Source organism: Streptomyces sp. NPDC047061 (genome assembly GCF_040643955.1).
Classification (GTDB): domain Bacteria; phylum Actinomycetota; class Actinomycetes; order Streptomycetales; family Streptomycetaceae; genus Streptomyces.
In genome coordinates this window covers 1-57,671 of sequence record NZ_JBEYVI010000041.1, presented here as the reverse complement: position 1 = coordinate 57,671, position 57,671 = coordinate 1, and the positions used below count along the sequence as shown (strand labels likewise).

At 72.3% G+C, this 57,671-nt stretch carries 46 protein-coding genes (1 of these 46 running past the window's edge); 17 read left to right on the top strand and 29 right to left on the bottom strand.

What is annotated here, in order from left to right; translation table 11 throughout:
* A protein-coding gene (locus ABZ887_RS40415) for a cholesterol oxidase substrate-binding domain-containing protein (RefSeq protein ID WP_361301588.1) crosses the window boundary here: on the bottom strand, positions 1–1,345 show its 5' portion. It extends 371 nt beyond the left edge of the window; 1,345 of the gene's 1,716 nt are visible here — the first part of the coding sequence; it begins with the start codon at positions 1,343–1,345; its stop codon lies off the left edge, out of view.
* Between the two features lie 139 nt (positions 1,346–1,484).
* On the opposite strand from ABZ887_RS40415, the gene ABZ887_RS40410 reads away from it, so the two are divergent.
* Positions 1,485–2,468: an aldo/keto reductase gene (locus ABZ887_RS40410; protein ID WP_361301585.1), complete on the top strand. Its 984-nt coding sequence runs from the start codon at positions 1,485–1,487 to the stop codon at positions 2,466–2,468.
* A 108-nt stretch (positions 2,469–2,576) separates the two neighbouring features.
* Here the strand turns inward: ABZ887_RS40410 and ABZ887_RS40405 are convergent, their stop codons facing one another.
* The 8 genes from ABZ887_RS40405 to ABZ887_RS40370 form a co-directional block, all read right to left on the bottom strand.
* Positions 2,577–3,245, bottom strand: coding sequence for a DUF2238 domain-containing protein (locus tag ABZ887_RS40405; RefSeq protein ID WP_361301582.1), 669 nt, complete (start codon positions 3,243–3,245; stop codon positions 2,577–2,579).
* Positions 3,246–3,313: 68 nt separating this feature from the next.
* Entirely contained in the window at positions 3,314–3,739 is a 426-nt protein-coding gene (locus ABZ887_RS40400) for an SsgA family sporulation/cell division regulator (RefSeq protein ID WP_361301578.1), read from the bottom strand.
* A 119-nt stretch (positions 3,740–3,858) separates the two neighbouring features.
* Entirely contained in the window at positions 3,859–4,896 is a 1,038-nt protein-coding gene (locus ABZ887_RS40395; RefSeq protein WP_361301575.1) for a hypothetical protein, read from the bottom strand.
* A 123-nt stretch (positions 4,897–5,019) separates the two neighbouring features.
* The gene (locus ABZ887_RS40390; RefSeq protein ID WP_361301572.1) at positions 5,020–6,642 is read right to left on the bottom strand and encodes a serine/threonine-protein kinase; all 1,623 of its coding nucleotides are present in this window, start codon (positions 6,640–6,642) and stop codon (positions 5,020–5,022) included.
* Positions 6,643–6,842: 200 nt separating this feature from the next.
* A complete protein-coding gene (locus tag ABZ887_RS40385; RefSeq protein ID WP_361301706.1) occupies positions 6,843–7,805 on the bottom strand; it encodes a threonine/serine dehydratase in 963 nt (320 codons plus the stop codon).
* A gap of 134 nt (positions 7,806–7,939) precedes the next feature.
* Entirely contained in the window at positions 7,940–8,617 is a 678-nt protein-coding gene (locus ABZ887_RS40380) for an AIM24 family protein (protein ID WP_361301569.1), read from the bottom strand.
* 56 nt (positions 8,618–8,673) lie between these two features.
* Positions 8,674–10,017 carry a CAP domain-containing protein gene (locus tag ABZ887_RS40375; protein ID WP_361301566.1) on the bottom strand — a complete coding sequence of 448 codons (1,344 nt, stop codon included), beginning with the start codon at positions 10,015–10,017 and terminating at the stop codon, positions 8,674–8,676.
* 103 nt (positions 10,018–10,120) lie between these two features.
* Positions 10,121–11,347: a serine hydrolase domain-containing protein gene (locus ABZ887_RS40370; protein ID WP_361301562.1), complete on the bottom strand. Its 1,227-nt coding sequence runs from the start codon at positions 11,345–11,347 to the stop codon at positions 10,121–10,123.
* A gap of 308 nt (positions 11,348–11,655) precedes the next feature.
* On the opposite strand from ABZ887_RS40370, the gene ABZ887_RS40365 reads away from it, so the two are divergent.
* The 5 genes from ABZ887_RS40365 to ABZ887_RS40345 all read left to right on the top strand — a co-directional run bounded on the left by ABZ887_RS40365 (position 11,656) and on the right by ABZ887_RS40345 (position 20,342).
* Positions 11,656–13,434 carry a M4 family metallopeptidase gene (locus ABZ887_RS40365; RefSeq protein WP_361301559.1) on the top strand — a complete coding sequence of 593 codons (1,779 nt, stop codon included), beginning with the start codon at positions 11,656–11,658 and terminating at the stop codon, positions 13,432–13,434.
* Between the two features lie 194 nt (positions 13,435–13,628).
* Positions 13,629–14,819, top strand: a complete 1,191-nt coding sequence (locus ABZ887_RS40360) for an ROK family transcriptional regulator (protein ID WP_361301556.1) — start codon at positions 13,629–13,631, stop codon at positions 14,817–14,819.
* Between the two features lie 31 nt (positions 14,820–14,850).
* Entirely contained in the window at positions 14,851–16,647 is a 1,797-nt protein-coding gene (locus ABZ887_RS40355) for a CBM35 domain-containing protein (protein ID WP_361301553.1), read from the top strand.
* Positions 16,648–16,770: 123 nt separating this feature from the next.
* The gene (locus ABZ887_RS40350; RefSeq protein WP_361301550.1) at positions 16,771–19,116 is read left to right on the top strand and encodes a glycoside hydrolase N-terminal domain-containing protein; all 2,346 of its coding nucleotides are present in this window, start codon (positions 16,771–16,773) and stop codon (positions 19,114–19,116) included.
* Positions 19,113–20,342 carry an SGNH/GDSL hydrolase family protein gene (locus ABZ887_RS40345; protein ID WP_361301547.1) on the top strand — a complete coding sequence of 410 codons (1,230 nt, stop codon included), beginning with the start codon at positions 19,113–19,115 and terminating at the stop codon, positions 20,340–20,342. Before ABZ887_RS40350 ends, ABZ887_RS40345 begins: the two co-directional genes overlap by 4 nt.
* 25 nt (positions 20,343–20,367) lie before the next feature.
* On the opposite strand, the gene ABZ887_RS40340 is transcribed toward ABZ887_RS40345, so the two are convergent.
* From ABZ887_RS40340 to ABZ887_RS40325, 4 genes are all read right to left on the bottom strand, one after another.
* Positions 20,368–23,244: an AAA family ATPase gene (locus tag ABZ887_RS40340; RefSeq protein WP_361301544.1), complete on the bottom strand. Its 2,877-nt coding sequence runs from the start codon at positions 23,242–23,244 to the stop codon at positions 20,368–20,370.
* Positions 23,245–23,358: 114 nt separating this feature from the next.
* A complete protein-coding gene (locus ABZ887_RS40335; protein WP_361301541.1) occupies positions 23,359–23,712 on the bottom strand; it encodes a UBP-type zinc finger domain-containing protein in 354 nt (117 codons plus the stop codon).
* On the bottom strand, positions 23,709–25,184 hold the full coding sequence (locus ABZ887_RS40330) for an ATP-binding protein (protein WP_361301538.1): 1,476 nt from the start codon (positions 25,182–25,184) through the stop codon (positions 23,709–23,711). Before ABZ887_RS40330 ends, ABZ887_RS40335 begins: the two co-directional genes overlap by 4 nt.
* Entirely contained in the window at positions 25,181–26,857 is a 1,677-nt protein-coding gene (locus ABZ887_RS40325) for an FAD-dependent oxidoreductase (RefSeq protein ID WP_361301535.1), read from the bottom strand. The genes ABZ887_RS40330 and ABZ887_RS40325 overlap by 4 nt, the downstream gene beginning before the upstream one ends.
* 190 nt (positions 26,858–27,047) lie before the next feature.
* Here ABZ887_RS40325 and ABZ887_RS40320 point away from each other — a divergent pair, with 190 nt between their 5' ends.
* The gene (locus ABZ887_RS40320) at positions 27,048–27,917 is read left to right on the top strand and encodes a universal stress protein (RefSeq protein WP_361301532.1); all 870 of its coding nucleotides are present in this window, start codon (positions 27,048–27,050) and stop codon (positions 27,915–27,917) included.
* Positions 27,918–27,937: 20 nt separating this feature from the next.
* On the opposite strand, the gene ABZ887_RS40315 is transcribed toward ABZ887_RS40320, so the two are convergent.
* The 3 genes from ABZ887_RS40315 to ABZ887_RS40305 form a co-directional block, all read right to left on the bottom strand.
* Positions 27,938–29,173 carry a DUF4032 domain-containing protein gene (locus ABZ887_RS40315; protein ID WP_361301529.1) on the bottom strand — a complete coding sequence of 412 codons (1,236 nt, stop codon included), beginning with the start codon at positions 29,171–29,173 and terminating at the stop codon, positions 27,938–27,940.
* A 24-nt stretch (positions 29,174–29,197) separates the two neighbouring features.
* Positions 29,198–29,947 carry an MBL fold metallo-hydrolase gene (locus tag ABZ887_RS40310; protein WP_361301526.1) on the bottom strand — a complete coding sequence of 250 codons (750 nt, stop codon included), beginning with the start codon at positions 29,945–29,947 and terminating at the stop codon, positions 29,198–29,200.
* An 85-nt stretch (positions 29,948–30,032) separates the two neighbouring features.
* On the bottom strand, positions 30,033–30,659 hold the full coding sequence (locus ABZ887_RS40305; protein WP_361301523.1) for an alpha-ketoglutarate-dependent dioxygenase AlkB: 627 nt from the start codon (positions 30,657–30,659) through the stop codon (positions 30,033–30,035).
* A 120-nt stretch (positions 30,660–30,779) separates the two neighbouring features.
* Between ABZ887_RS40305 and ABZ887_RS40300 the strand changes: the two genes are divergently transcribed.
* Positions 30,780–31,436, top strand: coding sequence for a TetR/AcrR family transcriptional regulator (locus ABZ887_RS40300; RefSeq protein WP_361301521.1), 657 nt, complete (start codon positions 30,780–30,782; stop codon positions 31,434–31,436).
* A 17-nt stretch (positions 31,437–31,453) separates the two neighbouring features.
* A complete protein-coding gene (locus tag ABZ887_RS40295; protein ID WP_361301703.1) occupies positions 31,454–33,127 on the top strand; it encodes an FAD-binding dehydrogenase in 1,674 nt (557 codons plus the stop codon).
* Positions 33,128–33,218: 91 nt separating this feature from the next.
* On the opposite strand, the gene ABZ887_RS40290 is transcribed toward ABZ887_RS40295, so the two are convergent.
* Positions 33,219–33,566 (bottom strand): DUF488 family protein, encoded by a 348-nt coding sequence (locus ABZ887_RS40290; protein WP_361301518.1) that lies wholly within the window; start codon positions 33,564–33,566, stop codon positions 33,219–33,221.
* A 168-nt stretch (positions 33,567–33,734) separates the two neighbouring features.
* Here ABZ887_RS40290 and ABZ887_RS40285 point away from each other — a divergent pair, with 168 nt between their 5' ends.
* The 4 genes from ABZ887_RS40285 to ABZ887_RS40270 all read left to right on the top strand — a co-directional run bounded on the left by ABZ887_RS40285 (position 33,735) and on the right by ABZ887_RS40270 (position 38,628).
* Positions 33,735–35,138, top strand: coding sequence for a M1 family metallopeptidase (locus ABZ887_RS40285; protein WP_361301515.1), 1,404 nt, complete (start codon positions 33,735–33,737; stop codon positions 35,136–35,138).
* Between the two features lie 151 nt (positions 35,139–35,289).
* Positions 35,290–36,033 (top strand): hypothetical protein, encoded by a 744-nt coding sequence (locus ABZ887_RS40280; RefSeq protein ID WP_361301512.1) that lies wholly within the window; start codon positions 35,290–35,292, stop codon positions 36,031–36,033.
* Positions 36,034–36,064: 31 nt separating this feature from the next.
* Entirely contained in the window at positions 36,065–36,766 is a 702-nt protein-coding gene (locus tag ABZ887_RS40275; RefSeq protein ID WP_361301509.1) for a response regulator transcription factor, read from the top strand.
* Entirely contained in the window at positions 36,763–38,628 is a 1,866-nt protein-coding gene (locus ABZ887_RS40270; RefSeq protein ID WP_361301506.1) for a HAMP domain-containing sensor histidine kinase, read from the top strand. Before ABZ887_RS40275 ends, ABZ887_RS40270 begins: the two co-directional genes overlap by 4 nt.
* 46 nt (positions 38,629–38,674) lie before the next feature.
* Here ABZ887_RS40270 and ABZ887_RS40265 read toward each other — a convergent pair whose 3' ends face one another.
* Entirely contained in the window at positions 38,675–38,929 is a 255-nt protein-coding gene (locus ABZ887_RS40265) for a WhiB family transcriptional regulator (RefSeq protein WP_089102668.1), read from the bottom strand.
* A gap of 114 nt (positions 38,930–39,043) precedes the next feature.
* Complete coding sequence (locus ABZ887_RS40260) at positions 39,044–40,258, bottom strand: saccharopine dehydrogenase C-terminal domain-containing protein (RefSeq protein WP_361301502.1); 1,215 nt, start codon at positions 40,256–40,258, stop codon at positions 39,044–39,046.
* A gap of 129 nt (positions 40,259–40,387) precedes the next feature.
* Here ABZ887_RS40260 and ABZ887_RS40255 point away from each other — a divergent pair, with 129 nt between their 5' ends.
* Entirely contained in the window at positions 40,388–41,092 is a 705-nt protein-coding gene (locus ABZ887_RS40255; RefSeq protein ID WP_361301499.1) for a TetR/AcrR family transcriptional regulator, read from the top strand.
* Positions 41,093–41,183: 91 nt separating this feature from the next.
* Here the strand turns inward: ABZ887_RS40255 and ABZ887_RS40250 are convergent, their stop codons facing one another.
* Complete coding sequence (locus tag ABZ887_RS40250; RefSeq protein ID WP_361301496.1) at positions 41,184–42,068, bottom strand: LysR family transcriptional regulator ArgP; 885 nt, start codon at positions 42,066–42,068, stop codon at positions 41,184–41,186.
* Between the two features lie 100 nt (positions 42,069–42,168).
* Here ABZ887_RS40250 and ABZ887_RS40245 point away from each other — a divergent pair, with 100 nt between their 5' ends.
* Together ABZ887_RS40245 and ABZ887_RS40240 are read left to right on the top strand one after the other, a co-directional pair.
* A complete protein-coding gene (locus ABZ887_RS40245; RefSeq protein WP_361301493.1) occupies positions 42,169–42,786 on the top strand; it encodes a LysE family transporter in 618 nt (205 codons plus the stop codon).
* Positions 42,787–42,914: 128 nt separating this feature from the next.
* On the top strand, positions 42,915–44,219 hold the full coding sequence (locus ABZ887_RS40240) for an MFS transporter (protein ID WP_361301490.1): 1,305 nt from the start codon (positions 42,915–42,917) through the stop codon (positions 44,217–44,219).
* 4 nt (positions 44,220–44,223) lie between these two features.
* Here the strand turns inward: ABZ887_RS40240 and ABZ887_RS40235 are convergent, their stop codons facing one another.
* From ABZ887_RS40235 to ABZ887_RS40225, 3 genes are all read right to left on the bottom strand, one after another.
* Positions 44,224–44,673 carry a cyclic nucleotide-binding domain-containing protein gene (locus ABZ887_RS40235; RefSeq protein WP_361301487.1) on the bottom strand — a complete coding sequence of 150 codons (450 nt, stop codon included), beginning with the start codon at positions 44,671–44,673 and terminating at the stop codon, positions 44,224–44,226.
* Between the two features lie 548 nt (positions 44,674–45,221).
* Positions 45,222–47,474 (bottom strand): FUSC family protein, encoded by a 2,253-nt coding sequence (locus tag ABZ887_RS40230; RefSeq protein WP_361301484.1) that lies wholly within the window; start codon positions 47,472–47,474, stop codon positions 45,222–45,224.
* A gap of 16 nt (positions 47,475–47,490) precedes the next feature.
* A complete protein-coding gene (locus tag ABZ887_RS40225) occupies positions 47,491–48,867 on the bottom strand; it encodes an NAD(P)/FAD-dependent oxidoreductase (RefSeq protein WP_361301481.1) in 1,377 nt (458 codons plus the stop codon).
* A 256-nt stretch (positions 48,868–49,123) separates the two neighbouring features.
* On the opposite strand from ABZ887_RS40225, the gene ABZ887_RS40220 reads away from it, so the two are divergent.
* Positions 49,124–49,933, top strand: a complete 810-nt coding sequence (locus tag ABZ887_RS40220; protein WP_361301478.1) for a methyltransferase domain-containing protein — start codon at positions 49,124–49,126, stop codon at positions 49,931–49,933.
* Between the two features lie 27 nt (positions 49,934–49,960).
* On the opposite strand, the gene ABZ887_RS40215 is transcribed toward ABZ887_RS40220, so the two are convergent.
* From ABZ887_RS40215 to ABZ887_RS40190, 6 genes are all read right to left on the bottom strand, one after another.
* Complete coding sequence (locus ABZ887_RS40215) at positions 49,961–50,395, bottom strand: ATP-binding protein (RefSeq protein WP_361301475.1); 435 nt, start codon at positions 50,393–50,395, stop codon at positions 49,961–49,963.
* Positions 50,396–50,489: 94 nt separating this feature from the next.
* Positions 50,490–52,394: an AMP-dependent synthetase/ligase gene (locus ABZ887_RS40210; protein WP_361301700.1), complete on the bottom strand. Its 1,905-nt coding sequence runs from the start codon at positions 52,392–52,394 to the stop codon at positions 50,490–50,492.
* 141 nt (positions 52,395–52,535) lie between these two features.
* Complete coding sequence (locus tag ABZ887_RS40205; protein WP_361301697.1) at positions 52,536–53,624, bottom strand: glutamate--cysteine ligase; 1,089 nt, start codon at positions 53,622–53,624, stop codon at positions 52,536–52,538.
* Positions 53,625–53,730: 106 nt separating this feature from the next.
* A complete protein-coding gene (gene glgB, locus ABZ887_RS40200) occupies positions 53,731–55,938 on the bottom strand; it encodes a 1,4-alpha-glucan branching enzyme (RefSeq protein ID WP_361301472.1) in 2,208 nt (735 codons plus the stop codon).
* Between the two features lie 7 nt (positions 55,939–55,945).
* Positions 55,946–57,301 (bottom strand): maltokinase, encoded by a 1,356-nt coding sequence (locus ABZ887_RS40195; RefSeq protein WP_361301469.1) that lies wholly within the window; start codon positions 57,299–57,301, stop codon positions 55,946–55,948.
* Between the two features lie 31 nt (positions 57,302–57,332).
* A partial coding sequence (locus ABZ887_RS40190; protein WP_361301466.1) for an alpha-glucosidase C-terminal domain-containing protein occupies positions 57,333–57,671 on the bottom strand: 339 nt, incomplete at its 5' end.

Genomic DNA, 57,671 nt, shown 5'->3' with positions numbered 1-57,671 from the left:
CCAGCCCCGTCACCCGGATCTCCACCGACCCGTTGACCGGGAACCGCCCCGACGCGGCGTACACGGTGAGCCGTTCCCGGTAGAAAGAGGTGAACTCGTGCACCACCCGCTGTGCGTCGGCCCGCGAGGTCAGCACCGCGTACCCGTTCGCGTTGATCCGCAGCGTGGTCGGCTTGACGTACAGCAGCGTGTTCTTCGACGGCCCCCAGATGTCCGAGGACGGCGTCGCCACCAACCCGAGGGCCGCCGCGTCCAGTTGGGCGTTGCCCAGCACCGGTGCCAGGTACCAGGCCGCGTCGGACACCATCCGCCCCACCAGGTCGGCGACCACGGTGGGCACGTTGTCGGAGAAGGGGTAGTTGTAAGGCGAGGTGACGTGCCGTGAGGTGAGCGGCCTGGCCGGTGCGACGCTCCACTCCTTCAGCCACGGGTACTCGGTGAAGGCGAACCAGATCGCCTCGACCCGCCCCGAGCGGCGCAGGAAGCCGTCCAGGGTCCGGCCGCCCGAACCGGGCGCGGCGAACAACTCGGCGGCCGGGATGTCGGTCCGGCTGACGCACCGCAGGTTGCTGTTCGCCCCCACCCGCAGTACGACCTCGGTGACCAGCGCACGGCCCAGATGCGTCAGCAGCGCCGCACAGTCGGCCTCGTCGCGCCGGAACGTCCGCAGGACGTACGCTCCGGCGCTCTCGTCCCACACCACCGCCGTCAGGGACAGCACCAGGTTGCTCAGCGAGCCGTAGGTGTGGCCGGGCAGCGGCTCCTCGCCGTCCGCCGGTACGGCGCTGCCGTGCGCGTCGATCGCCAGTGCGCCGCCGAGGGTGAGATCGCCGGGCGCGGGCGCGGCGGTCAGCCCCAGGCCGTGGCCTTCCAGGAACGTGAGCAGCGCCTCCAGGGTGACGCCGGTCCCGGCCCGGACCTCCGTGGCCTCCGTGGCGGAGTCCAGGGCGAGCCCGGTGAGATGGCTCGCGGTGTCGACGAGGAGGACCTGGTCGTCGGCGCCCGTCCCCTCGGTGATCGTCAGGGGCGACCAGCCGTGCGAGGAGCCGCGGGCGCGGACCCGCCAGCCGTTGCGCCAGGCCCAGTCGACGGCCGCGAGCACCTGACCGGCGTCGGCCGGGGCGCACGCCCACAGTCCGTCCGCGGTGATCTCGCCGACCCAGTTGCGGTACCCGGATCGGTACAGCGCGACCTCCGCCGGGAAGCCGGGCAGTTCGGCGGCGGCCATGGCCGGATCGGCGGCCAGCAGGACCGGAACGGCGGCGAGCGCGGCCGCGGACCGCAGGAAGCCCCGGCGGCTCCAGCCGTCCGTGGAAAGGGAGTTGTCCGGTGAATGATCAACCATGGCGACACGCTAGGGCGCCGGTTGACACACCCCCGATTTCCGTCCACCACAATCACCCGTGTGAGTGAAGGATTCACAGGTGGGCGGGGACGAACCGGCCCGTGACAGCGTTGTCGGTGGCGGATGACAGACTGGCGCCATGGACGAACGCGTAATCGGCAGGTCGGGACAGCGGGCATCGGTCGTCGGCCTCGGCACATGGCAGCTCGGCGCCGACTGGGGCGAGGTGGACGACAAGGAGGCGCTCGCCGTTCTGGAGGCGGCCGCGGAGTCGGGGGTGACCTTCTTCGACACCGCCGACGTGTACGGCGACGGGCGCAGCGAGCAGACCATCGCCGCCTTCCTGAGCGGCAGGCCGGACCTGCACGTGCTGGTGGCCACCAAGATGGGCCGCCGGGTCGACCAGATCCCGGAGAACTACGTCCTGGACAACTTCCGCGCGTGGAACGACCGGTCGCGCCGCAACCTCGGCGTGGACCGCCTGGACCTGGTGCAGCTGCACTGCCCGCCGACTCCGGTCTACTCCTCCGACGCGGTGTACGACGCCCTCGACACCCTGGTCGAGGAGGAGCGCATCGCGGCCTACGGCGTCAGCGTCGAGACCTGTGCGGAGGCGCTCACCGCGATCGCCCGCCCGGGCGTGGCCAGCGTGCAGATCATCCTCAACCCGTTCCGCATGAAGCCGCTGTACGAGGTGCTCCCGGCCGCCCGAGAGGCCGGCGTCGGCATCATCGCGCGCGTGCCGCTGGCCTCCGGGCTGCTGTCCGGCAAGTACACCAAGGACACGGTCTTCGCGGCCGACGACCACCGCACCTACAACCGGCACGGCGAGGCCTTCGACCAGGGCGAGACCTTCTCCGGCGTCGACTACGCGACGGGCGTCGAGGCCGCCGCCGAGTTCGCCGCCCTCGCCCCCGAGGGATACACCCCGGCCCAGCTCGCCCTGCGCTGGATCATCGACCAGCCCGGCGTGACCACGGTGATCCCGGGCGCCCGCAACCAGGAGCAGGCCCGCGCCAACGCGGCCGCCGCGAAGCTCCCGGAGCTGCCGGAGGAGACGCTCACGGCGATCCGCGAGCTGTACGACCGCCGGATCAAGGACCAGGTGGAAAGCCGCTGGTAGCAGCGGCCCGGGCCGGGAGCGCAACCATGCCGCTCCCGGCCCGCATCGCCACCCGCCGAGCCGCGTGAGACGATCCGCAGAGCCGCCTCCGGCGCCCGCCGACCCGCGTCACGCGACCCGCCGGGCCGTCTCCAGCGCCCGCAGCTGACGGTCGTGCACCCTGCTGAGCACCAGCACGGACACCGTCGCCCCGATCAGCGCGCAGAACATGTCCCACTGGGTGTCCCACACGTCCCCCTGGGTGGCGAGGAAGGCGTCCGCGCCGTGGCCGCCGATCTCGGCCGCCAGCCACTCCAGCAGCTCGAAGAAGGCGCTGAACGCGAGGCAGGCGCAGACCGTCAGCGGGGCCAGCCAGCGGCTGCCGCGCAACGGGGAGGTCCGGACGAGGAGTTCCCGGACCAGGACCGCCGGCACGAAGCCCTGCATGAGGTGACCGAAGCGGTCGTACGGATTGCGGGACAGGTGGAGGGTGTCGCGCACCCAGTCGCCCACCGGCACCTCGGCGTAGGTGTAGTGGCCGCCGGCGGCGAGTACCAGCGCGTGCGCCGCGAGGAGCGTGGCCAGCAGGCCCGTCAGCGGGAAGCGCCGCCAGGTCAGCACCACCAGCGGCAGCCCGACCAGCACCCACACCGTCTCCAGGAACCAGGTCGTGCGGTCCCGCGCTCCCCAGGCCGAGAGCGCCATGCCGGCCACCACCACTCCGGCGAGCAGGGCCGGCGGTACCCGGCGGGGCACCCGGTGCGGAAGGGGGCGCGGGGCGGACTGCACTGCGGTCATGACGGACTCCTTGTCGTGGGAGCCCCATCGTGGCCGCCGCGTCCGGGCGTCTACATGAGTACGGCTACTCAGCCGGTGGCGAGGATCTCCGCGAGTACGTCGTCCACGGGGACCTGTTCCCGGCCGGGCGGCACGGCCAGGTAGGTGTCGCTCAGGAAGGAGGCGAGCGCGGGCGCCCACGCGAACACCACCGCGTGGTGGCGGCTGCCGCCCGGCAGGGGGTCGCCGAGGAAGTCCATGCGCACTTCCCTCCAGCGTCCCTGCCGCACGGGACGCAGCCGTACGTCCCCGACCCCGACCGGCTCTCGCAGGCCGTCGTTCAGCATCTCGCGGTCCAGCCGCCACCGGGCGAGCACCCGGCCGTCCAGGGTGAACACCGCGGTGACGGCGAACGGGTCACCGGCGTCGTACGACAGATGGGCGAGGACGGGACAGCGGTCCGTCCCGTCCGCCCGGAGCTGTACGACCAGGGTCCTGTGCACGATGGGGTTCACGCGAGTGGCCTCCGAGAACGATCGGCTGGTGCCCTCTAGTACCCCTCTCGCGGGAAAAACGCTCAATCCTGAGCGGAATTGCCCTACGAGACCTACGAGTCTTACGAGTACTACGTGCGCTACGCGTCCTCCGTGCCCTTCGTGCCCCGCAGTGCGGCCAGGCAGGAGCCGATGGCCTGCTGGAGGTCCTCCAGGCGCTGGACCATGTCGTCCTCGTAGAAGTCCTGGGCGTCGTCGAAGGTCAGCTCCTCGAACGCCTTGGTCGCCTTCTGCAGGCTGTTGTAGAACTTGGTGCGCTTCTCCTGGACGCGCAGTTCGGGGTCGGCCTCCACCGCCTCCACGACCAGGTTCTTCATGGTGTCGTAGGCCTCGGTCGCCCACTCGCCGGTGTCCTCGTCCTCGTCGAGTTCGTCGAGGAGCGACAGATGGCGCTCGGCCTCGTGGCGCAGGTCGGCCGGCGCGTCGACGGTCTGCCCGGCCGGGGTCTTGATCTGGCCGGACTCGGCGATCTGCCGGACATAGCCGATGCGGTCGGCCGAGCGGCTCTCGGTGGCGACGGCCTTCTTCAGGTCGGCGGTGCGGACCACGTCCCGGGCCAGCACGGTCTGCAGGTCCGGGTCCTCCTTGATGCGGTCGAGGAGGGCCGAGCGGGCGGCGCGGGCGGTGGACGGGTCGGCGAGGATCGCGGCGCGCAACGCGGTGGGGTTCTCGGCGACTTCGAGGGCCTTGGTGGGCCGGATGCCCTCGGCCTCGGCGGCCTCCGCGATGGCGGTGCCGCGCTCCGAGGTGGCGCTGTTGCGGGAGACGTAGTAGTCCAACCAGACGTCGGAGTCCGGGAGTTCCACCTCCTGGCCCGGCGCGAGGGCCTCGAAGTGCGGGACCAGACCGTCGTCGGCGGCCTTGTCCCACGCCTTGTAGTAGCGCATGACGCGCTCGGCGGAGCAGCCGGCCAGCTCGGCGAACTCCTTCGCCGAGACCTTGGGGGTCTCCTCCGCGCCCTGCCCTCCCGGCCGCACGCTGCGGGCCACCATCAGCCCGAACGTCCAGCCTCCGGTCCGCACATAGGCGCCGAACTCGCGCGCGTCCCGCGCCACCAGGTCGGAGAGGGGAGCCGGGGACGCGCTGGACGTCTCGGACGGGTCGATCGCTAGGGTCACGGAGGACACTCCTGAAGGCTGCCGAACTGCATACGTACCGACCGGAAGCCTATATCGACCCATTGGCCAGGGTTTGCCACACCGTCGAAGACCGGCCGGGCGTGTGGCACCGCACCCGGCGGATCAGCTCGCCGAGCCGCGGAACGTCTCCAGGAAGGTTTTCCTGGCGAGTTTGTCGGCCGCGTCGTCCCAGGCGTCGGCGGGTGTCGTGATGCGCAGTGAGAAGCTGCGGCCGCCGCCGAGCAGGAAGCCGCGGCCGAAGGTGTGCACCCGGTCGGCGCCGGTCCCGGAGATCCACTCCATGTCGGCCGCCTTGTGCCCCTGGTAGGTGGTCGCCTTGATCTCGCCGATCAGCTGGTAGCCGTCCAGCTTCTCCAGACCCGGCTCCACCTCGTCCCGCCAGATCGCGACCGGGTCCGGGCCCGCCTGGGTGCTGTAGGTGACGGCCAGGGTGCGCAGGTCGTCGCCGCCCGGGCCGAAGGTGACGCGGTAGGCGACGTCGTCCTGGGCGGTGTCCAGGCGCTTCCAGCCCTTCGGGAGTGCGACGGAGAACCCCTCCGGGGCGGTGTAGCGGTGGAAGCCGGCCGGCAGGGCACCGGCCGTGGCCGTCGCCGAGGGGGACGCGGAGGCGGAGGCGGCGGGCGACGGGGTGGGGGAGGCGGACGGCGTCCGGGACGGTGAGGGGCTGGGGGCGTTGCCGTCCGTGCGGTTGGCCGGGTCGCCTGCCGTGGCGGAGGCACTCGGGGCCGAGCCCGCCGTGGAGGCGCCCGGCAGGCCCTGGGTGGCGGCCAGCACCGCGACCGACACGGTCACCACGGCCAGCGCGGTCCCGCCGATCATGGTGGTCCGGCTCCACCCGGAGGCCCGCGCGGCCACATACGCACCGCGCAGCCGGGATACGGGTGCCGGCTGTTCGACCGCGTCGGGGTCCTCGTCCAGGACACGTGTCAGTGCCTGACGCACCACCGGGCGGCTCAGTCGCTCCCGGGAGTTCTTCCGCAGCAGCCCCTGCACCACCTGGGTCAGCGGGCCGGCCCGCAGCGGGGTGCGCAACGGCAGCCGGTCCACGCCCTTCAGGGTGGCGTCCGCCTTGCCCCGGTCCCGGAACGGCGGCCGCCCCTCGACCATCGCGTAGAGGATCGCGCCGAGCGCCCACAGATCCGCGGCGGGCCCGATGCGCTCGTCCCGGGCCTGCTCCGGCGAGGCGTACGACGGCGCGGTGACCCGGGGCGCCAGCGTCGCGCCGGCCAGGCCGAACCCGGTGACGACGACCGGGCCCCGGTCACGGACGAAGATCTGCCCGGGGCTGAGCTCGCCGTGCGTGTAGCCGTCGGCGTGCGCGGCCTCCAGCACGTCGAGCACCTCGAGTCCGATGCGGGCGGCCCGTACGTAGTTGAATGCGGGCTGCTGGGCGAGCAGCTCACTGAGCGGCGTGCCGTCGATCACCTCCGTGACCGTCCACAGCGCGCCCGCCTCCTCGAAGGCATCGATCACCATGGCGACCCTGCCGGGCCGCAGCGCGCTCATCACCTCGGAGGAGCGCAGGATACGGGCCGTGGTCCGGCGCACGGTGTCCTCGCTGGGCGGCTCGGGAAACGCGATCTGGGTCACCAGGCGCGGTCGCTCGGCCTGCACGTCCTCCGCGTACCAGGTGATGCGGTTCGGCTCGCGGTCGGCGACTTCGAGGAGCCGGTACCTTCCGGCGACCAACTCTTGTGCGGAGACATGCGCCTTGACCATCGTCATCCCTCGCTGAAACCCCTGCCTCGTCATTAACCAGAAGTACGCGGGGCGAGCCCGGGTTTGTTCAAAGAATCTGCAACTCGGGGACCGTTCTTGCCTTTTATTCAAGTGGCCGCACCGGCCGGGAACTTGAGGAAAACAGTGAATGACCGGGCTTCGACCTGCGGGTAACCGACGGTAAAAGCCCGGCTGCGATCCGCTGGTCAGTCCAGTCCGAAGCGCGCGGTCCACTCCGAGATCTCCTGGTGCGTCACATTGCCCCCGCAGACCACGAGGCCGATCCGCGCCCCGTCGCCGACCCGCTCCCGCACCTGCCGGGCCGCGGGCAGCAGACAGCCGGCGGCCGGCTCGGTCCACACCTTGGCGTGCTCGGTGAACTCCAGGCTGCCCCGCACCGCCTCCCGGTCCGGCACCACCAGCACCTCCTCCACCAGCGCCGCCGCATGGTCGTACGTCAGCCGGGACACCGACGGCGCGCTGAGCGTCGTCACGATCGACGACACCGCGACCGGCAGCGGACCGCCGGCCGTGAGCGCCTCGGACATGGCCTGCGCGCCCGCCGTCTCCACGCCCCACACCCGCACCCCGGGGCGGCGGGCCCGCAGCGCGGCCGCGACCCCGGCGATCAGGCCCCCGCCGCCGATGCTGACGATCACGTCGGTGAGGTCGTCGTCCGCGTCCTCGGCGAGCTCAAGGCCCACCGTGCCCTGTCCGGCGATCACCACCGGGTCGTCGAAGGGGTGGACCAGCGTGAGCCCCTCGTCCCGCAGCCGCGGCACCAGCTCGAACGCCGAGTCCATGCCGTCGGTGAGCCGCACCGACGCCCCGGCCGCCTCGACCAGCCGGATCGACCGGGCGGGCGCGGTACGGGGCATCACCACCGTCGCCTTCACGTCGAGGGCCGCGGCCATCACCGCGAGGGCGATGCCGTGGTTGCCGCCGCTGACCGCCACCACGCCGGCCGCCCGCTCGGCCTCGCTCAGCGACAGCAGTTTCGCCGTGGCCCCGCGCGCCTTGAAGGAGCCGGTGCGCTGGAGAAGTTCGAGCTTGGCGGTGACCGGGACGCCGAGCAGCTCCGACAGGCCGGGGCTGGGCACGGTGGGGGTGCGGACGACGTGTCCGGCGACCAGCCGGGCCGCGGCTTCGATGTCCGAGATGCCGATGATGCCGTTCAAGGCGGTTCACCCTTCCGGCGCGGGGGCGACGGTCCGCGCCGTTCGCACCCTCACCCGGCCGGACCGCCCTGGTCAACCCGACCCCGCCGGGGCGGCGGGGCCAGGCGGACCAGGGCTGCCGGACGTCAGTGCTGCTGCGCCTTCTGCGGGGTCAGCTCGCTCGGCCGGACCACGACGAACCCCTCGCCCTGGAGCATCAGCTGGACCGCCTCGCCCGAACCGCCGCGCAGCATCGACCCGATGGACTGCGAGCGGTGCAGCGAGGTCTGCAGGTGCGCGGTCCAGCCCACCACCGCGTCCGTGTCGACGTACACCGGGGCCTGCGGCGAGACCGGGATCACCAGCGGGTTGCCGTCGCAGACCAGGCCGAGCCTGCCGTGTCCGGAGAACACGCTGTTGAACAGACCGCCGCCGGCGATGCCCGACCCCTTCACGGTCCTGATCTCGTACGCCAGGGTGGCGTCGAAACACAGGACGTTGCGGCCGTTCACCGTGAACTGGTCGCCCGGCTCTATCTCGACGATGAAGCAGTTCTGCGCCTCGTGCGCGAACCAGGCCTCGCCCTGGCCCTGCACGGACATCAGCGGAAGCCCCTCGCCGGTGACCGCGCGCTTGAGCATGCCCCCCACACCCTGGCCCTTGCGTTCGAACTTCAGACCGCCGCGGTGCGCGATCATCGCGCCCTGGCGGGCGTGCATCTCGCCGTTGACCGCGTACCTGATGCACTTCGCGTTCTCGACGGTCATGCCCGGCTCCATCGCCGGGGCCACCATGTGCTGACTGGAAAAGAGATCACCCTTCATGCGGGGCATGGTGTCCCGGACGGACCCGTTCCGCCAAGATCGCGGACGGTACCGGTTCAGGCACCGAACAGCTGGGTCCAGTAGGTGCCGGCCCGGCCGCCGCCTGCGAAGCCGATGCCAATGTGGGTGAAGTCCGGTTTGAGGATGTTCGCCCGGTGGCCCGGACTGTTCATCCAGCCGTCCACCACCTCGGCCGCGGAACGCTGGCCGCAGGCGATGTTCTCGCCGATGGTGCGCCGCCGTGAGCCCGCGGCGGCGGCCCGGTCCCACGGCTGGGTGCCCTCGGGCGAGGTGTGCGAGTAGAAGTCGCGGGTCGCCATGTCCGTGCTGTACGCCTGCGCGGCCGTGGCCAGCTGCGGATCCACCGCGAGCGGCCGCAGCCCGGCCCGGGCGCGCTCCCCGTTGGTGAGGTCGACGACCTCGGTGCGGGTGCGGGTCAGTTCGGCCTGGGTGAGGGGTCTGGCCCACAGGGCGGTCCAGTAGGTGTCCCCGTTGCGCGGGCCGCGGGCGTGGGCGAGGCCGGCGTGGGTGAACGCCGGGTCGAGCAGGGTGCGCCGGGCGTCCTCGGTGCGCAGGCAGTAGTCGATGAACTCGGCCGGGGTGCGGGGGCCGGAGACGAGGTGCTCGCCGACCGTGACATAGGTGAATCCGGTGGCGCTGATCCGCTGGTGGACGGAGACGCCGTCGCGGCTCTCGCCGGCCAGTCGCCCCGCGTCGGCCATCCCCGTGGCGTGGGCTTGGGCGGCCGAGGTGAGCCGGGCGTCCGGGGCCACCGGCGGGCGGCCGGCCCGGGCGCGGGCGGAGTTGACCAGGCCCAGCAGGCCGTCCGGATCGGGGAGCGAGGCCGTCGAGGGGCGGGCCGGCGAGGCCGCCGTGCGCTGGGCCGGGATCGAGGCGCGGAATCCGCCGGCCGGCTGCCGGTCCTCGGCCACGTCGACCCCGAAGTCCCGGGCGAGCCCCGCCAGTCCGTCCGCGTACCCCTGGCCGATCGCGCGCAGCTTCCAGCCGGTGCCCCGGCGGTAGATCTCGGAGAGCAGCAGCAGGGTCTCCGTCTGCGGGCGCGCCGGTGCGAAACGGGCCACCGTACGGCCGAGGCGGTCGGTCACGTGCAGGGTGGCGGCGGGCAGCCGGCCGAGCGGGGTGCCGGGCTCGGCGGCGGTGACCGTGAGGGTGACGCGCTGGGCGCCGGCCCGCAGCAGGGCCGGCTCGACGGTCAGCGTGTCGCCGCGCAGCCGGACGCCGGGCGCGTCCGGCTGGTTGTAGAAGACGAAGTCGGCGTCGCCGCCGACCTTGCCGCTCTCGTCGGTGATCAGTGCCGACACGTCGAAGGGACCGGGCACCCGCAGGGTCAGCGCGCCGCCCGGAAGGGGCAGATTGCCCCCGGGGACCAGCTCGCTCATCGCGCCGCCTCTACGAGGTCAGGGGCCGAACGCCGCGCCCGGTGGGGGAGTCGCCGGTTGAACGTCCGGCCCGGGCGCGAGGTTCCCTCGGCGCGTCGCGGTGCTACTGCTCGGTGGGCACGGCGGGTGCCACGTCCTCCCGTTCGAGCGGCACGGCCGCGCTGCGCACGGACTTCTGCTTGCCGCAGAACACCGGCTCCAGCGTGGCCGCCAGCGCGTTGAGCACGTCGGAGCTGTTGGACGCGTTGGCGAGCGCGGTGACGCTGCGCTTGCCGTCCTTGCTGGTGAAGGCGTACGTGTAGTAGCCCTGCACGGCGCCGGTGTGGCCGTACACCGAGACCCCGCAGGACAGGTCGCGGCGGCGCAGCCCGAGCCCGTAGGAGGTGTTGGAGTTGACGCGGGTGAAGCGCTCCATCTCGGCGAGGCGGGCCGTCGACGTGAGCTTGCCGCGCACCAGCGCCGAGTAGAACGTGTCGAGATCGCGGGCGCTGGAGATGATGGCGCCCGCGCTCTGCGCCCAGGAGACCGTCTGGTCGGTGGCGTCGACGGGCGCGGCGCCCGCCTGGTCGGCGGTGAGGTAGCCGTTGGCGTGCTGTCCCGGGATCTTCCTGTCGGGGTGCACGTAGAAGGTGTCGGTCAGCTGCAGCGGCTTGAAGATGCGGTTCTCGTACTCCGTGCGCACGCTGTGCCCGGTGAGCTTCTCGATGAGCAGGCCGGCGACCACGAAGTTGGTGTTGGAGTACGAGTAGGCGGCGCCCGGTGCGTTGGTGCGCGGCTTCTTCAGGGACAGGTCCACCAGCTGCCGGTAGGTGAAGACCTTGTCGCGGACCGCCTCGAAGCCGGACACGCTGCTGGCGAACATGTCGTTGGTGTAGTCGTACAGACCGCTGCGGTGGCTCAGCACCTGCCGCACGGTGATGCGGTCGTCCGGCAGCAGTCCGGGCAGGTAGCGGTTGACCGACGCGTCCAGGGCGAGCTTGTGCTCGTCCACCAGCTGCAGCAGGACCACCGCCGAGAACGTCTTGGTGACACTGCCCACCCGGAAGCGGTCGGTGGTGGTGAGGGCCCGCCGGCTCGTGCGGTCGGCGACGCCCTGTGCGGACCGGAGGACCTGCGTGCCGTCGTCGATGCGGGCCATGGCGCCGGGCGCGCCCTTCGCCACCACCGACCGCAGCACCGCGGCCAGCCCCGCGGTGTCGGGCGCCGGCAGGGCGGTGGCCGCCTCCGGCCCCGGGGCCGACCTCATGGGCGCCGCCTGGGCCGGGACCGCGAGCAGCGACAGCGTCACCGCCCCGAGCACCGCGCTTCTGCACACCATTGCCGAGACCATTCGGACCTGCTCCTCTCCGTGCTGTCTTCGATGCGAGATGAGTCACACAGGGGTGGGGGAACCTTCTCGCATCCCGTCACATCTCCACAGTCGATGCACAGTTGGTCACTCCCTGATCACCGTGCGGTGGAGATTCGCCAAGTATTGCCACGAAAAGCAGGAAAAGCGACGAATTTCGCTTTACATGGACATGATTCGTCCGGAAGGGTTGCGGCCCGGGGCCCGACCAGCCCCCTGGGCGCCCAACGGCGCCCTGCCGCAAGGCGGTTGGTGACCCCGGCCGTCTTCGAACGAAGGAACCCTGATCAGTGCGTAGTGCGCACATACGCAGCGTGGCGGTCGCCGTCGCCGTGACGACGGCCGCCACGGGCCTGGCCGGTACGGCCTTCGCCGGTCCCGCAACGGGGGAACGACAGTCGGCCGCGGCATCCGCCACGACGACCGCGCAGGTGGTGGCGGCTGCCCGGGCCGCCGCCTTCGCCCACGCCTCGGCGACCGGTGTCGGCGCGGGCGACGAGCTCCAGCCGCAGGACGTGATGATCGACCCCGAGGGGGCCCGCCACGTCCGCTTCGTCCGCACCCACCAGGGGATGCCGGTACTCGGCGGCGACCTCGTCGTCCATCTTTCCCACCGGTTGGCCTACACCGGTGTCACCCGCGCGGCCGACCACACCGTCAGGCCCGCCGCCACCGAGGCGAAGCTGACCGCCCGGCAGGCCGAGGAGAAGGCCGCCGCGGCCGCCGACGGCGACGCCGGCACCGCCCAGCTCGTGGTGGACGCCCGGGACGGCGCCGCCGCCCTCGCCTACCAGGTGACCGTCGACGGCTCCGACGGCTCCAGCACGGTCGTCGTCGACGCCCTCACCGGCCGGGTCCGCAGCGACACGCCGGACAGCGACGAGTTCCTCTCGCCCGAGCTGCTCAAGACCCTCCGCAGCCACGGCGAGACCCTCGACCCGGCCACCGGCGTCCAGGCCCAGGCCCTCACCGGCGCCGCGTCCGTCTCGGCCGCCACCCACTACCCGGTGACCGCCCACGGCTTTGGCAGGTCCCTCTTCGTGGGCAAGGTGCCGCTCACCACCACGCAGACCGCCCGCAAGAGCTTCCTGCTCAAGGACCCCACCCGCTACGGCACCGAGACCCGGGACGCCAAGGGCAGGGAGACCGAGAGCTTCGGGCAGGGCACCAAGTTCACCAGCACCACCGACAGCTGGGGCAACGGCACCACCACCAGCCGGGGGAGCGCCGCCGCCGACGCCCAGTACGGCATCACCGAGACCCTGGACTTCTACAAGAAGACCTTCGGCCGCAAGGGCATCGCGAACAACTCCAAGCCCGCCCGCGCCATGGTCCACTGGGGCAACAAGGTCGGCAACGCCTTCTGGGACTCGGCCTGCGGCTGCATGCTGTACGGCGACGGGGACGGCGACCTGATCAAGAAGCCGCTGGTCGTCCTCGACGTCACCGGCCACGAGCTGACCCACGGCGTGGTGGACGCCACCGCCAAGCTCGAACCGACGTACGTCGACAACGACGGCAACCAGTTCGGCGAACCGGGCGCGCTGAACGAGTCGCTGGCCGACATCTTCGGCTCCGGCGTGGAGTTCTTCGCCAACAACCAGAAGAACCCGCCGAACTACCTGCTGGGCGAGAAGCTGGGCCTGCGCCAGAAGTTCCTGCGCCGCCTCGACCACCCCTCGCTCGACCGCCTCGAAGGCACCGTCGACTACTGGTCGCCCGAGGTGGCCGACGCCGAGGTGCACGCCGGCTCCGGCGTCTCCTCGCACGCCTTCTACCTGCTCGCCGAGGGCAGCGGCCGCAAGACGATCGGCGCCACCACCTACGACTCGCCGACCTACGACGGGTCCACGGTCACCGGCATCGGCCGCGCCAAGGCCACGGCGATCTTCTACCGTGCCCTGACCCGGTACATGGTCTCCTCGACCGACTTCCACGACGCGCGGATCGCGACGCTGAAGGCGGCCAAGGACCTCTACGGCGCGACCGGCGTCGAGTACCGCACGGTCGACCAGGCCTGGGCCGCGGTCGACGTCACCGAGGCCAACACGCCGGCCGCCCGCCACTGACGGGCGCGCCCCCACCGCTGATCCGGGTGCCCCGTCGGGGGGCTGGGCACCCGGATCGGTCGTGCTTGTGGAACACGAGCCAACGCCCCCACCTCACCCGCCATTTGAAGGCCACGGGAGCCTCACAGTCAACCTTCAGTTGATTCCTGTTTCTTTTATTGACAGCGGAAAATAAGCCACCTAAGTTCCCGGCCATGCGCTCCACCTCCCGTGCCGAGACGTTCCCGGCCCACACGCCGGCCGTCTCACAGATCTTCACCACGGTCCTGTCCCACGGCCCCCTCACCCGGCTGGAGGCGGCCCGCCGGGCCGGCCTGTCACCGGCGGCCGTGACCAAGGCCGTCCGGCCGCTCCTCGCGGCCGGGTACCTGGCGGAGGACGCCGACGGCGAGGCCCGGCCCGCCCTCGGACGCCCCGCCAACCTGGTACGGGTCGACGGCGGACGCGCGCTGTTCATCGGGGTCAAGGTCACCGGCGACGAGGTCATCGCGGTGCTCACCGACCTGTGCTGCCGGATCCTGCTGGCCCGCCGCCTCCCGGTCACGGACCGCGCCGCCAAGGCCGTTCTGACCTCCATCGCCGAACTGACCCACGAACTGCGCACCGAGGCCGAGGACTTCGGCGCCCCCGTCCTCGGCCTCGGCATCGCCGTCTCCGGCGACGTGGACCGCGCCGAGGGCACCGTGCGCTACTCGCCCTTCCTCGACTGGCGGGACGTGGCCCTCGCCGAACTCGCCGCCATGACCACCGGGTTGCCGGTCGTCGTCGACAACGACGTACGCGCCCTGACCGTCGCCGAGCAGTGGTTCGGCGCCGGCGTCGGGCTCTCCGACTTCGCCGTCGTCACCGTCGGCGCCGGCATCGGCTGCGGACTGGTGATCCACGGCCAGGTGGTGTCCGGCGCGCACGGGGTGGCGGGGGAGATCGGGCACGTGCCCATCGACCCGGCCGGGCCCCTCTGCCACTGCGGCAACCGCGGCTGCGTGGAGGCGATCGCCGGGGACGCCGCGATCGTCACCCGCATGCGCGAGGTGACCGGCCGTCAGGTCGCCGACTCCGCCGCCGCGGTGGCCCTCGCCCACGAGGGCGTGCCCGGAGCCCGGGACGTGTACGCCCGGGCCGGCGCGGCCATCGGCCGAGGCATCGCGACGGTGGCCAACCTCTTCGGCCCCGAACGCGTGATCATCTCCGGCGAGGGACTCGCCGCCTACGACCTCTTCGCCGAGCAGATCCTCGACACGTTCACCGCGGCCGCCTTCGGCTCCGCCGCGCAGTGCGACGTACAGACCCGCCCACTCGCCTTCGAGGAGTGGGCGCGCGGGGCCGCGGCCGCCGCGATCCAGTCCTTCATCACCTCTTCTCCCACACCGACGGGCAAGGGCTGAGCCGCCCAAGACCCCGAACCCTGGAGGGCCCATGCGGTCACCTTCGACATCCGTCCTGCCCGTACGCGGGCTGAGAACCGTTCTCGTGCTGGCACTGACGGCCGCCTTCGCGGCCACGGTGCCCGCCGCGCAGGCCCAGACGCCCGCACCGATCGCCGCCAAGCCGTACATGGGCTGGTCGAGCTGGAGCATGCAGTCGTCCAAGTACCCGGGCCTGAACGACAAGGGCGACTACAGCTACCTCACCGAGGCGAACGTCCTCAAGCAGACCGACGCCCTGGCGAGCAAGCTGAAGAAGTACGGCTACGACTACGTCAACATCGACGCCGGCTGGTGGATGGACTGGAACTGGAAGACCGGTTACGACCAGTACGGCCGTCAGAAGGCCGACCCGGCCCGCTTCCCCAGCGGTATGAAGGCCGTCGCCGACCGCATCCACGCCAAGGGCCTGAAGGCCGGCATCTACCTCCCGGCCGGCCTGGAGAAGGGCGCCTACGGCGACGGCAAGACGCCGATCTGGAACGCCGAGGGCTGCACCACCGCCGACATCGTCTACGACGACCTGCGCACCACCAACGGCTGGGACAGCTCGTACAAGATCGACTTCGACAAGCCCTGCGCGCAGAAGTACATAGACTCCCAGGCCCAGTTGATCGCCGACTGGGGCTACGACTTCCTCAAGCTCGACGGCGTCGGCCCCGGCTCCGGCAAGAGCGGCGACCAGTACAACAACGTCGCCGACGTCGCCGCCTGGCACAAGGCGATCACCGCCACCGGCCGCCCGATCCACCTGGAAGCCTCCTGGTCCCTGGACTACGGGCACGCCGCCGACTGGCAGAAGTACACCAACGGCTGGCGCATCGACACCGACGTCGAGTGCTACTGCAACACCCTGGTCAGCTGGGAGAACTCCGTCGACGACCGCTGGGACGACACCCCGGCCTGGACCGACAAGGCGGGCCCCGGCGGCTGGAACGACCTCGACTCCCTCGACGTCGGCAACGGCGCGATGGACGGCCTCACCAAGGCCGAACGGCAGAGCTACGCCACGCTGTGGGCCATCGCCAAGTCGCCCCTGTTCACCGGCGACGACATCACCAAGCTCGACGACTACGGCGTCTCCCTGCTGACCAACCGCGACGTCATCGCGATCGACCAGAGCGACAACCCGCCGGCCCGGCCGGTCACCCCGTCCGACCCACAGCAGGTCTGGGCCGCGAAGAACGCCGACGGGACCTACACGGTCGCCCTGTTCAACCTCGCGGACTCGCCCTCGGCGGTCACCGCCGACTGGACCGCTCTCGGCTTCAGCGGCAAGGCCGCGGTCCGGGACGTCTGGAACAAGGAGAACCTCGGCAGCTTCCAGAACAAGATCACCGAGGCGCTGCCGGCGCACGGCTCGCGGCTGTTCACCGTGACGCCGAAGGGCAGCGCGCTGGCCTCCACCGGGTACGAGGCCGAGGCGAGCGGCAACACGCTGAGCGGCAACGCCTCCGTCGCCGGGTGCGACGCTTGCTCCGGGCAGAAGAAGGTCGGGAACCTGTACCAGGGCGGCAAGCTGACCTTCAACAACGTGGTGGTCGACAAGGCCGGTACGTATTTGGTGAAGGTGGCCTACATCAGCGGTGACTCCCGGTCGGCCACCGTCGCGGCCAACGCCGGGGGCGGGACAAGCCACAAGTTCCCGTCCACCGGGGACTGGGGGACCGTGGCGACGGTGAGCGTGCCGGTCACGCTGAAGGCCGGGGCCAACACCATCAGCTTCGACAGCGGGTCGGGGTACGCGCCGGACGTCGACCGGATCGACGTTCCCAAGTCGCCTCGGTAATCGCTTCGTTCATCTCGGTACGTGCGTCGTCGGGAACTGCCGGCCGGTGGGGGCCGGCCGCGCAGTTCCCCGCGCCCCCAAGGGGGCGCGTTGTATCCCCCCATACTTCAAAAGGACAGCGTCATGCAGAATCACCCCAGCAGACGAAGCTTCCTCGCCCTCGCCGCGGCCACCGGAGCCCTCGCCGGGCTGCCCTCCTTCACCGCCTCCGCCGCCCCGGTGCGGTCCTCGGAGGCGCTCGCCACTCCCCGTCACCAGCTGTGGTGGCAGGCGCCCGCCGACGACGGGTCGATGATCACGCAGGGCCTGCCCGTCGGCAACGGCCGGCTCGGTGCCCTCGCGAGCAACGACTCCGGCCGCGAGCTCCTCCTGGTCACCGACGCCACGCTGTGGACCGGCGGGCTCAACGACACCCTCGACTCCGACGGCCAGTTCCCCTACGGCCGCGCCGACTTCGGCTCGCTCACCCTCCTCGCCCGGCTCGTCGTCGAGATACCCGACCACGACCTGGGCAGCGTCTCCGACTACCGCCGCACGCTCGACCTCGACAACGGCGTGGTGACGGCGTCCTACGTCCGCTCCGGAGTGACGTACCGGCGGCAGATCTTCGCCAGCCGTCCCGACGACGTGATCGTGCTGCACTTCGGCCAGGACGGCGGCGGCCGCTACACCGGCACCCTCACCTTCGAGGGCACCCACGGGGAGACCGGCGGCACCGCCGAGTCGTTCGCCGGCTCCTTCGCCAACGGCCTGAAGTACGGGGCCGCCGTCAAGGCGTACGGCAGCGGCGGCAGCGTCAGGGTGAGCGGCTCGCACATCACTTTCACCGACTGCCGCGAGCTGACCGTCGTCCTCAGCGGCGGCACCGACTACGCACCGGACGCCGCGGCCGACTACCGCGACCCCTCCGTCAACCCGGTGGCACTGGCCCGCACCAAGGTCAAGGCGGCCGCCCGGCACTCGGCGGACTCGCTGCTGCGCACCCACGCGGCCGACCACCGGGCGCTGTTCGGGCAGTTCGACCTCTCCCTCGGCACCTCGACCGCCGACCAGCGCGAACTCGACACCTGGGCGCGCATCCAGGCCCGCGCCGACACCGGCGACCCGGACCCGGAACTCGAGGCCGCCTACGCCCAGTTCGGCCGCTACCTGATGATCGCCGGATCGCGCGACAGCCTGCCGATGGGCCTCCAGGGCATCTGGCTGGACGGCAACGACCCGGACTGGATGGGCGACTACCACACCGACATCAACATCCAGATGAACTACTGGATGTCCGACCGGCTCGGCCTGTCCCAGTGCTTCGACGCCTACACCGACTACTGCGTCGACCAGCTCCCGTCCTGGACGGACCTCACCCAGCGGCTCTTCCAGGACTCCCGCAACCGCTACCGCAACTCCAGCGGCAAGGTCGCCGGCTGGACCGTCGCCATCTCCACCAACCCCTTCGGCGGAGGCGGCTGGTGGTGGCACCCGGCGGGCAACGCCTGGCTGTGCCAGAGCCTCTGGGAGCACTACGAGTTCACCCAGTCCCGCGCCCACCTGGAGAAGATCTACCCCCTCCTCAAGGGCGCCTGCGAGTTCTGGGAGGCGCGGCTGCTCACCACCACCCTGGACGACGGCCGGGAGGTGCTGATCGCGGACAGCGACTGGTCGCCGGAGCAGGGCCCGCTGGACGCCAAGGGCATCACCTACGCCCAGGAACAGGTCTGGATCCTGTTCGGGAACTTCCGCACTGCGGCCGCCACCCTGAAGAGGGATGCTGGATACGCGGGCACCATCGGCAAGCTCCGCGACCGCCTCTACCTGCCGGTGGTGAGCCCCAAGACCGGCTGGCTGGAGGAGTGGATGTCCCCGGACAACCTCGGCGAGACCACCCACCGCCACCTCTCGCCGCTGATCAACCTCTTCCCCGGCGACCGGATCCGCCCCGACGGCTCCACCCCCGCCGACATCGTCAAGGGCGCCACCGCCCTGCTCACCGCCCGCGGCATGGACAGCTTCGGCTGGGCCAACGCCTGGCGCTCGCTGTGCTGGTCCCGCCTGAAGGACGCCGACAAGGCCTACCAGCTCGTCGTCCGCAACCTCCGCCCCTCCGACAACGGCAGCAACGGCACCTCGCCCAACCTCTTCGACATCTACCAGGTCGAGGAAGGCCGGGGCATCTTCCAGATCGAGGCCAACTTCGGCACCCCGACCGCGATCCTGGAGATGCTGCTGTACTCCCGCCCGGGCCACCTGGAGCTCCTGCCGGCCCTCCCCGCCGCCTGGGCGGCCTCCGGCAAGGTCACCGGGGCGGGGGCGCGCGGCGGCTTCGTCGTCGACCTGAGCTGGCGGGACGGCAAGCCCACCGAGGCCCGGATCCGCAGCGTCGGCGGCCGTACGACCACGGTCGCCTACGGCGGCAGGACCCGGACGGTCACGCTGAAGCCCGGCGCGTCCGTCACGCTCAGGGACCTCGCGCGGTGACCGGCCGGTTCGCGCGGCTCCTCGGCCTCGCCGCCGTCTTACTGGCCACGGTCGCCTGCCAGACCGGGCCCGCCCAGGCGGCACCCGTGTGGGAGCCCTCCTCCCAGTCCGCCGCCACCCGGCACGACGTGGTCACCTGGGGGGCCAGCGCCGACCAGATGGGACAGGGCACCGCCGACCGCGGCTACCGCCTGGTCGTGCACACCAGCGCCGCCGGCAGCGGTCTGCGGGTGCGCCTCTCCAACGCGTTCGGCGACCGGCCGCTGACCCTGGACAGTGTCTACGCCGGTCTGCAGAGCCAGGGCGCCGCCCTCAAACCGGGCAGCAACAAGCGGCTGACCTTCGACGGCGCCCGCACGGTCACCGTGCCGGCCGGCGCCACCGCGTGGAGCGACCCGCTGCCCGGCAGCCTGCCCGCCGGCAGCAACCTGGTCGTCAGCCTGCACAGCCCCGACGCGGCCGGCCCCGCCACCGGCCACTGGATGGCCATGCAGACCTCCTACGCCACCCAGGGCGACCACACCGCCGAGGAGAGCGCCGCCAACTGGACCGAGACCACCGGCTCCTGGTGGTACCTGGACTCGGTCTCCGTACGGCCGAAGGACCCGGACACCGGGGCGGTGGTGGCGCTCGGCGACTCCATCACCGACGGCTGGGCGTCCACCAGCGACCAGAACCGCCGCTGGCCCGACTACCTCGCCCGCCGTCTCCAGAAGGCGGACACCGAGGTCAAGGGCGTGGCCGACGAGGGGATCTCCGGCAACCAGGTTCTCGCCGACGGCGCCGGGCAGGCGGCCCTCAAGCGGCTGGACCGCGACGTCCTCAGCCAGCCGGGCGTCCGCGCCGTCTTCCTCTTCGAGGGGGTCAACGACATCAAGGCCCACACCGGGGTCACGGCGGCCGACCTGATCGCCGGCTACCAGGAGGTGGTCCGGCGGGCGCACGCGGCCGGGAAGTGCGTGGTCGCCTCGACCGTCGGGCCGTTCGAGGGCTGGTCGGAGTGGGACCCGGCGGGCGAGGCGGTACGCCAGCAGGTCAACCAGTACATCCGCACCAGCGGGGAGTTCGACGGGATCGCCGACTTCGACCGGATCCTGCGCAGCCCCTACGACCAGGCACGGATGCTGCCGTTCCTGGACGGCGGCGACCACATCCACCCCAACGACAAGGGAATGCAGGCCATGGCCGACTCCGTCGACCTGGCGAGCCTCGACTGCGGTCGCTGAGACACCTGGACCACCCCCCGTCTGATCACCCCTGCGCCGTCGGCTCGGGGGTGATCAGGCGTTCCCGGTAGGCGATCGCCACCGCCTCCGTACGGCTCGCCGCGCCCAGCTTGGCGAGGATGTTGGAGACGTGGACGCTCGCCGTCTTGCCGGTGATGAACAGCTCCTCGCCGATCTGCCGGTTGCTGCGGCCCAGCGCCAGCAGCCGCAGCACGTCCTGCTCGCGTGCGGTCAGCGGCGGGACCGGGTTCTCCGCCGGCGCCGACCGGCGCAGCAGCGTCTCCGCCCGCTCCAGCAACGGCGCGGCCCCCAGGGCCGCCGCCGTCTCCCGGACCGCCCGCGCCTGCTCCCCGGCCTCCGCCCGCCGGCCGTCGGCGGCGAGGGCCTCGGCGTACCGCAGCCGCACCCGCGCGGCCTCGTACACGTCGCCGTCCGTGAACGCGGCCACCGCCTTCTCCCAGGCCGCGGTGGACGGCCCGGACCCGGCCCGGGTCCACTCGGCCTCGGCACGCGCCAGCCAGGCCTGTCCCTCCGGACCCTGCCCCGCGGCTGTCGCCCGCGCCAGCTCCACCAGTTCACCGGCGACACCGCTCCAGCGGTCGGTGCCGGCGCCGCCGTGCCGTTCGGCCGCCGCCCGGTCCGCGACCGCCGCCAGCGCGAGCGCGGCGAGCCGGACCGTCACGTGCGGCGCCCGCCCCAACTCGTCGGAGAGCACCGCGACCGCGTCCCGCGCCCGTGCCACGGCCTCCTCCGCATCTCCCCGCAACGCCGCCGCGTCGGTCAGCACGATTCCCCCGACGAACGTGCCCATCCAGTCGAACGGCTCCCCGAGCAGCGCCCTCGCCCGCTCCACCACATCCGGCTCGCCCCGGGCCAGCGCGATGTACAGCACGGCCCCCTCGGCGAAGCCCGGCGCCGGATCCGCGCGGGCCACCCGCAGACACTCGTCCCACTGCCCCAGCGTGAAGAGCACCAGCAGCCGCAGATACCGCATCTCCAGGGCGTACGGCGAGGACAGCAGCCCCGCACGCCGGGCCCGGTCGAGCCCCTCGGTGATCCACGGCAGGCACTCGCGCAGCTCGCCCGCCTCGAAGCAGCCGATGGCCAGGGTGAACAGCGCCCGCATCTCCACCGGCGTGTCCCCGGCCGACCTCGCCAGTTCCCGCGCCTCCCGGAGCCGCTCCCGCCCCTCCGGGGTCCGGCGTCCGCCGCCCTCCAGACGGGCCAGGGAGATCAGCAGGTCGGCCCGGGCCGCGGTGGCGCCGATCCGCTCGGCGACCTCCAGGGCCTGCCGCGCGACCCGCAGCGCCGTGTCGTCGTCCCCGACCTGGCGGGCCGCCATGACATGGGTGGCCGCCGCCCACACCCAGGTCCGGGACGGAGGTTCGGCGGGGATCATCGCGAGCGCCTCGCTGCTGTAGGCGAACGCGGCGGCGAGGTTGTCGACCGTCATGAGGTTCCCGGCGAGGGTGTAGCGCACCCGGGCGGCGAGTTCGGGATCCGCGTCCTGCCCGGTGCCGGCCAGCGCGGCCCGGGTCAGGGACACCGCCCGGTGCGCGTCACCGGAGTGCGCGGCCGCCGCCGACGCCCGCAGCGTCAAGGACACCGGGTCCAGCCCCTCACCGGCGGGCCGCGTCTCGCAGGACACGGCCGGCCACAGGTCCAGGGCCGCCTCCAGATGCCGCAGCTCCTCCGCCGGGGCACCCACCCGCCGGGCGTGGTCCGCGGCCTGAACGGACGCGGTCAGCGCCTCGGGCAGATCGTGGCTCTCCCGGTAGTGGTACGCCCGCTCGGCCGCCGTCTCCGCCCCGCCCCCGCGCGCGGCGAGCAGCCTGGCGTACCTGCCGTGCAGCCGCGCCCGCTGCCCGGGCAGCAGATCGCCGTAGACGGCCTCGCGCGCGAGGGCATGCCGGAAGGCGTACGTGTCCCCGTCCCCGGCGACGAGCAACTGCCGCCCCACGGCCTCCCGCAACGCCGACTCCAGCTCCTCCTCCGGCAGTCCGACCGCGTCCCGCAGCAGATCGTGGCCCACCCGGCGCCCGGCCACCGCGGCCGTCCGCAGCACCTGCTGGGCCGTCTCCGACAACTGCTCGACCCGGATCAGCAGCAGATCGGCGAGCCCCGTCGGCATCCCGTCCGTGTCGGCGGCGGCCACCAGCTCCTCCGTGTAGAAGGCGTTGCCCTCGGCCCGTTCGACGATGTCCCGGACCCTCGCCTCGGACAGCGGCCGCTCCTCCAGCGCCCGCACCAGCCGTGCCACCTCGGCATCGGCCAGCCGCCGCACCTCCAGCCGCTCCACACCGGGCAGCCGCACCAGCTCGGCGAGCAGCGGCCGCAGCGGATGCCGCCGGTGCAGATCGTCGGCACGGTAGGACGCCAGCACGGCGAGCCGCCGGGGGAGCACCCCCCGGCTCAGCAGGAACCGCAGCAGGTCGCGCGACGACTGGTCGGCCCAGTGCAGATCCTCCAGGACCAGCAGCAGCGGCACCGCAGCCGCCAGCTCGGCGAACAGCCCGGCCACACCTTCGAAGAGCCGCAGCCGCGCGTCGGCGTCGCGGGCGGAGTCCGAGGCGGCACCGAGGAGACGCTCCACGGCGGGATGGGCGGCGAGAACCCCCGAGAACCGCTCGTCACCCGCCAGCACCCCGAGGATCTCGGTGAACGGCAGATAAGGCAGCCCCACATCCCCGAGATCGACACAGTGCCCGACGACGACGGTGACTCCGGCGGCGGCCGCCCGACCCGCGACCTCGTCCAGAAGCCGCGTCTTCCCGACCCCCGCGTCCCCGGCGACCAACACGGCCTGCCCACGGCCGTTCCGGGCACGCTCAAGTATTCCGCCGAGGCGGAGCAGTTCCTCGTCCCGACCGATCAGGGGAGTGCTAAACGATCTCTCTGACACGCCCACATCCTGACAAGGGCCCAGCCGAGATACCAGGGGCGCGGGGAACTGCGCGACCAGCCACACTCAACCCGCAGCCGCCGTCACCACAGAACCCCCACCCCCCCTAGGCGATCAACCCCGCAACACCCGAGCCCAGTCCTCCGGCACCCGCTCCGCAGGACCCGGCACCGACTGGTCCGCAGGATGACTCACCGGCGGCGCCAACTCCGGCCCCGCCTCGAAGAGTTCATCCGTCTCGTAGTTCCAGAACCACCCCTCGCCCGGCTCGTAGCTACGGATTACCGGATGCCCGGTCTCATGGAAGTGCGCCGTCGCATGCTTCGCCGGCGAGTCGTCGCAACACCCGATGTGCCCGCACTGCGCACACCGTCGCAGATGGAACCACCAGCGCCCCGCCGCGTCGCACTCCACACACCCGGCACCGCTCGGCGGAACGTTCGTGTCTATCGCGGTGTCGCCACTCATACTGCCTCCACGGCTGTCTCGGATTCCTCGGGCGTCTCGGCGGTCAGCGGAAGCAGCACCTGGAACCGGGTGTCGCCGGGCTCCGACTCCACCCGCATGGTGCCGTGATGCTTGTTCACGACGATCCGCCACGAGATGTCCAGACCGAGCCCCGTGCCCTGCCCCACGGGCTTGGTCGTGAAGAAGGGGTCGAAGATCCGGTCTTTGATCTCCGGCGCGATCCCGCTCCCGGTGTCCCGGAACTCGACCAGCAGTTGCTCGTGGTCGAGCGCCGTCCGCACGGTCAGCGTGCCGTGTCCGTCACCCACGGCACCGTCCTTCATCGCACAGACCGCGTTGTCGATGAGGTTGGTCCACACCTGGTTGAGCTCGGCGGGGTAGGCGGGCACGGGCGGGACCGTACGGTCGTACTCCTTGACGACCTGGATGTCCTGCCCGATCTTCCCGGACAGCATCAGCAGGGTGCTGTCGAGGAGTTCGTGCACGTCCACCTCCCGGTACGGTGCCCGGTCCAGCTGGCTGTACTGCTTGGCCGCGTCGACGAGGTGCGAGATACGGGTGGTGGAGTCCTCGATCTCGTTCATCAACAGCTCGGTCTCGATGGTGTAGTTGAGCCAGCCGACCGAGTTCGGCAGGATCTCCTCGTCGACGGCGGCCGCGACCTGCTCCAGCCAGTCGACGTCGAGCCCGGCCTGCACGAACGTCGGCGCGATCTCCCAGCCGCGGTCGATGCCGTGGTCCTCCAGCCAGTCCGTGAGCTCGTCCTCGCGGTCGGCGGCCTCCAGCGGGCTGAGCGACGACGCCTTGGCGACCCGTTCCGCTGTGCGCTCCTGGATCTCGATCAGACCGGACAACTGCTCCCGCGAGAACGGACCTCCGGCGATGATGGCGAGCTTGTGCCGCATCTTCGCCACCCGCTCGCGCAGCGTCGACGTGGCCCGCACGGCCGCCGCGGCCGGGTTGTTGAGCTCGTGGGTGAGCCCGGCGGACAACGAGCCGAGGGCCAGCAGCCGTTCGCGCTGCCCGATCGCCGCCTGGGTGTTCTTCGAACCGAAGAACAGGCCCTCCAGGAGATGCACGGCCATCGGGAACCAGTCCTGCATGATCTCCGCGAACGTGTCGGCCGGCAGCACGAAGAACCGCGTCGGCTCGGTCACCCGCATCGTGTTGTTGTACGCCTGCCGCACCCGGTCCCCGAGGTAGGCCTGCATCGCGCCCGCGTACACCCCGGCCTGCGAGGTCCGGGTCACCTCGACGTCGTCCCCGCCGACCTGCCGGGAGAGCACCACCGTGCCCTCGACCATCACGTAGAAACAGGTGGCCGGGTCACCCTCGGTGTAGACGGGGCCCGGCTGGAACAGCTCCACCCGGCCCGCCGCGCACAGCCGCCCGAGCTGCTCCGGCTCCAGCTTCTCGAACAGGAACAGCGCGCCGATCTCCTTCGGGCTGCACGGCATCGGCTGCCCGCTCATGACTGCTCCAGATACCGGTGGACAAGCATCACTGCCATGGCTCCTTCTCCGACGGCGGACGCGACACGCTTGGCGGACTCGGCGCGTGCGTCGCCCGCCACGAACACGCCGGGAATGCTGGTCTCCAGGTGGTACGGCGGCCGGTCCAGCTCCCAGCCCGCCGGTGGCCGTCCGTCGACGGTCAGGTCCGGCCCGGCCAGGATGAACCCGCGTTCGTCCCGCAGCACCGTGTCACCGAGCCAGTCGGTGAGCGGTGCCGCCCCGATGAAGACAAACATCCACTGGGCGTCGACCTGTTCCCGGTCCCCGCTCTGCACATGGCGCAGGGTGAGCTGCTCCAGGCGCTCGACGCCGTGCGCGGCGTCCACCACTGTGTGGCTGCGCACGGTGATGTTCGGGGCCTCGCTGATCTGCTGGATCAGGTAGTACGACATCGACGCCGCCAGGTCGGGGCCGCGGACCAGCAGGGTCACCGACTTGGCGAACCGGGACAGGTACATCGCCGCCTGGCCGGCCGAGTTGGCGCCGCCGACGATGTACACGTCCTGGCCCTGGCAGGAGGTCGCCTCGGTGAGCGCGGAGCCGTAGAACACCCCGCAGCCGGTCAGGTCGATGCAGCCCTCCGCCTCCAGCTGCCGGTACTGCACCCCGGTCGCCAGGATCACGCTGTGCGCCGCGACCGCCGAGCCGTCCGCGAACCGCACCACCCGCGCGGCCCCGTTGATCTCCAGTCCGGTGACCTCGCGGGCGGTCAGGATCTCCGCGCCGAACTTGGTGGCCTGCCGCCGGGCCCGGTCGGTGAGCTGGGCGCCCGAGACGCCGTCGGGGAAGCCCAGGTAGTTCTCGATCCGCGAGCTCTGCCCGGCCTGCCCGCCGGTCGCCGACCGCTCCACGAGCACGGTCCGCAGCCCCTCCGACGCCCCGTACACGGCCGAGCCGAGCCCGGCCGGGCCGCCGCCGATCACCACGAGGTCGTAGAAGTCCGCCGTCGGCGTCGTCGCGAGCCCCACGTGTGCGGCCAGTTCCGGGGCCTCGGGCTCCACCAGGGGCGTGCCGTCCGGGGTGATCACCAGCGGCAGCCGCGTCCCGTCGGCATCCGCCGCGGCCAGCAGCCGCTGCCCCTCCGGCTCCTCGACCGAGTACCAGCGGTACGGCACCTGGTTGCGGGCCAGGAACTCCCGCACGTCCGAGGACCGCGCCGACCAGCGGTGCCCGACCACCTTGGTGGCCGGCACCGGCTTGTAGTCGCTGGCCCGCCAGGCGTCGAGCAGGTCGTCCAGGACCGGGTAGAGCTTCTCCTCCGGGGGATCCCAGGGCTTGAGCAGATAGTGGTCCAGGTCGACGACGTTGATCGCGTCGATCGCCGCGTTGGTGTCCGCGTACGCGGTCAGCAGCACGCGGCGCGCGCCCGGGTACACGTCCAGGGCCTGTTCCAGGAACTCGATGCCGTTCATCTGCGGCATCCGGTAGTCGGCCAGGATCACCGCCACCAGGTCGCCGCGGAGTTTCAGTTCGCGCAGTGCCTCCAGCGCCGAGTCGCCGGACTCCGCGCGCACGATCCGGTACGACGCGCCGTAGCGGCGCCGCAGGTCCCGGGCGACGGCACGGGACACTCCCGGGTCGTCGTCCACGGTCATGATGACGGTCCGTGCCGCGTCGGCAGCCTGTGCCATACGTCTCCCACCCCGAGCCGTTGGTTCCACGGGACGACGGGCCCTCCGCGAGGAGTGCGGCCACCGTACCGGTTCCCGCCCATCGTATGTTCGATCGCCCGCCTGCGCTCTTGTACGACGGTGCACGGCGGGCACCCGCCGGTGCGCGAGACTGATCACCCAGACGCGGAACCGACGAGGAGGCCGGTGCATGACACGCCCGATCACGGCAGGGGTCGACGGTACGGAGGAGAGCCTCGCCGCTCTCGACTGGGCGGCCCGGGAGGCGGTGCGCCGGGGGCTGCCGCTGCGGGTGGTGCACGCCTGGCGGTTCGAGGCGCACGAGGCGGTCGGCGGTGACCGGGAGACGCAGCGCGGGTGGGTGTCCGACGGGGTGGCCGAGTCGGTGCGGGCGATCACCGGGCGGTATCCGGAGCTCGCGGTGGGCGTCGACGTGGTGGAGGGCGGCCCGGTCGAGGTGCTCGTGGCCGCGGCCGCCGGCGCCGAGCTGCTGGCGCTGGGCTCGCGCGGGCACGGCCGGGTCGTCGGCTTCCTGCTGGGCTCCGTCGGCCAGCAGGTGATCGCCGACGCCGCCCGGCCCGTGGTCCTGGTGCGGGCCGGGGACCGCCCTGCGGCCGAGGCCGCGGGGCGGGAGGTCGTCGTGGGGCAGCAGGGCACCGCGGAGGACAGTGCGGCCGCACTGGAGTTCGCTTTCGAGACGGCGGCGGCCCGCGGTGCCACGGTCCGGGTGGTGCGGGCCTGGACCCTGCCGCCGGTCTTCGCCTACAGCCCGGGCTCGCTGAAGCTGCTGGACGAGGCCGGCGGCATGGAGCCCTTCGAGAGGAAGGCGCTGTCGGAGGCGGTGCGGCCGCTGCGCGAGCGGTTCCCGGGGGTGCCGGTCGCCGAGCACGTGGAGATGGGCAGCGCGGGGCAGGTGCTGCTGTCGGTGGCCGGGCGCGCCCAGCTGATGGTCGTCGGGCGGCGCGCCCACCGCACGGCGGTCGGCGCGCGCATCGGGTCGGTCGCGCACGGGGTGCTGCACCACGCCGACTGCCCGGTGGCCGTGGTCCCGCACGACTGACCGCGCCCCGGGCGCCCGGTTCACTCCGGGGTGACCGGCTCCAGGGTCTCCCGCGCCTTGGGCAGCACGTTCTCGATGTAGTCCTCGACCGCCTTGTCCAGGCCTATGTCGTGCTGGGCGTGCTCGGACAGGTACCAGCGGTGCTCCAGCAGCTCGTGGTAGATCTCCGCCGGGTCCATGGAACCGCGCAGCTCCGGCGGCACGGCCCGCACGGTGGGGCGGAACACGTCCCGCACCCACCGGTGGGCCAGCACCTCGGGGCGGGCGGCGAGCGGATCGCCGGGGGCGTAGTCGTCCTGGGTGGCCATCCAGCTCTCCAGGTCGTTGAGCAGCCGCCGCGCCTGGTTCTCCTCGGCGTCCAGGCCGGTCAGCCGCAGCAGCTGGCGCTGGTGGTGACCGGCGTCGACGACCTTCGGCACGAACGTGACCGAGTCGCCGTTGGAGGAGTGCTCGATCTGCATCTCGGCCACGTCGAAACCGAGGTCGTTGAGCCGCCGGATCCGGCGCTCGATGTACTGGTACTTGCCGGCCGGGTACACCGAGGTCCGGGTCAGCTCCTCCCACAGCTCGCCGTACCGGGTGCAGATCTCGAACCCGAACTCGATCGGGTCCAGCGACGGGTGCAGCGCCCCCGACGCCTCCAGGTCGAGCAGTTCCCCGCTGATGTTGACCCGGGCCAGGTCGAGGTCGTACTCCCGCTGCCCGTTGCTCAGCTGCGGGTGCAGGTCGCCGGTCTCGGCGTCCACCAGGTAGGCCGCGTACGCGCCCGCGTCCCGCCGGAACAGGGTGTTGGACAGCGAGCAGTCGCCCCACGCGAACCCGGCCAGGTGCAGGCGTACCAGCAGCACCGCCAGGGCGTCCATGAGGCGGTGCATGGTGGCCGGGCGCATGGTCGTCTCGAACATCGAGCGGTACGGCATCGAGCCGCCCAGGTGCCGGGTGACCAGCACCGACTCCAGCGGTTCGCCGTCCGGGTCGAGGCGGCCGGTGATCACGGCGAGCGCGTCCACCGCCGGGATGCCGAGCCGGTCCAGGTCGCGCAGCAGCTCGTACTCGCGCAGCGCCGGGCGCTCCGCCAGCTCCTTGACCGCGATGACCTCGCTGCCGGCGCGGGCGTAGCGCACCACGTGCCGGGAGATGCCCCGGGGGAGCGGCACGAGGTACTCCTCGGGCCACTCCTCCAGCGGGACGTCCCAGGGGAGTTCGAGCAGGAGCGCGGGGTGCTCCGGGTTGGTGGCGCTGATCTGCAAGGCCATGGGACGAACCTTAAGGCCGGAGGGTTACGAGGCCAGCTCCCGGGCCCGTTCGGCGGCCGCCCGCACCGAACCCCGGTGCAGCGGGCCGTGGCCCGGCAGCAGGGTGTCGCCGTCGAGCTCGCCGATCACCGCCAGCGAGGCGAGGGCCCGGTCCCGCTCGTGGTGGAACATGTCGGGCAGCAGCTGCGGCCCCTGGATCCGTGACGTGCGGTGGCCGCTGACCAGGGCGTCCCCGGAGATCACCAGCCCGGCGTCGGGCAGGTGGTAGACGGTGTGCCCGTCGGTGTGACCGGGGGTGTGCACCGGGACGGGGCGGCCCGGCAGATCGAGGGGGCCGTCGGCGACCGGGAACGCCTCGGGCGTCTTGACCGGGTGCTGCTCGGTGCCGCCGACGCGCAGCACATGCACCAGCCACGGCACCACCCCCGGCCGCCAGGCGTTCTTCACCACTTCGCCCACGGACACCTGCTGGAGGAAGTCCCGCCGGGCGTGCGGCACTTCGGCCTCGTGCAGATAGACCGGCGTGCCGTGGGCGTCGCGCAGGTACTCGGCCGAGCCGAGGTGGTCGTTGTGCGCGTGGGTGATCAGGACGGCCGCGACCGCCTCCGGTGAACTGCCCACCTCCGCGAGGGAGTCGAGCAGCCCCTGCCGGTCGCCGGGGTAACCGGTGTCGACCAGCGTGACCGCGTCACCGTCCTTGAGGATCACCCAGTTGGTGTGCTGGCCGTGCACCAGATAGGCGCCCTTGCCGACTTCGTGTACCGCTGCCCGCATGATCACTCCGGCTTGCCCGTTCGTGCCGATCGAAACGGAGGACAGCCAACCACATGCGGCGGGCCGCCCGTTGCCGAGGACCGGGTCACCGCACCCCGTGTGGCCGGAACTGGATGCTGATCCGCGGCCCGGCGGCCCGGGTCGTCTTCGGTACGCAGTGCTCCCACGTCCGCTGGCAGGAGCCGCCCATCACGATCAGGTCGCCGTGGCCGAGCGGGCGCCGGACCGAGGGACCGCCGTGCAGGGGGCGCAGCAGCAGGTCGCGGGGCGCGCCCACGGAGAGGATGGCGACCATGGTGTCCTCGCGGGCGCCCCGGCCGATCCGGTCGCCGTGCCAGGCGACGCTGTCCCGGCCGTCGCGGTAGTAGCAGAGCCCGGCCGTGGCGAACGGCTCGCCCAGCTCCTCGGCATAGTGCCGGGTGAGCGCTTCTCGGGCCTCGGTCAGGACGGGGTGGGGGAGCGGGTCGGTGGCGCCGTAGAAGGCGAGCAGGCGCGGTACGTCCACGACGTTGTCGTACATCGTGCGGCGCTCGGCGTGCCACGGGACGTCCGCCGCCAGCTGTTCGAACAGTGCGTCCGCGCCGCTCAGCCAGCCGGGCAGCACGTCGATCCAGGCGCCGGAGCCCAGCGCGGTCCGCCCGATGCCGTCGAGGCCGCCGAGCCGCAGCTCGTCGGTCTGGTCGAACAGGGAGCCCTGGAGGTGCGTGGCCATGGAGCCAGCGTACTCCTTAATCGAAAATCTGTTCCATTCGAATTCTCCGGGCGGGCCGTCGCGGGCCTTTCGATACGTTGATGTATCCGATACATTCGCGTATCGAACGGAGGCCGGTACATGACAGCGAACGGCGGTGCGCCCCAGCGCGTGACCCGGCGGCGGGTACGGACCCGCGCCCGGCTGCTCGACGCCGCGTTCACCGTTTTCGCCGCCAAGGGCTTCGGGCGGGTCTCCATCGAGGAGGTCTGCGAGGCCGCCGGGTTCAGCCGGGGCGCCTTCTACTCCAACTTCGCCACCCTGGACGAGCTGTTCTTCGCCCTCTACCGGGAGCGCGCCGACCTCATCGCCCGGCAGGTCGCCGACGCCCTCGCCGGCGACGGCACCGACCTGGACGTACCGGCCTCCGTGGACCGGGTCACCGACGTGCTGCTCCTCGACGTGGACTGGCTGCTGGTGAAGACCGACTTCCTGGTGCACGCCGCCCGGGACCCGGCCGTCGCCGGGATCCTCCTCGACCACCGCACCCGGCTCCGCCAGGCCATCGCCGACCGTCTCTTCCGGGCCCGCGGCCACACCCCGGTCCCCGCCGTCCTCGGCGATGCCGACGGCGCCGCGCACGCCGTGGTCGCCGCCTACGACGGAGTCACCGTCCAGCTGCTGCTCGACAGGGACGTGGACCGGGCCCGCACCTGGCTGGGGCAACTGCTCACCGCGCTGCTGACCGACGGCAGCACCCACCCCGCACGACCGAACGGCACCACCCACCCCGTATGAGAAGGGCATCAGTCGCCATGGACGCGGACGTCATCGTCGTCGGAGCCGGTCTCGCCGGCCTGGTCGCGGCGCACGAACTCACCAGCAGGGGCCGGCGGGTCGCCCTGGTCGACCAGGAGAACGCCGCCAACCTGGGCGGCCAGGCGTTCTGGTCCTTCGGCGGGCTCTTCCTCGTCGACTCGCCCGAACAGCGCCGCCTCGGCATCAAGGACTCCTTCGACCTGGCCTGGAACGACTGGCAGGGCAGTGCCCAGTTCGACCGGAAGGACGACGAGGACTCCTGGGCGATGCGCTGGGCGCGCGCGTACGTCGAGTTCGCGGCGTACGACAAGCGGCCCTGGCTGCAGAGCCACGGCATCAGCCTGCTGCCGACCGTCGGCTGGGCCGAGCGCGGCGACCTGCGCGCCCACGGCCACGGCAACTCCGTTCCCCGCTTCCACGTCGCCTGGGGCACCGGCACCGGCGTGGTAGAGCCGTTCGCCCGCTACGCCAAGCAGGCCGCCGGCGACGGACTGCTCACCTTCTACCACCGCCACCAGGTCGACGAACTCGTCATCGAGGACGGCGAGGTGCGGGGCGTCCGTGGCACCGTTCTCGCCCCCGACGACTCGCCGCGCGGCGTCGCGTCCAACCGCGACCGCCTCGGCGACTTCGAACTCACCGCCCAGGCCGTCGTCGTCACCAGCGGAGGCATCGGCGCCAACCACGACATCGTCCGCCGCTACTGGCCCGAACGCCTCGGCACACCCCCCGCCGAGATGGTCACCGGCGTCCCCGCCTACGTGGACGGCCGCATGCTCGACATCAGTGCCGAGGCCGGCGTCCGCCTGGTCAACCGCGACCGCATGTGGCACTACACCGAGGGCATCCAGAACTGGAACCCCATCTGGCCCGGCCACGGCATCCGCATCCTCCCCGGTCCCTCCTCCATCTGGCTCGACGCCCTCGGCCGCCGCCTGCCCGACCCCTGCCTGCCGGGCTACGACACCCTCAACACCCTCAAGTACCTGCGCACCACCGAGGACATCGCCGGATACGACCACTCCTGGTTCGTCCTCACCCGGAAGATCGTCGAGAAGGAGTTCGCGCTCTCCGGCTCCGAGCAGAACCCCGACATCACCGCCAAGGACCGCAAGGCCGTGCTCCGCGACCGGCTGCTCGGCAAGGGCGCGCCCGGCCCGGTGCAGGCCTTCCTCGACCACGGCGCGGACTTCGTCACCGCGAGCTCCCTGGACCAGCTGGTGAAGAAGATGAACGGCCTCACCGACAAGCCACTGCTCGACACGGCCGAGGTACGCCGCCAGATCGTCGCCCGCGACCTGCAGATCGACAACTCCTACAGCAAGGACTCCCAGGTCCAGGGCATCCACAACGCCCGCCGCTACATCGGCGACCGCCTCGGCCGGGTCGCCACCCCGCACCGCATTCTCGACCCGGCCGCCGGACCGCTGATCGGCGTCAAGCTGCACGTCCTGACCCGCAAGACCCTCGGCGGCATCCAGACCGACCTGGACTCCCGCGCCCTCGACGCCGACGGGCAGCCGATCGGCGGGCTGTACGCGGCCGGCGAGGTGGCCGGCTTCGGCGGCGGCGGCGTGCACGGCTACAACGCGCTGGAGGGCACGTTCCTCGGCGGCTGCCTGTTCTCGGGCCGGGCGGCGGGACGCGCGGCGGCGCAGCAGACCGCCTAGGCGCTGCGCTGGAAGGGCCGTGGCGGGCCGTCGGTCGTCTGCGGCGCCGTCGTGGCTGGTCGCGCAGTTCCCCGCGCCCCTTACGGGGCGCTCAGGCGGCCAGGAGCCGTGCCAGCACCGTGGCGTGGCTTTCGTCCGGGGTCTTGGACGAGGTGAGCAGGGTCACCTGGCCCTTCTGCGCCGACTCCCGCAGGCCGGCGAGGAGTTCGGCGGCCTCGGGGGCGGCGAGCTCCGCCTCGTAACGGCGCACGAACTCCTCGTACGACCCGCCGGCGTGGAACCAGCGGCGCAGCTCGTCCGACGGTGTCAGCCCCTTCGGCCACTCGTCCACGTGCGCGACCTCCTTGGACAGCCCGCGCGGCCACAGCCGGTCCACCAGGACACGCACCCCGTCCGCCGGCTCGGGCGACTCGTAGATCCTGCGGACGCGCACGCTCACGGTCGATGCACCTCTCGGTTCGCTGTCGGTGGCGCGAGCGTATGCGGCGGGCCCGCGCCACGGGCTGCCGACGCGGCGCGGCTTGACCAGAATGAGGGGGAAACGCGGACACCCGCGCGCCTAGTCTGTGGGCCACTGATCATCGGCCACCCCCCCCAAGGAGTCCATGTGCAGGGCGCAAGCAGACGTACCGCAGTCCTCCGCCGCGAGGCCGTCCTCGCCACCGTCCCGGTCGCCGTGGCGGCGCTGCTGGCCGGCGCCGGAACGGCCTCGGCGAGCACGATAGGCGCCGCGGGCGCGGGCGACCCCTACTTCCCGCTCAGCGGCAACGGCGGCTACCACGTCAGCCACTACGACCTGACGCTCCGCTACGACACCTCGTCCCGGCACCTCGACGGCAAGGCGGTCCTCACCGCCCGCGCCACCGAGAAACTCACCCGCTTCGACCTCGACCTCAGCGGTCTGAAGGTCACCAAGGTGACCGTCGACGGCCGGACCGCGCGTTTCAGCCGCAGCGGGCAGGAGCTCGTCGTCACGCCGGCGCGGGCGCTGGCGAAGGGCCGGGACTTCCGGGTCACCGTGCTGTACAACGGCACCCCCAAGCAGGTCACCGACCCCGACGGCTCGGCCGACGGCTGGATCCGCACCGACGACGGCGCGTTCGTCGCCGGGGAGCCGCAGGGCGCGATGACCTGGTTCCCGGCGAACAGCCACCCCAAGGACAAGTCGTCGTACGACTTCACGATCACCGTCCCCAAGGGCCGCACCGCCGTCGCCAACGGCGTCCTCCTCGGGCAGCGCACGTCCGACGGCCGCACCACCTTCCGGTGGCGCCAGACCGAGCCGATGGCCGCGTACCTCGCCACCGCCACGGTCGGCAAGTTCAAGGTCGAGCAGTACACCACCCGGGACGGGATCAAGGTCTACAACGCGGTCGACCCGCGCGAGGCGAGCGGGTCCGCGGCGGTGCTGAAGAAGCTGCCGTCGGTGCTGGAGTGGGAGAGCAAGCTGTTCGGGCCGTACCCGTTCCGCTCCGCCGGGTCGATCGTCGACCACGCGCCGAGCGTCGGGTACGCGCTGGAGACGCAGGGCCGGCCGATCTACGACTCGGCGCCGGACCTGAGCACGCTCGTGCACGAGAACGCCCACCAGTGGTTCGGCGACTCCGTCTCCCTCACCGCCTGGAAGGACATCTGGCTCAACGAGGGCTTCGCCACGTACGCCGAGTGGCTGTACAGCGAGCAGCACGGGGGCGACAGCGCGCAGAAAACCTTCGACGCGCTGTACGCGAAGCCGGCGAGCAACGAGCTGTGGGCGTACCCGCCGGCGGACCCGGGCAGCGGGGAGAACATCTTCGGCACGCCGGTCTACGCGCGGGGCGCGATGGCGCTGCACGAGCTGCGGAAGGCGGTCGGGGACGCGGCGTTCTTCCGGATCCTGCGGGACTGGGCTTCGCAGCACCGGTACGGGCACGGGACCACCGCGGAGTTCGTGAAGCTCGCGGAGAAGGAGTCGGGGAAGGATCTCGGTTCGCTGTTCCAGACGTGGCTGTACAAGAAGGGGAAGCCGTAGCGGGTCGGGTGCCGGCCGGTGGGGGTTGTTCGCGCCCACGCGGCGGCAGCCGCATATGGACACAGCCCCGCGCCCCCAAGGGGGGCGCGCTGCTGCTAACGGGCGTCAAAAGCTGACGAGTTTCTTACAATCGTCGGCCAGGGTCGTTTACATGATCCATCGCAGAACGGCTGTCGCCCTTCTCTCCGCCTCCCCGCTCCTGCTCTCCGGGTGCGGGGGTGGCGCAGAGGCCGCGCCGAACCGGTCGCAGGACGACCGGCCGGCGACGGCGACGGCTTCCCCCGCACCCGAGAGCAGCAGTCCGCAGCCGAGCGGCATACCCGGGCTCGGGCCGAAGACGACGGCCGCGATACCCCGGCGGGCGGAGCAGGTCGTCGTCGCCACCGGGCGGGGCAGGAACTCGCCGCTGTCCACCGTCGTTCTCCACGAACGCGACGACGACGTCTGGCAGCCCGGCGCCCGTTGGCCCGCGCACAACGGCAGGGACGGCTGGAGCGAGCACCACATGGCCGGGGACCTGCGCTCGCCCGTCGGCGTGTACGGGCTGACCGATGCCGGGGGCCTGCTCGCCGACCCCGGGAGCAGCCTGCCCTACCACCAGTCCTACGGCTTCACCTCGCCCGGGACCGGGTTCGAGGGCGAGTCGCTGGAGGGTTCCTTCGACTACGTGATCGCCGTCAACTACAACCGGGAGCCCGGTACCTCACCGCTCGACTGGACCCGGCCGATGGGCGCGAAGCGGGGCGGTGGCGTGTGGCTGCACGTCGACCACGGTGGCCCGACGCACGCCTGTGTGAGCGTCGCCAAGGCGCACATGAAGGAGCTGCTGCGCGCCCTCGACCCGGACCGGCATCCGGTCGTCGTCATGGGGTACGCCGACTGGCTCGCCCAGTAGGCCGCCCGAACTCCGCTTAGGATCCGAACCTGTGTGCGCACATGTACTGGTCGCCGAGGACGACGAGATGCAGGCCGAGCTGATCCGGAGATCGCTGCTCGCCGAGGGGCACAGCGCGACCGTGGTCCATGACGGGGCCGCGGCGCTCGACGCGGCCCGGCGGCTCGGCCCCGACCTGGTCGTCCTCGACCTGATGCTCCCGGTGATCGACGGCTTCGGCGTCTGCCGGGTGCTGCGCGGCGGCGACCCGGAGATCCCGGTGCTGATGCTCACGGCCCGGTCCGACGAGGACGACGTGCTGCTCGGCCTGGAGCTGGGCGCCGACGACTACATGACCAAGCCGTACAGCCCGCGCGAGCTGATGGCCCGGATCCGGACGATCCTGCGGCGCAGCGGGCGGGCCGCCGCCGTCCGGGAGGAGGAACCCGCGGTGACCGCCGCCGGGATCAGCGTCGATCCCGTGCGGCACCAGGTGCGCTGCGACGGACAGCCGGTGGAGGTGACCCCGGCCGAGTTCCAGATCCTGCTCGCCATGGCGGGGGAACCGGACCGGGTGTTCAGCCGGCGGCAGCTGCTCCAGTGCACCCGCGGTTTCGACCGGTCCTCCACCGAACGGGCCGTCGACGTCCACGTGATGAACCTGCGCCGGAAGATCGAGGCCGATCCCCGGCGGCCGGTGCGGCTGGTGACCGTGTTCGGCGTGGGCTACAAGCTGACCGGAGGACGGCCGTGAAGCCCCGGATACCGTGGCGCAAACGGCTGCTGGTCCGGCTGCTGTTCACCTCGGTGCTGATCGCCCTCTGCTCCGTGGCCGCCACCGCCTGGCTCGCCGTGACGACCACCACCAGCGCGCTGGAGGAGGAGCAGGGCCAGGACCTGGCCGCCGACAACAAGATCCTCGCCGAGCTCAGCGGGTACGCGGCGGACCACCCGGACTGGAGCGGGGTCCAGCACACCGTGCGGGCACTGGCCGCGAAGACCGGCCGCAGGATCGCCCTGACCAACGCCGACCGCACGCTGATCGCCGACTCGGCGTCCCACGACACCCCGCTGCCCCCTCGGTCCGCGGCCACCGTGGACCCCCTGCACACCGACACCTACACCGAGTTCGGCGCCCAGCTCAGCGGTATCGACCCGCGCGCGGTCGGCCCGTTCCGGCTCACCGCGGCCGAACGCACGAAGATGGACCTGGTCGCGGAGAAGCAGAAGTCCTGCTTCGACCGGTTCAGCGCCGGCATCAGCGTCCAGCACACCCCGAGCGGGCGGCCCTACCTCGTCGTCGAGGACGGCACGGACACCTCCTATTACTACAAGTACGGCTGCGGCGACCTCGTCATGACCGGGGCCACCGGTCGCAACTCGACGCTCGACTTCCCGACCTCCACCGAGACGAAGGCCCTCACCGCGCTGACCGGCCTGGCCCGCCCCTGCCTCCAGGCCAAGGACATGGACCTGGGCGGCAAGCTGTCCCTCACCTACGACACCACCGGGCGCAACCCGGTCTCCGGCGGCTTCCTCATCACCAAGAAGGACGTCAGACGGTCGATGGACCAGATCGCGAAGAACTGTGTCCTCGACGCCCGGCGCACCCAGCTCGGACCGTACGTCGCCCCGGCCGCCGAACTCTTCCTCGGCATCGGCGACCAGACCGCATCCCGCTTCGACATGTCCCGGGCCAACAAGGCGAAGATCGTCGGCGCGGCCGGCCTCGTCCTCGCCGTCACGGTCGCCGTCACCGCCGTCGTCGCCATGCGCCTGGTACGGCCGCTGCGCGCGCTCACGGCCGCCGCGCAGCAGCCGCCCGAACTGCACGTCCGGGCCCGGGTGCGCACCCGGGACGAGACGGGGCTGCTGGCCGAGGCGTTCAACGACCTCACCGAGCGCCGGGAGCGCCTGGAGGAGCAGCGCAAGGCGATGGTCAGCGACATCGCCCACGAACTGCGCAGCCCCCTCACCAACATCCGCGGCTGGCTGGAGGTCACCCGGGACGGCCTCGTCGACCCCGACCCGGCCCTGCTGGGCTCCCTGCACGAGGAGGCCCTGGTCCTCCAGCGGATCATCGACGACCTCCAGGACCTGGCCGCCGCCGACGCCGGCACCCTGCGCGTGCACCGCGAACCGGTGCGCGCCGCCGACCTGGTCGACCAGGCCGCCGCCGCCCACCGGGTCGCCGCAGACGCGGCCGGGGTCACCCTGCTCACCGACACCGACACCGACAACGCCGCCTGGCTGCACGCCGACCCGGTGCGGATGCGGCAGGCCCTCGGCAACCTGGTCTCCAACGCGATCCGGCACACCCCCGCCGACGGCACGGTGACACTCGCCGCCCGCCGTGACGGCGGCGACGTCGTCCTCACCGTCACCGACACCGGCCCGGGCATCGCCGCCGACGACCTCCCGCACGTCTTCGAGCGGTTCTGGCGCGCGGAGAAGTCCCGCAGCCGCCGTACCGGAGGCAGCGGCCTCGGCCTGCCGATCGTGCGCCATCTGCTCGCCGCCCACGACGGCACCGCCGAGGTGCGCAGCGAACCGGGCAAGGGCGCCGAGTTCACCCTGCGGTTGCCGGCCGCCCCGGCCCCGGCCGACGTCAGCTGAACCGGCCTTCCGGCCGACGTCAGCTGAACCGGCCTTCCGGCCGACGTCAGCTGAACCGGCGCGCCGCCCGCTGCCGGCGCCGGGCCAGCAGCCGGCGCTCCGCCTCGGTGGTACCGCCCCAGACGCCGATCGCCTGCCCGCTCTCCATCGCCCAGCGCAGGCACGGCTCCTGCACCGGGCAGCGCTCGCAGACCGCCTTCGCCCGCCGCGTCTGATGCAGCGACGGGCCGGTGGTGCCGATCGGGAAGAAGAGGTCGGGATCCTCGTTGCGGCACTCGGCGCGGTCTCGCCAGTCGTCCATCGAAGTCACCTGCGATCCAAGTCGACTCTGCCGTTGCGGGTGCGCGTTGCTCGGATCCGGGTCACCGCAGCGGGCGCGGCCGAAACGGCCAAGTCCTCGGGAGTGCGCGGGCGGTCACTGCTCGCGCAGACCCCAGGGGGAGCCGTATTCGGTCAGCAGGTCGAGGAACGGGCGGGCCGGGAACGCCTCCGGGCCGAGGACGCCCGAGCCCGACCACGCGCCGGTGGCCAGGAGTTCGAGGGCGACGACCGGGTTGAGGGCCGTCTGCCACACCACGGCCTGACAACCGTACTCCGCCATCGACCACTCGTTGTCGACAACGTGGTAGAGATACACCTCCCGTGGCTGTCCGTCCCGCACCCCGCGCACCCAGGTGCCCGCGCAGGTCTTGCCGCGCATGCGCTCGCCCAGCGTCGCCGGGTCGGGCAGCGAGGCGGCGACCACGTCCCGGGGCGAGACCGCGACCGGGCCGTCGGCGCCGGGCACGGTCACCGGGGTGGTGCGGTCCAGGCCCAGCAGGTGCAGCGTCCTCAGCGTCTCGATGAACTCGGTCCCGAGCCCGTACTTGAAGGTGACCCGCCGTGCGTCCACCCAGCGCGGTACCAGCAGCACCTCCTCGTGCTCGACGTTCACGCACTCCACCGGCCCGATGCCGTCCGGAAAGTCGAACACCTCGGGCTCGCTGAACGGGGCGGTCGTGAACCAGCCGCGCCCCTTCTCGTACACGACGGGCGGGTTGAGGCACTCCTCGATGGTGGTCCAGATGCTGAAGGAGGGCGCGAAGTCGTAGCCGTCCACGGTCAGGTTCGCGCCGTCGCGGATGCCGATCTCCTCGATCTCGTCGAAGAGCTCGTCGGCCGCGTACCGGGCGAACACGTCCGACAGACCGGGCTCCACCCCCATGCCGACCAGCGCCAGCGCACCCGCCTTCTCCCACTCCCCGGCCAGCGCGAACTGCTCGTCACCGAGCTTCACCCCGCACTCCTCGTTCGGACGCTCGGGATGCGGCCGGGACAGCGACATCGCCATGTCGAGATAGCTCGCGCCGGCCTTCCGGGCGGCCCGGAACAGGGGCATGACGAAGCGCGGGTCGGTGGCGTTGAGCAGCACGTCGCAGCCGTGCCGGGCCAGCAGCGCGGCGACGGCGGCCTCGTCACCGGCGTCGACGCGCTCGGCGCGGAACCGGTCGTCGCCGACGGCCGCCACCGCCGCCTCGGCGCGCGCCGGATCGTAGTCGGCGACCACCATCAGGTCGAAGAACGGCCGCCGGGCGGCGATCCGGGTGACGGCGGTGCCCACACCACCGGCTCCCACGAGCAGTACACGCATGCGGGGATCTCCTTCTGGGACAGAGAGCGAGGTCGAGTACGGGGGCGCCTTGGCCGGAATGAAACGCCGGGCCGTCACATAAGGTCAATGGCGTTGGCATAAGAACGCGAGAACGGCAGGGAGCGTGCGATGCCCAAACCGGTCGTACCGGAGGAGAAGCGCCGCAGGCGCCGCCCCACCCGTGGCGGCACGGTGCTCTCCGAGCGGCTGATCGTGGAGACCGCGCTGCGCCTGCTGCGCGAGCACGGCAGCGCGGGCCTGACCGCCCGACGGCTGGGCCTCGCCCTCGACTGCGACCCCAGCACCCTGTACCGCTACTTCCGGGGCATGGACGACCTGACCCTGGCGATCGGCGACGCGCTCATCGGCCAGGCGCTGGCCGGCTGGACGCCGACGGGGGAGTGGCGGACCGACCTGCGCACGATCGGCCTGCGCATCCACGCGCAGTACGTCGCCCACCCGCAGGCGGCCCTGCTGACGACGAACCGGGTGACCGGCCGGGCCCACGAACTCGCCGCAGACGAGGCGGTCCTGGACGTCCTGCGCACGGCGGGCTTCTCACTCCCCGAGACCGTGCGCGTCTACCACGCCTTCATCGACCAGACCCTGGCCTTCGCAGCCCTGGACGCGGCCTCCCTCGCCCTCCCGAAGGACTCCCAGCGCGCCGACGAGGACAAGTGGAACTCGACCTACGCCCGCCTCCCGCACACGAGTCACCCCCGCATCGCGGAGGCGTCGCGGCTACTGGCGAAGCGCATGGTGACGAGTGCCTATCCAACGGCCCTGGAGATGCTGCTCGACAGCGCAGGACGGCGCCTGGAAGCGCCCCTTTAGGGGCGCGGGGCTGTTTCCGATATGCGGCTGCCGCCGCGTGGGCGCGACAAGCCCCCACCCACCCGCACCCGCGCTACGACCGTTCACCCCCCTACGGCTGGCGCAACGCACCCCCCGCCGCCCGCAAGACCGCCTGCGCCACCGCCCCCAGAGCCGGCGAATCCAGCTTCCACTGCTGCCAGTACAACGGTACGTCCACCCACAGCTCCCGCCCACCGAGCCGCACCAGCCGCCCCTCCCGCAACCGCGGTTCCGCCTGCGGCTCCGGCACCATCCCCCACCCCAGCCCGGCCGTCACCGCGTCCACGAACCCCTCGGACGTCGGCACGTGGTGGCGCAGCGCACTCGCGCCCGCACCCCCCAGCCGCCGTACGAACCCGTCCTGGAAGTCGTCGACCCGGTCGAACACGATCACCGGCGCCTCGGCCAGCGCATCCGGCAGCACCCCCGTCTGACACGCCGCCGCGAACTCCGGCGCCGCCACCGGCAGGTACCGCATCCGCCCCAGCGCCCGCACCGAACACCCCGGCACCGCGTCCGGCGACGAGGTCACCGCCGCCATCACCAGCCCCTCCCGCAGCAGCGTGGCCGTGTGGTCCTCGTCCTCCCGCCGCAGTTCGACGAAGACGCCCGGCAACCCGGTCAGCGCCGGCAGGAACCACGTCGCCAGCGAGTCCGCGTTGACCGCGACCGACACCCGGGTCGGTTCCCCGGCGCCGCTCATGCCGAGTTCGCCGCGCGCGTCCCGCTCCAGCCGGGCCAGCTGCCGGGCGAACCGGACCAGCACCTCGCCCGACTCCGTCGGCCGCACCGGCTTGGTGCGCTGGAGCAGCACCCGGCCCGTGCGCTGCTCCAGCGCCTTCACCCGCTGGCTGACCGCCGACGGCGTCACATGCAGGGCCGCGGCAGCCGCGTCGAACGTGCCCTCGTCCACCACCGCCAGCAGGGTCCGCACCTGGTCGAGGGGAAGCTCCACCGCCTCCCTCCTTCCTCGGATCGTCCTACTTCAGTACTGCTAAAGGTACGTAAAAATCTTTAGCTGTACCCACGGTGATCGCTTCCGTAGCGTCGAGGACATGTCCAGCACCCTCGCCGCCGCTGCCGCAGGCTTCGGCAGCGGCCTCTCGCTCATCGTCGCCATCGGCGCCCAGAACGCCTTCGTGCTGCGCCAGGGCATCCGCCGTGACGCGGTCCTCGTGGTCGTCGGCATCTGCGCGCTCTCCGACGCCGCCCTCATCTCGCTCGGCGTCGGCGGGGTGGGCGCGATCGTCGTGGCCTGGCCGGGGGCGGTACGGGCGGTCGGGCTGTTCGGTGGCGCCTTCCTGCTCTGCTACGGCGCCCTGGCCGCCCGCAGGGTCCTGCGGCCCGGCACCGGCGGCCTGCGCACCGAGGGTGAGGCGGCCGGGTCCCGGCGCCGGGCGATACTGACCTGCCTGGCCATGACCTGGCTCAACCCGCACGTCTACCTGGACACCGTGTTCCTGCTCGGCACCCTGGCCGCCGACCGGGGCGACCTGCGCTGGACCTTCGGCCTCGGTGCCGCGCTGGCCAGCCTCTGCTGGTTCACCGCCCTCGGCTTCGGCGCCCGGCTGCTCGGCCGGTATCTCGCCGGGCCGGCCGCCTGGCGGGTGCTGGACGGGCTGGTGGCGCTGACCATGATCGGGCTCGGCGTGATGCTGGTGGCGGGATCCTGAGGCGCCCTGACCCCGGAGCGGCCGCATCCTGAGACAACCGGTTCGGCAGCGGCAGAAGTTGCTGGGATAGTGAACCTGCAATCGAAAGATGTAGCGGGCATCGAGAAGAGCGGGACACCAGGAACTCCGTGGACACCAGCGAGAGCGGCACCCAGTCCGACACCCAGACCCCCGACGTCGCCACGGCCGCCCCGCCCCGGAGCGGCTGGCGACGCTGGGCGATGGACACCCGCCCGCTGCGCATCCCGGCCTACCGCCGGCTGTGGACCTCGACCATCGTCACCTCGGTCGGCAGCCAGCTAACCGCCGTGGCCGTGCCCAAGCAGATCTTCGACATCACCGGGTCGTCCGCCTGGGTCGGTGCGGCGAGCCTCGCCGGGCTGCTGCCGCTGATCGTGTTCGCGCTGTGGGGCGGCGCGGTCGCCGACACCATGGACCGCCGCAAACTGCTGCTGATCACCAACTTCGGCATCGGTGTCACCTCGCTGCTGTTCTTCGTCCAGGCGGCCACCGGGATGAAGTCCGTGGCCGCGCTGATGGTGCTGCTCGCGATGCAGCAGGCGTTCTGGGGGCTGAACGCGCCCGCCCGGACCGCCTCCATCGCCCGGCTGGTCCCCGAGGCGCAGCTGCCCGCCGCCAACGCGCTCGGCTCGACGGTCATGCAGACCGGGCAGGTGGTCGGTCCGCTGCTCGCCGGTGCCCTGATCCCCGTCATCGGGCTGCCCGAGCTGTACCTGATCGACGCGCTGGCGCTGTGCGTGACGGTGTGGGCGGTCTACCGGCTGCCCGCGCTGCCGCCGCTGGCGGGCGCGACGGCACGGCGCGCCGGGATCCGCGAGATCGCCGAGGGCTTCCGGTACATCTCCATGCACAAGGTGCTGCTGCTGTCGTTCCTCGCGGACATCATCGCGATGGTCTTCGGCATGCCCCGCGCCCTCTTCCCGCAGCTCGCCGTCCAGACGTACGCCTCGTACGGCGAGGGCCTCGCGCTCGGCCTGCTCTTCGCGGCGATCCCCGTCGGCGCGGTCCTCGGCGGGCTCTTCTCCGGTACCTTCTCGCGGGCCCGCCGGCACGGCTGGATGGTGATCGGCGCGGTCGTCGGCTGGGGCGCGGCGATCGCCGGGTTCGGGCTGAGCCGCAACCTCTGGGTCGCCGTGGTCTTCCTGGCCGCCGCCGGGGTCGCCGACATGGTCTCGATGGTCTTCCGCGGCGCGATCCTGCTCTCCGCCGCGACCGACGAGATGCGCGGCCGGATGCAGGGCGTGTTCACCGTGGTGGTCGCGGGCGGTCCGCGGCTGGCCGACGTGCTGCACGGCACCGCGGGCTCGGTCTTCGGTCCGCGGGCGGCGGTCGCGGGCGGCGGCCTGCTGGTGGTCGTGGTGATGCTGGCCCTGGCCGCGGCGGTCCCGGCCCTGCGCCGCTACCGCGTCTGACCGGCTATGCCGGCCGTCGCCCGACGTACGCGTCGAGAAGCTTGCCCCGGGTGACCTCCAGCCGGCTGGCGAGGATCTCGGCGACGGTCCGCACCAGGGACAGACCGAGCAGCGGATCCTCCACGCACAGCGCGAGCACGGCCGAGGCGTCGTACTCGTAGGCCCGTACCTGGCTGAAGGCCACCGCTCCGAAGTCCCAGGTGTACGGCGGGAACAGCCAGGACCAGCCGAGCAGGTCGCCGGCGCCCAGAGTGGCGACCGTGACCCGTTTGCGGGACGTCACCTCCTGGTCGAGGTTGACCGCTCCGGAGCGGATCACCCAGAAGCGGTCCGCGGTGCCGCCGGCCTCGAAGATCCTGCTGTCCTCGGGGAAGGACACCTCGTGAGCCAGTTCCATGAGGCGCTCGCGCTGGGTCTGGGGCAGTGCGGTCAGCAGTTTGATGGCTTTGGTCATGGCACGGGGCTCCTCGCCGGCGAGGGTACGGGGTGCACTCCCTACGCCCATTTCAGCCGCTGCCGCCCGGCCGGGCACCTCGAAGAGGGCGGCAATCGCCGCCGGGAGACGGTCCGGGCGTGAAAAAGCCCTGGCTGGACGGGGGAGGCCAGCCAGGGCCGTCAGAGGTGGTGCGGGAGGACCCGAAGTCAACTCCTCGACCACTTATGGGTGAACGGTAAACCATCCAGAGCCGTTTCGTGTAGCTGGGAACAGGCTACGTGACCCGTTTCACTTTGGGGAGCCCCTCGCGGCACCCGAACGGGTTTGGCCGCGTCCCGACCGGTGAGGCGGAAGAGGGAGACCCCGTACGGACGGGACACAGCCGACACACAACGGGTCCACCACCCAGGGGCCGGATGCAGGTCTCCCGGCTCCTCAGCCGTAGCTGCGCCCGGGGCGGAGCCGAAGCCCCTGGGCGGGTCCTTCTGATCTCCACGGACGGATCCCCGCGGACGCGGCAGCCGGATCCCCGGCCGGCCGCCGGGTCAAGGCGCCGTGACACCCTTTCAGGCGGCCGCCCGGGGCCGCACCGGTACCCCCAGCGGCCGGGCCAGGCCCACCACCGCTTCGTCCAGGCGCTGCAGATGCCGCAGCACCCGGTCGGTCACCCGGCCGTAGCGCGGGGCCCGGAGGGTGCCGGGTTCCAGCATCGCCGCGATGCTGGGACCGGTCTCGATCCCGGGGACGGGCTGTCCGCCGGCCACCTGGGCGGAGATCGCCTCGATGTTGTGCACGATCCGCCGCCCCGCCCCGCGCAGCCGGGGATCCGCCGCGATCGACGGATGGGTGGGCAGCAGCTCCGCCGTCGCGGCCAGGGACCGCGCGTGATAGGCGCAGGTCTCCAGGAGAGCCACGACATAGCGCGCGGTGTCCCGGCGGGAGCGCAGCGGGGTGATCGGATGCGTCAACGGCTGCACGGCCGCCGCCAGATCGGCCAGCGCCTGGTCCAGGTCACGGGCCTTCTCCACCAGGTCGACCGGCGGCGCCCCGCTCAACTGGTCGGCCGAGGCCCGGGTGACGTCGGCCAGCCGGTCCAGCGTCTCGGCCAGCAGTTCGTCGGTACGGCGGTCGGTGTGCACCGGCAGCACCACCGCGGCCGCGATCACCCCGCACACCGCACCGAGCGCGGTCTCCGCCACCCGCAGCACCAGGACGTCCAGGCTGTAGGTGTTGAGCAGCGTGTACAGCAGGCCCAGCATCGCCGTCACGAAGAACGACATCAGGGTGTACGAGATCGGCGCCGAGTAGAACATCGCGAAGATGAAGACCAGCACCAGCCCGAACGCCGTCCAGGTGTGGTGCCCGACCAGGCCCGCGAGCACGATGCCGGCCACCACGCCGAGCACCGTGCCGAGCAGCCGCCGGTAGCCCTTCACCAGGATCTCGCCGGTGGACGCGGTGTTGATGAACACGATCCAGCAGGTCAGTACCGCCCAGTACCAGCGCTGGGCGGAGAGGAACTCCCCGCCGACGATGGCCAGTGACGAGCCGACCGCCACCTGCACCGCCGCCCGCGTGGTCGGCCGGCGCAGCCCGGTCGCCTCCTCCGCCTCCCGGTCCCCCTCCTCGACGCCCTCGATGGACGCGTCCTCGGCGTCCAGTTCCTCCCGGGACCGGGAGGTGGCCGGGGTGTCGTCGGACTCGTCCTGCGGCCCGTCCAGCGCGATCCGCAGCCCCAGCACGGCCCGCGCGGCCTCGCCGATGCCCCGGAACACGTCCTGCACGGCGGGCGGGGCGGGCGGCAGCTGCTCCTCCTCGCGGTAGCCGAGCAGCCGGTTGCGGAGCCGGGCCAGCGCGGTTCCCTTCTCGGGTCCGGCGGGGCGCAGCACCAGCAGCCGCAGCGCCTCCAGATCGAGCCGCAGCCGCTCCATCGCCTCGTCCCGCACCGGCTCCACGGCCGCCGACGGCAGCGGGGCACCCGGCAGATGGAGGGTGAGGGTGTCCGCCCGTTCGGCGCTGCGGGCGGTGAGCAGCAGCAGCCCGAGCCGCTCGGCGGCGATCTCGGCGTCCGCGATCCGGCGCTGCACCAGCCTGGCCACCGCCTCGTCGGAGGTGCCGTCCACGAGCCGTCCCTGGATCAGCAGCGCCGTCTCGTGCAGCCGAGCGGTCCTGACCCGGACCTCCTCCACCGCCTTGTCCAGCTCGTCCGGCCCGGCGTCCAGCAACTCCGCCTGCGCGGCCACCAGCTGGGCGAACCGGGCCCGGAAGGCCCGCCGCAGCCGGTCCAGGATGCCCGCGGCGGTCTCCCGCACCAGCACGAACCGCGCCACGGCCGCGCAGCCGAACGCCACCGTGATCGTGAGGTACAGGCCGGGCAGCGCGGACACGGTCGCGTGCACGAACAGCGAGGCGAAGTAGATCTGGAAGCCGACCAGCCCCAGCGCCGTGCCCCGGTCGCCGAACCGCCGGCTGTAGACCGCGCAGAAGATGAGCGCCACGAAGAACAGGTCGCCCATCACCACCCGGGAGTTGAGCAGCGCGCCCAGCGACATCGACGCCAGCGCCACCGGCAGGCCGAGGGCGAGCGTGACGGCCTGCTCCGGCCGCCCCTTCTCCCGGATCGCGAAGGTGGCCACCATCGCCGTGATGGCCCCGGCCACCAGATGGGACACGTCGAACCGCAGCGTCGCGAGGACGGCGAGCGTGAGCGCGATCGAGGTGACCGTGCGCAGCCCGGCGGTGAAGCGGAGCAGCCCCGGGTCGGCCGCCGCGAGCCGCCCCAGAACCTCCGCCCGCAGCGGCCGCCCCGCCGCTCTCACTCCGCCGCGCTCGCCGTCACGCAGGCGAGCTCCCGGGATCCTCGGGGCCCTCGGCGCGCGCCCGGACCTGCTCCGGCGTCAGATACGTGTCCGTGTACTCGAAGTCCTTGAGCCGGGCGGGCTTGCGGGACTGGAAACCCGTACGCACGAAGTCGTCACCGGCCAGCGCGTTCAGCAGCCAGTTGGTCGCGACCCGGGTCTTGGCCACGTTGGTGCGCAGCGCCGACCAGTGGTAGCCGCGGGCCACCACCTGGGCGGGCAGGCCGCGCAGTTCGATGCCCAGCGGCTTGGAGACCGCGTCCTTGCCGCCGAGGTCCACCACCAGGCCCAGGTCCTTGTGCACGTACGGGTGCAGCGGCTGGCCCCGCAGCGCCGCGATGACGTTGTCGGCGACCGCCTTGCCCTGCCGCATGGCGTGCTGCGCGGTCGGCGGGCAGACCGCACCCGGCTCGTCCTTCGCCTTGTCCGGCACGGCCGCCGCGTCACCCAGCGCGAACACCCCGTCGTGGCCCGGCAGGGTCATCTCGGCGTCGACCGCGAGCCGTCCCCGGACCGTCTCCGCGCCCATGGTGGCGATCAGCGGGCTGGCGACCACCCCGGCCGTCCAGATCAGCGTGTGGGTGGGCACCACCCGGCCGTCGGTGAAGGTGACCTCCGCCGGGCCCGCCTTCTCGATCGACACCCCCAGGGAGACGTCGATGCCGCGGCGCCGGAGCACCTCCTGAGCACTGCGGCCGAGCTTGTCGCCGAGCTCCGGCATCAGCTTCGGGGCGATGTCGATCAGGTGCCACTTGATCAGCTTCGGGTCCAGGTTCGGGTAGCGGTGCAGCGCCGCGTGCGTGAGCTTCTGCAGACAGGCCGCGGTCTCGGTGCCCGCGTAGCCGCCGCCGACCACCACGAACTGCAGCCGCGCGGCGCGTTCGGCCGGGTCGTCGCTGGCATCGGCCAGATCCAGCTGGGAGATGACGTGGTCGCGGATGTAGGCGGCCTCGGCGAGGGTCTTCATCCCGAACGCGTGCTCGGTCAGGCCGGGAATGTCGAAAGTGCGGGTGACACTGCCCGGGGCCAGCACGATGTAGTCGTACCGCTCGTTCACGAGCCGCTCGGTTATGGTGCGGATGACGCACACCTTGGACTTCAGGTCCACCCCGATCGCGCCGCCCGGGATGATCCGGGTGCGGTACTTCTTGCTGCGGCGCAGCGACACGGCGATCGACTGGGGCGTCAGCACGCCCGAGGCGACCTGCGGCAGCAGGGGCAGATAGAGCTGGTAGGAGGTCGGCGACACCAGGGTGACGTCGGCTTCGTCGGGGGAGAGTTTCCGCTCCAGGCGGCGCACGCACCCCACTCCGGCGAAGCCTGCGCCCACCACCAGGATCCTGGGTCGTGTCACGGTGTATCCCTTTCCGCTGCTCCAGGCCGTCCGGCTCGACGCCGTCCGCGTGCCCCGGAACGCTTGCTTCGCACCACATCGATCCCACCGTGCCCGACGCCGTTCCGCCAGCCGGGCGGAGCAGGCAGCCGAACGCGTGGGACCCAGCATGCCCCTGGATCGCCGGGAGAAACCGGCTCTCGCACAGATATGCGTCGGACTCGAGTCCGGCCGAAGGGCGTCCGTGGCGATCACGGACGCCAGTAGAGTGCCCGCCATGGCGCAGACCCAGCCCGGAACGGGCTTCCAGAAGCGGCACATCGACCCCGACCGCGTGGCCCCGCTGGTCGCCGCCCTGGACACCCAGGACGCGAACCCGGGTGTACGGAGGCTGCGCATCTGGGCCGAGGAGGCGCTGGCCGTGCGGCACGGCGAACGGCTCCTCGACGTCGGCTCCGGAACCGGCTCGCAGACCCGGATGCTGGCCGCCGCCGTCGGCCCGGACGGCGTCGCGATCGGCGTCGAGGTCAACCCGAGCCTGCGCGCGGTCGCCGAGGAGCGCTCCGCCGACAGCAGGGCCCGCTTCCTGCAGGGCGAGGCCGAGGCGCTGCCCGTGCCGGACGGCTCGATGGACATCGTGTGGTGCGAGCGGGTCCTCCAGCACCTCCACGAGCCCGACCGGGCCATCGCCGAGATGGCCAGGGTGCTGCGCCCCGGCGGCCGGGTGGCGGTGCTGGACACCGACTGGGGGACCACCCTCCTGCACCCCGGCGACCCGGCGGTGGTGCGCGCGCTCACCTCGGCCGCCCTCAACGGCGCCAACCCCTACGCCGGGCGCCGCCTGATCGGCCAGCTGAGCGCGGCCGGGTTCGTGGTCGACGACCGCGGCTCGCAGGCCCTGCTCCAGGACCACCGCACGGTCGCCTGGCCGCTGATCCGCATGCTCGGCGAGGCCGCCGTGCGCACCGGCGCGGTCACCGAGGAACAGCGGGACACCCTCTACGCCGATCTCGCCGAGGCCGCCGAACAGGGGGCGCTGCACATGTCGGTGACGATGTTCGGGGTGGTCGCGCACCGGCCGGAGTGACCACGCCCGGCCCCGGCCGGACCGGCCTCACCAGGGCAGGAAGGCGTGGACGTCCTTGCCGTCCGCGGTGACGACCACACTGACCTGGTCGCACAGGGTGTGCAGCAGGTGCCAGCCCACGCCGCCCCCGCCCCCGTGCGGGCGGAAGGGCCGCGGCTCGGGCCGGACCCGGCTGGTGTCGTGCACCGTGACGTGGACGCCGTCGTAGGTGCGGCGCATCCGCAGCTCGAAGGGGCCCGGCGCGTACTGGACGACGTTGGCGGCCAGTTCCGTCACGACCAGCAGGATGTCGTTCCAGCAGTCGGGACCGGTGGGCGGCGAGCTGCGGGCGAGGCCGGCGAGGAAGCCGTCGGCGGCCAGCCGGGCACCGGTCACATCGCGGAGCCGGCCCGGGAAGGAGACCGTGCATCCGCCGGTCGCCTCCACGGACCGTCCGTCGTCCCGCCGTGGTCCGGTCCCCATCTCGTCTCTTCCAGCCCCGGGAAGCGGCCGCCGTCGCGCCGGTCTCTCCCTTCGCGACGAGTTCCCACCCCGGCGGCGGATACGCGTGCTCCGTTCACCGGAACACGTTGTCGGAGTCGTCCCAGTCGGCCGGCTCCGGCTGGCCCGGCCGGCGCACCGCCTGCGAGCGGGCCTGGTACATGGCGTCTATCTCGGCCGCGTAGTGGCGCGCGATGGCGTCCCGGCGCAGCTTCATCGACGGCGTCAGCATGCCGTTGCCCGGGGCGAACGGCTCCTGGATCACCCGGTAGACCCGGATCGACTCGGAGCGGGACACCACGCTGTTGGCCGACGAGATGGCGCGGGCGATCTCCTCGCGCAGCGCGTTCTCCTCGCGCGCCTCGCGCCCCGGCGAGTCGCCCGGCAGCGCGAGCGCGCCCCGCCAGTGGGCGAGGAAGTCCGGGTCCAGGGTGATCAACGCGCCCACGCAGGGCCGGTCGTCGCCGACCACCACCGCCTGGTGCACCAGCGGGTGCATCCGCAGCCGCTGCTCCAGCGGGGCCGGGGCCACGCTCTTGCCGCTGCTGGTGATGATGATGTCCTTCTTGCGGCCCGTGATGGTCAGATAGCCCTCGGAGTCCAGCCGCCCGATGTCCCCGGTGGCCAGCCAGCCGCCGCGCAGCGCCGCCCGGGTCGCGTAGTCGTCGCCGACGTACCCCTGGAACACCGAGGGACCGCGCACCAGGATCTCGCCGTCGTCGGCCACCTGGATCTGGGTGCCCGGCAGCGCCTGGCCCACCGTGCCCGACTTCTCCCGGCCCAGCGGCTGCATGGTGATCCCGCCGCTGGACTCGGTGAGGCCGTAGCCGTCATGGACGAACATGCCGATGCCCTCGTAGAAGAGGGTGAGTTCACGGCTGAGCGAGGAGCCGCCGGACGTGGCCCGCAGCACCCGCCCGCCGAGTGCCCCGCGCAGCTTGCGGTACACCGTCCGCTCGTAGAGGGCGTGTTGCAGCCGCAGGTCCAGGGCGGGGCCGGCGCCGGTGCCCAGCCGCTGCCGCTCCAGGGCGGCGGCGAAGTCCCGGGCGGTCTCCGCGGCCCGCTCGAACAGGGCACCTCGGCCATGCTGCTGGGAGGTGCGCAGGAACGTCTTGTACACCTTCTCCAGCACCGACGGCACCGCGTACAGATAGGTCGGCCGGAACGTGGCCAGCGCCGCCGCCAGCGCGGCCTCGGTCATCTCCGGCTCGTGACCCATCAGGATCCCGCCGCGCAGACAGATCACCATCACCATCAGGCCGTACACGTGCGAGAACGGCAGGAAGGCCAGCACGGAGGCCTGCTCGCCCGGGCGAGCCGCGGTGTGCCCCCAGCCCGCCAGCAGCGTGTCGCAGGGGTAGGCCAGCCCGCGGTGGCTCAGCGCGCAGCCCAGCGGGCGGCCCGAGGTGCCCGAGGTGTAGGTGATGGCGGCCGTGGAGTCCGGCATCACGATCCGCCGCAGCGACTCCACCGTGGTCAGCGGCACGAACGTGCCCTTCTGTACGAGCTCGGGCAGCGCCCCCGCGTTCAGCTGCCACACGTGCTTGAGCTCGGGCAGCCCCTCGCACACGGTGCCGACGGTCATCACCGCCTGCTCGTCCTCGACCACCACGGCCACACAGCGGGCGTCCCGCAGGATCCACTCGACCTGGTCCCGCGCGGCCGTCGGGTGGATCGGCACCACCTCGGCCCCCACCGACCACAGCGCGAGGCCGAACACCGTCCACTCGTAGCGCGTCCGCGCCATCATGGCCACCCGCTGCCCGGGCGAGATCCCCGACGCGATCAGCCCCTTGGCCAGGTCGACCACCTCGTCCCGCAGTTCGACCGCGGTGACCTCCTCCCAGCCCGCGGGGGCGCCCTCGGGACGGCGCGCCAGCACCGGCAGGGTGGGGTTCCGGTCCGCCGTCTCGAAGATGCTGTCGGCGAGCCCGCCGGTCAGGGTCGAAGCGGTCGTCGGAGCGAGGGCGTCGTCGCGCATGCGCTGCTCCTGCATGTACGGAGGGTCACCCTCCCGATCGGTACTGTTGTCGATGCGGGTCGAATCTAGCCCAGGGGAGTGCGGCCCGTGTCGGGAACGGTCAACTCGTTTCCACCTGATGACAAAGCTCGACCCGGGAGTTCAGCCCTGGGTACGGCGCACGCACTCCACGACGACGTCCCGCAGGTTCCCGGTGCGCTCCAGGAACGACCGCTGTTCGCGGGCTCCGGTACCCCTGTGCAGCACCTGTGCGACGGCCTCCTCGACGCCGACCGTGTCACCGCTGTCGGCGAGCGCGTCCGCGGTGTGCGCCAGCAGCGTGCCCACCACCTCGGCGGCGGGCCTGGGCCGCATGGTCAGGGGGTCGAGAAGGTCCTGTTCGAGGCCGGTGCGGGCGGCCTGCCAGGAGGCCAGCCGGAGCATGCTCACGCTGGGGTCGAGCGGCGGGCGCCCGGCCCGCCAGTCGCGTGCGGCCGTCTCCACCAGGGCGCGGATCAGCGTGGCGACGAGCACGGTGGTGTCCGCCCGCAGGCACACGTCGGCCACCCGGATCTCCACCGTCGGGTAGCGCGTGGACAGCCGGGCGTCGAAGTACACCATCCCCGTGTCGAGGATGACCTCGCTGGCGACCATGTCCGCGACCCGTTGCCGGTACCGCTCGGCCGAGCCGAACAGTTCGGTCGGTCCCGCCGACGGGCCGCGCGCCCACAGCCGGCTGCGGAAGCTGGCGTAACCGGAGTCCCGGCCCTGCCAGAACGGCGAGTTGGCGCTGAGCGCGCGCAGCACCGGGAGCCACGGCCGGATCCGGTCGAGGACGGCGACCCCCTCCTCGTCGGACTCCACCGACACGTGCACGTGGCAGCCGCAGACGAACCAGTCGACCATGGCGGCGCCGAACCGCCCGGCCATCCAGTGGTACCGCTCGTGCCGGGTGAGCGCCGGGGCGACCGGCAGGGGGTAGGTGGCGAGCGCCGCGACCGCGCAGCCGATCTCGCCCGCCAGCCGGCCCGCCTCCTTGCGGCAGCCGACGACCTCGGCGCCGAGCTCCGCCATGTCCCGCTGCGGGCTGGTCGCGAGCTCCAGCATCTGCCCGAACAGTTCCTTCTGGAACACGGCCTGCCCGGGATCGTCCTGGGCGGCCCGGTCGACGACCGCCGCCGACCAGGGCACGGGCTCCCCGCTGTCCGGGTGGACCAGCAGGAGTTCTTCCTCCACACCGACGGTACGCAGCACAGGGAACCGCCCTCCGGCCGGGCCGCGACCGGGCGCGGCGGGGTCTTTCCACCCGGACTGCCCGGACCCGGCCGCGGAAACACGTGACGGGGCCCTCGACGGCCTACGGGGCGACAGGCTCCAGCCATACCGTGCCCAGCGGGGGCAGCGTGAGCCGCAGAGCCCCGTCGTCGGCGAGCAGCGGACCCCGGCTGACGACGTCCCCGCCGCCGTACCGGGCGCTGTCGGTGTTGAGGATCTCCCGCCAGACGGGCATCCCCTTGGGCACGCCCAGCCGGTAGCCCGGGCGGACCACGGGGGAGAGGTTGGAGACCGCCAGCAGCGGCCGGGCCTCGGCATCGAACCTCAGGAAGGCGAAGACGTTGTCCTCGGCCGCGTCACCCAGGACCCACTGGAAGCCCGCCGGATCGGTGTCCCGCTGCCACAGTGCGGGGTGCGCGCGGTACCCGGAGTTGAGATCCCGGACCAGATCCCGGACACCCCGGTGATCGGCCTCGGCCCCGTACTCGGGGTCGAGTAGCCACCAGTCGGGACCGTCGGCGTGGGACCACTCGCCGCCCTGGGCGAACTCCTGCCCCATGAAGAGCAGTTGCTTGCCCGGATGGGCCCACATGAAGGCCAGATACGCGCGGTGGTTGGCACGCTGCTGCCACCAGTCGCCCGGCATCTTCGACACCAGCGACCGCTTCCCGTGGACGACTTCGTCGTGGGAGATGGGCAGCACGTAGTTCTCGCTGTACGCGTAGACCATCGAGAAGGTCATCTCGTGGTGGTGGTACTTGCGGTGCACCGGCTCGTGCCTGATGTACTCCAGCGAGTCGTGCATCCAGCCCATGTTCCACTTCAGCCCGAAGCCGAGACCGCCGCTGTCGGTGGGCCGGGTCACCCCGTCCCACGCGGTGGACTCCTCGGCGATGGTCACCACCCCGGGCGCCCGCCGGTACACCGTCGCGTTCATCTCCTGCAGGAACGCCACCGCGTCCAGGTCCTCGCGCCCGCCGAACACGTTGGGCGTCCACTGCCCGGAGTCCCGCGAGTAGTCGAGGTAGAGCATCGAGGCGACGGCGTCCACCCGCAGCCCGTCGACGTGGAACTCCTCGCACCAGTACACGGCGTTGGCGACCAGGAAGTTGCGCACCTCCACCCGGCCGAGGTCGAACTCGTAGGTCCCCCAGTCCGGATGCTCGGCCCGTCGCTCGTCCCCGGGCTCGTACAGCGGGTCCCCGTCGAAGCGGGCCAGCGCCCAGTCGTCCTTGGGGAAGTGGGCCGGGACCCAGTCCATGATCACGCCGATGCCGGCCCGGTGCAGGGCGTCCACCAGGTACCTGAAGTCGTCGGGGGTGCCGAGCCGGGAGGTCGGCGCGTAGAAGCCGGTGACCTGGTAGCCCCAGGAGCCGCCGAAGGGGTGCTCGGCGACCGGCATGAACTCGACGTGCGTGAAGCCCAGGTCGTTGACGTACGCGGTGAGTTCCTCGGCCAGTTCGCGGTAGCTCAGGCCCGGCCGCCAGGACGGCAGGTGCACCTCGTACACCGAGAACGGTGCCTCGTGCACCGGGACGTCACCCCGGTGCGCCATCCACTCCGCGTCGTCCCACTCGTAGTGCGAGACCGTCACGATCGACGCGGTCGCGGGCGGAACCTCCGTCCGCCGGGCCATCGGGTCCGCCTTGAGGAACCGGCCGCCGTGCCGGGACGTGATCTCGAACTTGTACCGGGCGCCCTCGCCCACCCCCGGCAGGAACAGCTCCCACACCCCGGCCGCGCCCAGCGACCGCATCGGGAACTGCGTGCCGTCCCAGCACGTGAAGTCCCCGGCCACCCGCACGCCCCGCGCGTTGGGCGCCCATACGGTGAACCGGGTCCCGGCCACCCCGTCATGGACCATCGGCTCGGCACCGAGCGCCTTCCACAGCTGCTCGTGCCGCCCCTCCCTGATCAGATGCAGGTCGTACTCACCCAGCGCGGGCAGGAACCGGTACGGGTCGTGGACCTCCTGCTCCCCGTCCTCGTACGCGACGAGGAGGGTGTACGACGGGACCTCGGCGTACGGCAGCACGGCCGCGAAGAACCCGTCGTCCTCCGGCGCCAGAGGGCTGCGCACCCCGTCCACGAGCACGTTCACCGCTCGGGCGTGCGGGCGCAGCGCCCGGAAGAGGGTGCCGCCGTCCACCGGGCGGGCGCCCAGCAGGGCGTGTGGATCGTGGTGGGCGCCCGCGAGCAGCCGCCCGCGCTCGTCGGCGTCCAGCGGGGGAGCCGTGGGACGGGAGGGTCCCGAGGGCTCGGGGAGCGAAGAGTCACGCAGTGCTGCCATGTTGTCGTCAGCCTCCCCAGCGGGCGAGCCGCTCGATCGCGGCCATCGGAACCGGAAGCCAGGCCGGCCGGTGCCTGGCCTCGTACACCACCTCGTACACCGCGCGGTCCGTCTCGTGGGCGCGCAGCAGTGCGTGCTTCTTACGCGGGTCCCAGCCGGCCCGCGCAGCGTAACCCGCGCAGTAGGCCTCCCGGCAGCGGCGGGCCCACTCCGGGCGCCAGGGGCGGCGCTGCCGGGCCGCGTAGTCGAAGGAGCGCAGCATCCCGGCGACGTCCCGCACCGGCGACTGGGTGCTGCGCCGCTCGGCGAGCGGCCGGGTCGGCTCGCCCTCGAAGTCGATGACGAACCACTCGTGGTCCGCCCGCAGCACCTGCCCGAGATGGAGGTCGCCGTGGATCCGCTGGGCGAGCGGACCCCCGTCACAGGTGGCGAGCGCCTCGAAGGCGCCGCGCAGCCCCGGCACGAACGGCCGCAGCGCCGGCACCGCCTGCGCGGCCGCGTCCAGCCGCGCCGACATCGCCTCCGCCGTACGGCTGTGTTCGTCGTGGACGGCGGACGGAAAGGCGGCGGAGAGCGCGAGATGCACCTCCGCGGTGGCCCGGCCCAGCTCCCGCGACTCGGTGGTGAAGTCGTCCCCGGCCGCGAGCGCGCGCAGGGCGAGGGTCCAGCCGTCGGCCGCGCCGGGCAGGAAGGGCTGCAGCACCCCGAGCGTCGCCGGGCTCGGTTCGGTGGTGCGGAACCAGGCCACCGGCGCCGGGACCCGGGCACAGCCCTGCGCGGCCAGCGCGCCGGGCACCTCCAGGTCCGGGTTGACACCGGGCTGGATCCGCCGGAACACCTTCAGGATGTAGGAGTCGCCGTACACCAGCGAGGAGTTGGACTGCTCGGCGTCCAGCAGCCGCGGCGCGAGTCCGCCGGGTATCCGGGCGTCCGGGGCGGTCTCGAAGCGCAGCGGGCCCGCCGTGCCGGGTATGCGCAGCCGCTCCAGGAGCAGTTCGGCGGCGCGCGGGTCGTGCAGGGCGTCGTAGACGGCGAGCCCGGCCAGCGGGCCCTCCTCGGCCCGGCCTATGTAGGCCCGCTCCAGCCTGGGCGCGCGGTGTTCGCGGACGCCGAGCAGGAGCTGGTAGCAGTCACCGGACGGGGCGGCGGCGCCGCCCGGGGAGTGGTCGGCGTGGACCAGCAGGTGCAGGCAGCCGGGGAAGAGTTCGGTCATGGACAACACGGACAGCTCCGTGACGGGCCGGTCCTTGCCCGCGAACCAGCGCTGCCGGGGCAGCCAGTCGCGCAGCAGCCCGCCCAGCGAGACCAGCGGCCGGTCGAGGCCGGCCGTCGTGCCTCTGGGCAGGCCAACGGTCTTCGTCATCGTGACGCGTCCTTTCCTCGGCTCCGCACGCTCAGCGCCGACTGCCGGTGCGGGAAGCGACTCGGGAGAGCCGGAACCAGTAGAAGCCGTGCCCCGCGAGGGTGAGCAGATACGGCAGTTCACCGACGGCGGGGAAGCGCACCCCGCCGATCAGCTCGACCGGGTGCCGGCCGTCGTAGGCCCGCAGGTCGAGTTCGGTGGGCTGGGCGAACCGGGAGAAGTTGTGCACGCACAGGACCAGGTCGTCCTCGTATTCGCGCAGGAACGCCAGGACGGCCGGGTTGGAGGACTGCAGTTCGGTGTAGGACCCCAGTCCGAAGGCAGGATTCTGCTTGCGGATCTCGATCATGCGGCGGGTCCAGTGGAGCAG

What these genes read in the sequence shown, in the direction of transcription:
- ABZ887_RS40380 (WP_361301569.1), bottom strand. Translation starts at nt 8,617, where the DNA reads ATGAAGGGTGATCTCTTTTCCAGTCAGCACATGGTGGCCCCGGCGATG.
- ABZ887_RS40210 (WP_361301700.1), bottom strand. Translation starts at nt 52,394, where the DNA reads ATGCGCGACGACGCCCTCGCTCCGACGACCGCTTCGACCCTGACCGGC.
- ABZ887_RS40350 (WP_361301550.1), top strand. Translation starts at nt 16,771, where the DNA reads ATGCAGAATCACCCCAGCAGACGAAGCTTCCTCGCCCTCGCCGCGGCC.
- ABZ887_RS40265 (WP_089102668.1), bottom strand. Translation starts at nt 38,929, where the DNA reads ATGGACGACTGGCGAGACCGCGCCGAGTGCCGCAACGAGGATCCCGAC.
- ABZ887_RS40330 (WP_361301538.1), bottom strand. Translation starts at nt 25,184, where the DNA reads ATGAGCGGGCAGCCGATGCCGTGCAGCCCGAAGGAGATCGGCGCGCTG.
- ABZ887_RS40280 (WP_361301512.1), top strand. Translation starts at nt 35,290, where the DNA reads ATGATCCATCGCAGAACGGCTGTCGCCCTTCTCTCCGCCTCCCCGCTC.
- ABZ887_RS40405 (WP_361301582.1), bottom strand. Translation starts at nt 3,245, where the DNA reads ATGACCGCAGTGCAGTCCGCCCCGCGCCCCCTTCCGCACCGGGTGCCC.
- ABZ887_RS40295 (WP_361301703.1), top strand. Translation starts at nt 31,454, where the DNA reads ATGGACGCGGACGTCATCGTCGTCGGAGCCGGTCTCGCCGGCCTGGTC.
- ABZ887_RS40375 (WP_361301566.1), bottom strand. Translation starts at nt 10,017, where the DNA reads ATGAGCGAGCTGGTCCCCGGGGGCAATCTGCCCCTTCCGGGCGGCGCG.
- ABZ887_RS40360 (WP_361301556.1), top strand. Translation starts at nt 13,629, where the DNA reads ATGCGCTCCACCTCCCGTGCCGAGACGTTCCCGGCCCACACGCCGGCC.
- ABZ887_RS40320 (WP_361301532.1), top strand. Translation starts at nt 27,048, where the DNA reads ATGACACGCCCGATCACGGCAGGGGTCGACGGTACGGAGGAGAGCCTC.
- ABZ887_RS40390 (WP_361301572.1), bottom strand. Translation starts at nt 6,642, where the DNA reads ATGACGATGGTCAAGGCGCATGTCTCCGCACAAGAGTTGGTCGCCGGA.
- ABZ887_RS40245 (WP_361301493.1), top strand. Translation starts at nt 42,169, where the DNA reads ATGTCCAGCACCCTCGCCGCCGCTGCCGCAGGCTTCGGCAGCGGCCTC.
- ABZ887_RS40355 (WP_361301553.1), top strand. Translation starts at nt 14,851, where the DNA reads ATGCGGTCACCTTCGACATCCGTCCTGCCCGTACGCGGGCTGAGAACC.
- ABZ887_RS40220 (WP_361301478.1), top strand. Translation starts at nt 49,124, where the DNA reads ATGGCGCAGACCCAGCCCGGAACGGGCTTCCAGAAGCGGCACATCGAC.
- ABZ887_RS40325 (WP_361301535.1), bottom strand. Translation starts at nt 26,857, where the DNA reads ATGGCACAGGCTGCCGACGCGGCACGGACCGTCATCATGACCGTGGAC.
- ABZ887_RS40305 (WP_361301523.1), bottom strand. Translation starts at nt 30,659, where the DNA reads ATGGCCACGCACCTCCAGGGCTCCCTGTTCGACCAGACCGACGAGCTG.
- ABZ887_RS40235 (WP_361301487.1), bottom strand. Translation starts at nt 44,673, where the DNA reads ATGACCAAAGCCATCAAACTGCTGACCGCACTGCCCCAGACCCAGCGC.
- ABZ887_RS40315 (WP_361301529.1), bottom strand. Translation starts at nt 29,173, where the DNA reads ATGGCCTTGCAGATCAGCGCCACCAACCCGGAGCACCCCGCGCTCCTG.
- ABZ887_RS40410 (WP_361301585.1), top strand. Translation starts at nt 1,485, where the DNA reads ATGGACGAACGCGTAATCGGCAGGTCGGGACAGCGGGCATCGGTCGTC.
- ABZ887_RS40335 (WP_361301541.1), bottom strand. Translation starts at nt 23,712, where the DNA reads ATGAGTGGCGACACCGCGATAGACACGAACGTTCCGCCGAGCGGTGCC.
- ABZ887_RS40215 (WP_361301475.1), bottom strand. Translation starts at nt 50,395, where the DNA reads ATGGGGACCGGACCACGGCGGGACGACGGACGGTCCGTGGAGGCGACC.
- ABZ887_RS40195 (WP_361301469.1), bottom strand. Translation starts at nt 57,301, where the DNA reads ATGACGAAGACCGTTGGCCTGCCCAGAGGCACGACGGCCGGCCTCGAC.
- glgB (WP_361301472.1), bottom strand. Translation starts at nt 55,938, where the DNA reads ATGGCAGCACTGCGTGACTCTTCGCTCCCCGAGCCCTCGGGACCCTCC.
- ABZ887_RS40370 (WP_361301562.1), bottom strand. Translation starts at nt 11,347, where the DNA reads ATGGTCTCGGCAATGGTGTGCAGAAGCGCGGTGCTCGGGGCGGTGACG.
- ABZ887_RS40255 (WP_361301499.1), top strand. Translation starts at nt 40,388, where the DNA reads ATGCCCAAACCGGTCGTACCGGAGGAGAAGCGCCGCAGGCGCCGCCCC.
- ABZ887_RS40300 (WP_361301521.1), top strand. Translation starts at nt 30,780, where the DNA reads ATGACAGCGAACGGCGGTGCGCCCCAGCGCGTGACCCGGCGGCGGGTA.
- ABZ887_RS40260 (WP_361301502.1), bottom strand. Translation starts at nt 40,258, where the DNA reads ATGCGTGTACTGCTCGTGGGAGCCGGTGGTGTGGGCACCGCCGTCACC.
- ABZ887_RS40310 (WP_361301526.1), bottom strand. Translation starts at nt 29,947, where the DNA reads ATGCGGGCAGCGGTACACGAAGTCGGCAAGGGCGCCTATCTGGTGCAC.